This is a genomic window from Streptomyces sp. NPDC050263 (assembly GCF_040655955.1).
GTDB lineage: Bacteria > Actinomycetota > Actinomycetes > Streptomycetales > Streptomycetaceae > Streptomyces.
Genome location: NZ_JBFAKW010000080.1, coordinates 1 through 42,094 on the forward strand (window position 1 = coordinate 1; position 42,094 = coordinate 42,094).

General features: G+C 73.3%; 35 protein-coding genes and 3 pseudogenes. 18 read left to right on the plus strand and 20 right to left on the minus strand.

Annotated features, from left to right (window positions below):
* Nucleotides 1-107: 107 nt before the first annotated feature.
* Complete coding sequence (locus AB0J04_RS29615; protein WP_363171633.1) at nt 108-893, minus strand: aspartate/glutamate racemase family protein; 786 nt, start codon at nt 891-893, stop codon at nt 108-110.
* A 39-nt stretch (nt 894-932) separates the two neighbouring features.
* On the opposite strand from AB0J04_RS29615, the gene AB0J04_RS29620 reads away from it, so the two are divergent.
* Entirely contained in the window at nt 933-2,126 is a 1,194-nt protein-coding gene (locus AB0J04_RS29620) for a glycosyltransferase (protein WP_363171664.1), read from the plus strand.
* Between the two features lie 31 nt (nt 2,127-2,157).
* On the opposite strand, the gene AB0J04_RS29625 is transcribed toward AB0J04_RS29620, so the two are convergent.
* Nucleotides 2,158-3,477 (minus strand): TerD family protein, encoded by a 1,320-nt coding sequence (locus AB0J04_RS29625; RefSeq protein WP_363171665.1) that lies wholly within the window; start codon nt 3,475-3,477, stop codon nt 2,158-2,160.
* A gap of 301 nt (nt 3,478-3,778) precedes the next feature.
* Here AB0J04_RS29625 and AB0J04_RS29630 point away from each other — a divergent pair, with 301 nt between their 5' ends.
* From AB0J04_RS29630 to AB0J04_RS29645, 4 genes are all read left to right on the plus strand, one after another.
* Complete coding sequence (locus AB0J04_RS29630; RefSeq protein ID WP_363171634.1) at nt 3,779-4,213, plus strand: DUF6643 family protein; 435 nt, start codon at nt 3,779-3,781, stop codon at nt 4,211-4,213.
* A gap of 43 nt (nt 4,214-4,256) precedes the next feature.
* Entirely contained in the window at nt 4,257-5,081 is an 825-nt protein-coding gene (locus AB0J04_RS29635; RefSeq protein ID WP_363171635.1) for an MOSC N-terminal beta barrel domain-containing protein, read from the plus strand.
* Between the two features lie 185 nt (nt 5,082-5,266).
* Nucleotides 5,267-5,872 carry a hypothetical protein gene (locus AB0J04_RS29640; protein WP_363171636.1) on the plus strand — a complete coding sequence of 202 codons (606 nt, stop codon included), beginning with the start codon at nt 5,267-5,269 and terminating at the stop codon, nt 5,870-5,872.
* 107 nt (nt 5,873-5,979) lie between these two features.
* Entirely contained in the window at nt 5,980-8,424 is a 2,445-nt protein-coding gene (locus AB0J04_RS29645; protein WP_363171637.1) for a right-handed parallel beta-helix repeat-containing protein, read from the plus strand.
* A 19-nt stretch (nt 8,425-8,443) separates the two neighbouring features.
* Here the strand turns inward: AB0J04_RS29645 and AB0J04_RS29650 are convergent, their stop codons facing one another.
* Nucleotides 8,444-10,744: a hypothetical protein gene (locus tag AB0J04_RS29650; protein ID WP_363171638.1), complete on the minus strand. Its 2,301-nt coding sequence runs from the start codon at nt 10,742-10,744 to the stop codon at nt 8,444-8,446.
* A 292-nt stretch (nt 10,745-11,036) separates the two neighbouring features.
* On the opposite strand from AB0J04_RS29650, the gene AB0J04_RS29655 reads away from it, so the two are divergent.
* Entirely contained in the window at nt 11,037-11,867 is an 831-nt protein-coding gene (locus AB0J04_RS29655) for a DeoR/GlpR family DNA-binding transcription regulator (RefSeq protein ID WP_363171639.1), read from the plus strand.
* 52 nt (nt 11,868-11,919) lie between these two features.
* Nucleotides 11,920-12,390, plus strand: coding sequence for an SRPBCC family protein (locus AB0J04_RS29660; RefSeq protein WP_363171640.1), 471 nt, complete (start codon nt 11,920-11,922; stop codon nt 12,388-12,390).
* A 16-nt stretch (nt 12,391-12,406) separates the two neighbouring features.
* Here AB0J04_RS29660 and AB0J04_RS29665 read toward each other — a convergent pair whose 3' ends face one another.
* Nucleotides 12,407-13,531, minus strand: coding sequence for a PLP-dependent cysteine synthase family protein (locus AB0J04_RS29665; RefSeq protein ID WP_363171641.1), 1,125 nt, complete (start codon nt 13,529-13,531; stop codon nt 12,407-12,409).
* A 308-nt stretch (nt 13,532-13,839) separates the two neighbouring features.
* Here AB0J04_RS29665 and AB0J04_RS29670 point away from each other — a divergent pair, with 308 nt between their 5' ends.
* Both AB0J04_RS29670 and AB0J04_RS29675 read left to right on the plus strand, forming a co-directional pair.
* The gene (locus AB0J04_RS29670) at nt 13,840-14,163 is read left to right on the plus strand and encodes a hypothetical protein (protein ID WP_363171642.1); all 324 of its coding nucleotides are present in this window, start codon (nt 13,840-13,842) and stop codon (nt 14,161-14,163) included.
* A 243-nt stretch (nt 14,164-14,406) separates the two neighbouring features.
* On the plus strand, nt 14,407-14,943 hold the full coding sequence (locus AB0J04_RS29675; protein ID WP_363171643.1) for an ATP-binding protein: 537 nt from the start codon (nt 14,407-14,409) through the stop codon (nt 14,941-14,943).
* Between the two features lie 42 nt (nt 14,944-14,985).
* Here AB0J04_RS29675 and AB0J04_RS29680 read toward each other — a convergent pair whose 3' ends face one another.
* Genes AB0J04_RS29680 through AB0J04_RS29690 form a run of 3 tightly spaced genes read right to left on the minus strand, consistent with a single transcriptional unit; the run spans nt 14,986 to nt 18,598 of the window.
* The gene (locus tag AB0J04_RS29680; protein WP_363171644.1) at nt 14,986-17,547 is read right to left on the minus strand and encodes an ABC transporter permease; all 2,562 of its coding nucleotides are present in this window, start codon (nt 17,545-17,547) and stop codon (nt 14,986-14,988) included.
* Nucleotides 17,544-18,308: an ABC transporter ATP-binding protein gene (locus AB0J04_RS29685; RefSeq protein ID WP_363171645.1), complete on the minus strand. Its 765-nt coding sequence runs from the start codon at nt 18,306-18,308 to the stop codon at nt 17,544-17,546. Before AB0J04_RS29685 ends, AB0J04_RS29680 begins: the two co-directional genes overlap by 4 nt.
* On the minus strand, nt 18,305-18,598 hold the full coding sequence (locus tag AB0J04_RS29690; protein ID WP_363171646.1) for an SHOCT domain-containing protein: 294 nt from the start codon (nt 18,596-18,598) through the stop codon (nt 18,305-18,307). The genes AB0J04_RS29685 and AB0J04_RS29690 overlap by 4 nt, the downstream gene beginning before the upstream one ends.
* Nucleotides 18,599-18,775: 177 nt before the next feature.
* On the opposite strand from AB0J04_RS29690, the gene AB0J04_RS29695 reads away from it, so the two are divergent.
* Genes AB0J04_RS29695 through AB0J04_RS29705 form a run of 3 tightly spaced genes read left to right on the plus strand, consistent with a single transcriptional unit; the run spans nt 18,776 to nt 20,869 of the window.
* Nucleotides 18,776-19,369 (plus strand): TetR/AcrR family transcriptional regulator, encoded by a 594-nt coding sequence (locus tag AB0J04_RS29695; protein WP_363171647.1) that lies wholly within the window; start codon nt 18,776-18,778, stop codon nt 19,367-19,369.
* A 10-nt stretch (nt 19,370-19,379) separates the two neighbouring features.
* Nucleotides 19,380-19,964 carry a DUF4865 family protein gene (locus AB0J04_RS29700; RefSeq protein ID WP_363171648.1) on the plus strand — a complete coding sequence of 195 codons (585 nt, stop codon included), beginning with the start codon at nt 19,380-19,382 and terminating at the stop codon, nt 19,962-19,964.
* Nucleotides 19,961-20,869, plus strand: coding sequence for a phosphotriesterase (locus AB0J04_RS29705; RefSeq protein WP_363171649.1), 909 nt, complete (start codon nt 19,961-19,963; stop codon nt 20,867-20,869). The genes AB0J04_RS29700 and AB0J04_RS29705 overlap by 4 nt, the downstream gene beginning before the upstream one ends.
* A 77-nt stretch (nt 20,870-20,946) precedes the next feature.
* Here the strand turns inward: AB0J04_RS29705 and AB0J04_RS29710 are convergent.
* A pseudogene (locus tag AB0J04_RS29710) lies at nt 20,947-21,367 on the minus strand (PPOX class F420-dependent oxidoreductase).
* A gap of 20 nt (nt 21,368-21,387) precedes the next feature.
* On the minus strand, nt 21,388-22,272 hold the full coding sequence (locus AB0J04_RS29715; RefSeq protein WP_363171650.1) for an NAD(P)-dependent oxidoreductase: 885 nt from the start codon (nt 22,270-22,272) through the stop codon (nt 21,388-21,390).
* Nucleotides 22,273-22,637: 365 nt separating this feature from the next.
* Between AB0J04_RS29715 and AB0J04_RS29720 the strand changes: the two are divergent.
* Both AB0J04_RS29720 and AB0J04_RS29725 read left to right on the plus strand, forming a co-directional pair.
* Nucleotides 22,638-22,802, plus strand: a pseudogene (locus tag AB0J04_RS29720) (LysR family transcriptional regulator); the annotation flags it as partial.
* 80 nt (nt 22,803-22,882) lie between these two features.
* A complete protein-coding gene (locus AB0J04_RS29725) occupies nt 22,883-23,404 on the plus strand; it encodes a hypothetical protein (RefSeq protein WP_363171651.1) in 522 nt (173 codons plus the stop codon).
* A gap of 15 nt (nt 23,405-23,419) precedes the next feature.
* On the opposite strand, the gene AB0J04_RS29730 is transcribed toward AB0J04_RS29725, so the two are convergent.
* Both AB0J04_RS29730 and AB0J04_RS29735 read right to left on the minus strand, forming a co-directional pair.
* Nucleotides 23,420-24,664, minus strand: a complete 1,245-nt coding sequence (locus tag AB0J04_RS29730; RefSeq protein WP_363171652.1) for an ROK family protein — start codon at nt 24,662-24,664, stop codon at nt 23,420-23,422.
* A gap of 27 nt (nt 24,665-24,691) precedes the next feature.
* Complete coding sequence (locus AB0J04_RS29735) at nt 24,692-25,399, minus strand: alpha-ketoglutarate-dependent dioxygenase AlkB (protein WP_363171653.1); 708 nt, start codon at nt 25,397-25,399, stop codon at nt 24,692-24,694.
* A gap of 77 nt (nt 25,400-25,476) precedes the next feature.
* Between AB0J04_RS29735 and AB0J04_RS29740 the strand changes: the two genes are divergently transcribed.
* Nucleotides 25,477-26,616 carry a methyltransferase gene (locus AB0J04_RS29740; RefSeq protein ID WP_363171666.1) on the plus strand — a complete coding sequence of 380 codons (1,140 nt, stop codon included), beginning with the start codon at nt 25,477-25,479 and terminating at the stop codon, nt 26,614-26,616.
* Here the strand turns inward: AB0J04_RS29740 and AB0J04_RS29745 are convergent.
* The 8 genes and pseudogenes from AB0J04_RS29745 to AB0J04_RS29780 form a co-directional block, all read right to left on the minus strand.
* On the minus strand, nt 26,603-27,445 hold the full coding sequence (locus tag AB0J04_RS29745) for a class II fructose-bisphosphate aldolase (RefSeq protein ID WP_363171654.1): 843 nt from the start codon (nt 27,443-27,445) through the stop codon (nt 26,603-26,605). The two genes, AB0J04_RS29740 and AB0J04_RS29745, sit on opposite strands and share 14 nt — an antisense overlap.
* A gap of 28 nt (nt 27,446-27,473) precedes the next feature.
* The gene (locus AB0J04_RS29750) at nt 27,474-28,355 is read right to left on the minus strand and encodes an SIS domain-containing protein (protein ID WP_363171655.1); all 882 of its coding nucleotides are present in this window, start codon (nt 28,353-28,355) and stop codon (nt 27,474-27,476) included.
* A gap of 116 nt (nt 28,356-28,471) precedes the next feature.
* Nucleotides 28,472-30,862 carry an MFS transporter gene (locus AB0J04_RS29755; RefSeq protein WP_363171656.1) on the minus strand — a complete coding sequence of 797 codons (2,391 nt, stop codon included), beginning with the start codon at nt 30,860-30,862 and terminating at the stop codon, nt 28,472-28,474.
* 172 nt (nt 30,863-31,034) lie between these two features.
* On the minus strand, nt 31,035-32,969 hold the full coding sequence (gene htpG / locus AB0J04_RS29760; protein WP_363171657.1) for a molecular chaperone HtpG: 1,935 nt from the start codon (nt 32,967-32,969) through the stop codon (nt 31,035-31,037).
* Nucleotides 32,970-33,586: 617 nt separating this feature from the next.
* Nucleotides 33,587-33,823: pseudogene (locus AB0J04_RS29765) on the minus strand (cytochrome P450); the annotation flags it as partial.
* 191 nt (nt 33,824-34,014) lie between these two features.
* Nucleotides 34,015-35,391, minus strand: a complete 1,377-nt coding sequence (locus AB0J04_RS29770; protein ID WP_363171667.1) for a nucleotide pyrophosphatase/phosphodiesterase family protein — start codon at nt 35,389-35,391, stop codon at nt 34,015-34,017.
* Nucleotides 35,392-35,916: 525 nt separating this feature from the next.
* On the minus strand, nt 35,917-36,786 hold the full coding sequence (locus tag AB0J04_RS29775; RefSeq protein WP_363171658.1) for a sugar phosphate isomerase/epimerase family protein: 870 nt from the start codon (nt 36,784-36,786) through the stop codon (nt 35,917-35,919).
* 107 nt (nt 36,787-36,893) lie between these two features.
* Nucleotides 36,894-37,793 (minus strand): SCO3242 family prenyltransferase, encoded by a 900-nt coding sequence (locus tag AB0J04_RS29780; RefSeq protein WP_363171659.1) that lies wholly within the window; start codon nt 37,791-37,793, stop codon nt 36,894-36,896.
* A 176-nt stretch (nt 37,794-37,969) separates the two neighbouring features.
* Between AB0J04_RS29780 and AB0J04_RS29785 the strand changes: the two genes are divergently transcribed.
* Entirely contained in the window at nt 37,970-39,181 is a 1,212-nt protein-coding gene (locus AB0J04_RS29785) for an MFS transporter (protein WP_363171660.1), read from the plus strand.
* Nucleotides 39,182-39,231: 50 nt separating this feature from the next.
* On the plus strand, nt 39,232-39,975 hold the full coding sequence (locus AB0J04_RS29790) for a maleylpyruvate isomerase family mycothiol-dependent enzyme (RefSeq protein WP_363171661.1): 744 nt from the start codon (nt 39,232-39,234) through the stop codon (nt 39,973-39,975).
* A gap of 17 nt (nt 39,976-39,992) precedes the next feature.
* On the opposite strand, the gene AB0J04_RS29795 is transcribed toward AB0J04_RS29790, so the two are convergent.
* Entirely contained in the window at nt 39,993-40,409 is a 417-nt protein-coding gene (locus AB0J04_RS29795) for a MarR family transcriptional regulator (protein ID WP_363171662.1), read from the minus strand.
* Nucleotides 40,410-40,496: 87 nt separating this feature from the next.
* Between AB0J04_RS29795 and AB0J04_RS29800 the strand changes: the two genes are divergently transcribed.
* Nucleotides 40,497-42,005, plus strand: a complete 1,509-nt coding sequence (locus AB0J04_RS29800) for an MFS transporter (protein WP_363171663.1) — start codon at nt 40,497-40,499, stop codon at nt 42,003-42,005.
* Nucleotides 42,006-42,094: the final 89 nt, after the last annotated feature.

Here is a 42,094-nt window from a genome sequence, read left to right on the forward strand (position 1 = left end):
CCCAGGTCATCCGTACGACAGGGGGCACACAGCCATACCGGACCCGGGGGCCAGGCGCCCCATTGCGGGGCCACGGAAAAGGTAACGGGGCCGGCCGTACCCGCGGATCAGGGAGCCGGGCTGACGGCCTGGAGCAGTCGGCCTTCCGGGTAGGCCAGGGCGGGCGCCGGAAGAGCGCCCTCGCGACCGCTGAGGAGAACCGTCACTGCGCCGAGGGCCGCCGTCTCGGGTTCCGTACGCGCGCCGATCCGGCGCAGTGCCTGCGCGGCCACCGCGCCCGCGGAGCCGTGCAGGACGAGCGGCGGCCGTCCGGGACGCTGCACGGCCGCCCGGATGCGGTCGGCGACCAGCTCGTAATGCGTGCAGCCCAGGACGACGGTCGTCACATCGTCGGGGGTGAGGGCGGCGGCCGCGGCGACCGCCGCGTCGATCGCCGACTCGTCCGCGTGCTCCACGGCCTCGGCCAGCCCCCAGCAGGGCACCTCGGCGACCGTGACACCGCCGGCGAAGTCCTCGATCAGGCCCCGCTGGTAGGGGCTGCCGGTGGTGGCGGGCGTGGCCCAGATCGCGACGGGGCCGCCGCCGGCCGCGGCCGGCTTGATCGCCGGGACGGTGCCGATCACCGGGACGGCGGGTTCCAGCAGGGCCCGCAGGGCCGACAGGGCGTGCACGGTCGCCGTGTTGCAGCCGATGATCAGGGCCTCGGGCCGGTACCTGGCCGCGGCCTCGGCGACGGCCACGGCCCGCGCGGTGAGATCCTGCGTGGTGCGCGCGCCCCAGGGCATGCCGTCGGGGTCGAGGGAGAGCACGAGATCGGCGTCGGGTCGCAGTCGCCGTACCGCGGCGGTGGCCGCCAGCAGACCGATTCCGGAGTCCATGAGCGCGATCTTCACCCGGCCACGATAGACGATGTGCTCTTGCGGCCGGGCCGGGTGGGGCAGACTGCGCGCGTGAGCGCCATCGCGTGGACCGCCGCCCTGTCCCTGGCCGCCTGGCTGTGGCTGCTGCTCTGTCAGGGCTTCTTCTGGCGCACGGACGTCAGGCTGCCCGCCCGCACGGAACCGCGGGAATGGCCGTCGGTCTGTGTCGTGGTCCCCGCGCGCGACGAGGCGGCGGTGCTGCCCGAGAGCCTGCCCTCGCTGCTCGCACAGGACTATCCGGGGCGGGCGGAGATCTTCCTCGTCGACGACGGCAGCCGCGACGGCACGGGCGAGCTGGCGCGCACTCTCGCCCGGCGGCACGGCGGGCTCCCGCTGACCGTGGACTCGCCGGGCGAACCGCCCGCGGGCTGGACCGGGAAGCTGTGGGCGGTGCGCCACGGAATCGGCCTGGCACGCGCGCGTGAGCCCGAGTACCTGCTCCTGACGGACGCCGACATCGCGCACGCCCCCGACAGCCTGCGGGAACTGGTGGCGGCTGCGCGCACCGGGGGCTTCGACGTCGTCTCGCAGATGGCCCGGCTGCGGGTGGAGAGCCTGTGGGAGCGGCTGGTGGTGCCGGCCTTCGTCTACTTCTTCGCGCAGCTCTACCCGTTCCGCCGGATCGGGCGGCGCGGGGGGCGGACGGCGGCCGCGGCGGGCGGCTGCGTCCTGCTGCGCGCCGAGGCGGCCGAGCGGGCGCGGATCCCGGACGCCATCCGGCAGGCCGTCATCGACGACGTGGCACTCGCGCGGGCCGTGAAGTCCCACGGCGGCCGCATCTGGCTGGGACTGGCCGACCGCGTCGACAGCGTGCGCCCGTATCCGAGGCTGCGCGACCTGTGGCGGATGGTGTCGCGCAGTGCCTACGCGCAGCTGCGGCACAACCCGCTGCTGCTGCTCGGCACGGTGCTCGGCCTCGCCCTGGTGTACCTGGTTCCGCCGCTCGCGCTGCTCGGCGGGCTCGCCGTCGGCAGCACGGCCACCGCGGTGTCGGGCGGGCTGGCGTGGCTGGTGATGACAGGGACCTATCTGCCCATGCTCCGCTACTGCCGTCAGCCGCTGTGGCTCGCCCCGCTGCTGCCGTTCACCGCGTTCCTGTACCTCCTGATGACGGTCGACTCCGCGGTCCAGCACTACCGGGGGCGCGGTGCGGCCTGGAAGGGCCGCACCTACGCACGTCCGGACGCCGTCGCCGACGAGGGCTGAGTCCGTCGGGAGACCCCTGGCTCACGGCCCCTTACTTACGGCCCGGCGTCCAGTTCATGCCCCACCCGTAGGCGTGGTCGACGGTCCGCTGCGGGCTCACCCCGCGCTCGGGCACCAGGTAGCGGGCCTCGCGCTGGACGACGAGGTCGCCGCCCTGGTTGGTGATCAGCGCGAGCGCGCAGACCGTCGACGGGACCGTGCACTCGTCCAGGGAGAAGTCGATCGGAGCGCCGTACTGGGGTTGCAGTGTGACCGTGGCGTGCAGGTCGGCGAAGGAACGGGCGCCCTCGTAGATGGTCACGAAGACGAGGATGCGCCGGAAGTCGGTCCGGTGGTCGAGGTTGACGGTGAGGTTCTCGCCGCTCGCCACGGCGCCGGTGCGGTCGTCGCCGTCGAGGTGGATGTAGGGCGGCTGGTGCAGGGCGCCGAAGGCGTTGCCGAGGGCCTGGACCACCCCCTTGCGGCCGTCGGCGAGCTCGAACAGGGCGCACAGGTCGAGGTCGAGGTCGTTGTGCAGGGCCATCGCCCGCCCGCGCTTGCTGCCCCACCCGGAGAACTGCTTGCGCACCTCCCAGTTGAGGTTCACGCGCAGGGCGCCCGAGGTGCCGCCCTGCTTGGCCAGGGACACCGAGGGTGCGGCCTTGGTGAGCGTCACCTTGGTCAGCCGGACCGGCGCGGCGGGCGGGGCCGGCGGCGCAGGGGGCGGGGCCTGGTGGACGGGCGGGGGCACGGTGGCCGGGAAAGCGGGCATGGTCGGCTGTTGCGACGGCGGTGGCTGAGGAGGCGCCTGCGGTGTCCGGGGCGTCGTCGGAGCGGAGGCGGGCGCGTGCTGCGGCTCGTCCACGGTGATCCCGAAGTCCGTGGCCAGCCCTTCGAGGCCGCTGCCGTAGCCCTGGCCTACGGCCCGGAACTTCCAGGCGCCCTGGCGGCGGTAGAACTCGCCCAGCACGAACGCCGTCTCGACCGTGGCGCCGGCGCTGTCGAACCGTGCCACGACCGTGCCCTGCGCAGCGTCCCGTACCTCGATGTAGAGGTCGGGGACGAGACCGAACGCACCGCCGTCCGTCGAGGCGGCCAGGACGATGGTCTCGATCGCGGGCTCCACGCGCGCGAGGTCGACGAGAAGGGTGTCGGTCACCCGGCCTCCGGCGTCGCGTTTGCCCTCGTGGCGGACGGCTCCGGAGGAATGGGCCGGCTGGTTGTAGAACACGAAGTCGGCGTCGGAACGGACCTTTCCGCCCACGAGCAGCAGCCCCGAGGCGTCCGCGTCCGGAACGCCCGGTCCCGAGCGCCAGCCCAATTCGACGCGCAGTGCCGTGGTCGGCACCGGAGCATTGGAACCCTTCGACATTGACATGTACGCCCCCATCGCGTGTCGTGCGCCAGGCGGCACACGCCCCGGCACCCCTCCGGTATGTCTACTCGGCCAACCTATTCCGCAGGACGGCGAACGCCCATGAGGAGCACAGGAACAGCGCTGGCCAACCCCTGGTAACCCGCCGGGAACTCGGCCTTTACACGATCTACAAGGCGATTGCCGTCCTTTTTTCCCACGTTCGCTCGCATTGGCGATCCAAGGTCACTGCCGACACGGAAAACAACCCTCTTATCGGTCTCCCCAACCAGCACATCGTGGGCTTAACTTATGTGCCATGACCTCCCCCCGCTCCACCTATGGCGGCGGCTACTACGCCTCCTTCCCGGACACTCCGATCTACGACTCGCTCGTGGCCGAGCGGGGGACCCCGCAGATCGCCCCGATCCGGGTCCCCGCCGCGTACGACATGGGCATGAGCGGCAGCAACCTGCCCGCGTTGCCGTCGGCGCTGCCCGCCCTCCCGGCGGGTCCGTCCCAGCAGCCCTACGGCTACCCGCAGGCGCAGCAGCCCTCGCCGCTCCAGCAGGCCCCGGCGGCGTACATCCCGCCGCAGGCCGGGCCGCCGCGCGGCTACCCCGGTCCCCAGGCGCAGCAGCAGCGCCCGGCGGGTCCCGGCACGGGCTACGAGGCGATGCGCCCGGCCGCTCCCCGGCCCGCCGCGCCGCAGTACCAGGAGCCGTACAACAACCAGCAGTACCGCGGCTACTGAGAAGCCGTCCGGGGTTGTCGGTGCCGCCTGGCAGGATGACCTCATGGGCACTGCGCACCTGCTGTCGATTCACGTCCATCCGGTCAAGGCGTTCCGGGGCCAGGAGCCCCGTACGGCCGTAGTGGAGCCCTGGGGGCTGGCCGGTGACCGGCGTTGGGCGCTGATCGACGACGGGGGAAAGGTCGTCACACAACGTCAGCAGCCGCGCCTCGCACTGGCCGCCGCCGAGCTTCTGCCCGGCGGCGGCGTGCGTCTGTCCGCGCCCGGTCTGCAGCCGCTGACCGTGTCGGTGCCCGAGCCGGTGGGCACGGTGTCGTTGCAGATCTTCCGCGACAAGGTGGAGGGGGTCCTCGCCGACGACGCCGCGCACGCCTGGTGCAGCGCCCACGTCGGCGCCGACGTACGGCTGGTGCACATGGACGACCCGGCGACGCGAAGGGCCGTGAACCCCGAGTACGCGCTGCCCGGCGAGACCGTCGCCTTCGCCGACGGATTTCCGCTGCTGGCCGCCGCCACCGCCTCCCTCGACGCCCTCAACGCCCTGATCGCCCGGGGCGAGCACGCCGAGGAGGGACCGCTGCCGATGAACCGTTTCCGGCCGAACCTGGTCGTGGCGGGCACCGAGGCCTGGGCCGAGGACGGCTGGTCGCGGCTCGTCGTCGGCGAGGTCGAGTTCCGGGTCGCCAAGCCGTGCGGCCGGTGTGTCGTGACCACCACCGACCAGGGCACCGCGGAGCGCGGCCGGGAACCCCTGCTCACCCTGGCCCGGCACCGGCGCCTGGGCGGCAAGCCGGTCTTCGGACAGAACCTGGTGCCCCTCTCCCGCGGCACGATCGCCGTCGGCGATCCGGTGCGCGTCGTCTCCTAGCGCACCTGCTTCTCCGCGCGAGCACGGCGGTCCGTGGGAACCCCCGCCCGGTCCTGAAGCGTTGGGATTGGGGGAGAAGTTCATGAGACGTCCCGAGCCTGGTGATTTCGCTCTCTCTTTCACCGGGCACGCGCGTGAACGGCTCCGCCGGGGGTTATCACGGAGCGGGGAAGGGGGGTGCGGAGGTGCGAGCGATCGGCGGAATCTGGCGCTGGCGACACAATCCGCTGCGCCGCAGGACGGATCTGGTCGAGGCGTGGGTGGCTCTGTCGGCCCTGCTCCTGATCCTCCTCGTCGCGCCGCTGGTGGGCTCCCTCGTGGGGGCGGTCGCGCAGGACGTCCTGCAGCGATCGGTGCGCGAGCAACGCGAGTCGCGCCACGAGGTCACGGCCACCGTGGTGCGGAAGGTGGACGGTTCGCCGCTGGAGGCGGATCCCGAGACCGCCACCGGCCGCGAGGCCCGCACCCGGGTCGTCGCGGACTGGACCGCACCGGACGGCAGCGCGCAGCACGGCACGGTCCTGGCGGGCCTCAAGACCCCGCACAGCGGCGACCACTTCGCGCTGTGGACGGACGGCCGCGGCCGCCCGACGGCCCGCCCGCTGGACTCCGCCACGGCCACGACGCACGCGGTGCTGGCCGGCTTCGGCACAGCCCTGCTCACCGCGGGCGCCGTCGAGGCCGGCCGACGGCTGATCGTCTGGCGCCTGGTCCGCCGCCGGTACGCCCGCCTGGACCAGGCATGGGACCGGGCGGGCCCCGACTGGGGCCGCGCCGGCACCGGCATCTGACGGCCTTTCGTCTCTGGTCAACCCACCACCCGCGCGCACGCTACGGTGGTCCGGCCGAACCATTCGGCATCAACCCGCGTACCACGAGGTGGGGGCACAGCAACGCCATGGCACAGGGCACGGTCCAGGTGACGCACACCGGCACATCGAGGTGGCGGCGCCGCACGGGTGAGTACGCATCGCTCGCCGCCGCCCTGGAGGCCGCGGCCGAGGGGGACGTCCTCACCATCGCTCCCGGCACCTACCGGGAGAACCTCGTCGTGCAGCGGTCGGTGACCCTGCGCGGCCCCGAGGGCTCCCCGGGTTCCGTGCGCCTGGCGCCGGTGGACGGAGTGCCGCTGACGGTGCGTGCCTCGGCCGTGGTGCAGGACCTGCACGTGGAGGGCCAGGACGCGGCCGCGCCCGCGGTGCTCGTCGAGGAGGGCACGCCCGAGCTGCTGGACCTGCGGATCGTCACGCGTTCCGCGGCGGGCATCGAGGTGCGCGGCAGCGCCCGCCCGACCGTCCGCAGGTGCACCGTCGACAACCCGGCGGGCATCGGCATCGCCGTGGTCGACGGCGGCGGCGGTGTCTTCGAGGAGTGCGAGGTCGTCGCGGCCGGTCAGGCGGGCGTCGCGGTGCGCGGCGGCGGCCACCCCCGGCTGGAGCGCTGCCGGGTGCACCACACCTCGGGCGCGGGCCTGAGCGCGACCGGCGACAACTCCGCCTTGGAGGCGGTGGGTTGCGAGGTCTACGAGGTCCGGGGCAGCGGCGTCCAGATCACCTCGCGGGCCGCCGCGCACCTCACCGACTGCGATGTGCACCGCACCACCGCCGACGGCGTCACCCTCGACACGGACGCGGTGCTCACGCTGGCCGACTGCCGGATCCACGACATCCCGGAGAACGCGGTCGATCTGCGTTCCCGCTCGGTGCTGACGCTGACCCGTACGACGGTGCGTCAGTTCGGGCGCAACGGGCTGTCGGTGTGGGACCCGGGCACGCGCGTGGACGCCAACCAGTGCGAGATCTTCGACAGCACCGGCGACTACCCGGCCGTCTGGGTCAGCGACGGCGCGACCGCGGTCCTCGACTCCTGCCGGGTGCACGACGTGCCGGACGCGCTGTTCGTCCTCGACCGCGGCTCCCGCGCGGACGTCGTCGACAGCGACCTCTTCCAGGTCCGCAACACGGCCGTGTCGGTGAGCGACGGCGCGACGGCCCAGCTCGACGACTGCCGGATCCGGGACGCGGCGACCGGCGCGTGGTTCCGCGACCACGGCAGCGGCGGCACCCTCAACAACTGCACCGTGGACAGCACGCAGACCGGCGTGATCGTCACCAAGGGCGCCGACCCCACCGTCGAGCGCTGCACGGTGGACTCCCCCGCCGAGGCCGGGTTCTATGTGTCGGCCGGCGGTCGCGGCAGCTTCCTGAACTGCCGGGTGACGAACAGCGGCGGCTACGGCTTCCACGTCATAGACGGCAGTCGTACGACGCTGCGCAAGTGCCGTACGGAGCGCTGTGCGCGGGGCGGCTACGAGTTCGCGGACGCCGGCGGCGACGCCGCGTCCGGTTCCGGTCCTGTGGTCGAGGACTGCACCAGCGACGAGAGCGCGGGCGTGCGGACGCCGGGCGCCTCGGCGGTCCCGGAGCCGGTCGTGCAGACGACCGCCCAGTCGGGGCTGCTCGGCGTGATCCCCGAGCAGCGCGCCACCGTGCCCGGGCCGCAGCCGTCCGCCGCCGAGCCGGAGATCTCGGTGCGGACCTCCAAGGACGTGCTCGGTGAGCTGGACACCCTGGTGGGCCTGGACAGCGTCAAGCGCGAGGTGCGGGCCCTCATCGACATGATCGAGGTCGGCCGGCGCCGTCAGCAGGCGGGGCTCAAGGCGGCGTCCGTCAAGCGGCATCTGGTCTTCACCGGCTCCCCCGGCACCGGAAAGACGACGGTCGCGCGCCTCTACGGCGAGATCCTCGCCTCTCTCCATGTCCTGGAGAAGGGCCATCTCGTGGAGGTGTCCCGGGTCGATCTGGTCGGCGAGCACATCGGCTCGACGGCGATCCGCACCCAGGAGGCCTTCCAACGGGCGCACGGCGGTGTGCTGTTCATCGACGAGGCGTACGCGCTGTCGCCGGAGGACGCGGGCCGGGACTTCGGCAAGGAGGCCATCGACACCCTCGTGAAGCTGATGGAGGACCACCGGGACGCCGTGGTCGTGATCGTCGCGGGCTACACGGCGGAGATGGAGCGGTTCCTCTCGGTCAACCCCGGTGTGGCGTCCCGTTTCTCCCGGACCATCACCTTCGGCGACTACGGCCCCGAGGAACTGCTGCGGATCGTGGAGCAGCAGGCCGAGGAGCACGAGTACCGGCTCGGCCCGGCCACCTCGGACGCCCTGTTGAAGTACTTCACCGACCTCCCGAAGGGTCCCGCGTTCGGCAACGGGCGCACCGCGCGGCAGACGTTCGAGGCGATGGTGGAGCGGCACGCGAGCCGCGTCGCGCACGTGGCGGAGCCGAGCAAGGACGACCTGACGCTGCTGTACGCGGAGGACCTGCCCGAGCTGCCCTGAGCGGAGGCGCCCCGCCCGCTCAGGCGCGCTGCACGGGAACCTCCGGTCGCAGTCGGGCCAGCAGCCGTTCGCGTTCCTCGGCGAACGCCGGGTCGGCCTGGTAGTCGGAGTGGCCCAGGACGGGCGCGGGCAGCGGGTGCGCCTCGGTGCGGCCGTACGCCAGCGGATCGGCGAGAGGCTCGCGGTCCACCTGCGGCCCGCAGTCGTCTCCGGACAGCCGCACCGGACCGCCGATGGGGTCGGTCGGCCGGTACAGGTTGCGCCAGCAGTCGATGTCCTCGTGCAGGGCGTCGAGCGCTTCGGGTCCGAAGTGGGCCGGGAACCAGCGGCCGTAGAGGCGCTCGATCGGGGAGCCGTAGGTGAGCAGGGCGACCCGTTTGCGGTCGGAGGGTTTCAGCTGCCAGGCCGCGGCGGCCGCGAGGACGCTGCCCTGGGAGTGGCCGGAGATGACCAGGCGTCCGCCGGTGGCCCGCGTCCAGGAGGCCATGCGCCAGGTCAGGTCGGGTACCGCGCGCTCGGCGTAGCAGGGCGGGGCGAAGGGGTGCGCGGCTCTCGGCCAGAAGGTGCCGACGTCCCAGAGGATGCCGATCGTGCGCCGCGCGGAGGCGTCCTTGTAGGCGCGCCTGCCCCAGGTGACGAACAGTATGAAGCCGAGTCCGATGAGCCAGGAGCCCAGTGCCTGCACGGTCTGGGCCGCGCCGTGCACGAAGGGCTGGGCGCTCTCCCCGGCCCGGACCGGTGTCTTCCCGGTGCCGAAGGCGCCGACGAGCGCGCCCGCGCCCAGGAGCAGGGTCGCGGTGGAGGTGACGGCGACGAGGAGCGGGGCGCGGTCGGTGAGCGTGGCCATCGCGCGGGCCCGGGCGATGCGCCGGGTGCGGGCGGGGTCGCCGGGCGCCACTGCGTACTCGCTGAGCACCTTGTCCTGCTCGGCGCGCGTCAGCAGCAGGGTCTGTCGGCCGAGGACGCCGCACAGCACCAGCAGGACGACGAGCAGTACGGGGATCACGGACGCCTGCCAGGTCAGCAGCACCGGGGGGCCGTGGAGGAAGGTTCCGGTGCCGTCGAGCCAGTCCGACACCCGCTGCGACACACCGCCGGACATCACCCCGCCCAGCGCGCAGGCCAGCATCGCGACCGCGGGGCCGCCGAGCCCGTGCAGGGCACAGCGCTCCCCGGACCCGGGGGTGTTCCGCGGGCAGTGGTGCAGGGCGCGGGCGACGATCGCCAGGGCGATCACCAGCGTGCCCTGGACGATGGCGAGACCGCCGAAGGTCGCGTCGCCCGGGAGGCGGCCCTCGGAAGTCCAGCCGGGGCGGTCCCAGCCGGCGTACACCAGCGTGAGGGCGAGCAGGACGAGGGCGGCCAGCGGCAGGCGGTGCACGAGGTGGGCGTCGAGACGGCGGTCGAGGTGACGCTCGCTGCGGCCGCGGCGGCACACCACCCACACCGTGACCAGCGCACCCACGGCCAGGGAGGCCTCCAGCAGCCGTCCGAGGACGTCGAGGAGGGCCGGGCCGCCGGGTCGGCGGTCCTGGCGGGCGGCCGCGGTGCCGATCGCCGCGGCCACCGTGAGCAGGCCGGCCGCGGTGTGGGCGGCGCGGAGCCGGGCCACCAGGCGGCGTCCGTACCAGAAGCCGGGCCGGCCGAGTGCGGTGTGCCCGGGGCCGTTCTCGGGTTCGGGCGTGCGGTCGAGGGGTTCCTGGGACTCGTAGGCCCGCCAGGTGCGGTGGGAGAGGTACCAGAGGAGGGCGACGAGAACGGTCGGGACCAGCGCCGCGAGGGCGAGTCGACGGCCGGGCAGGCTCCACCAGCCGCCGTTCGAGACCGTCGGCGAGAGGAAGCCCAGCCAGGAGTGGCGTTCGGCGCACGCGTGCGTGCCCGCGCACTGCCAAGCCGTCAGGTCGAGGGCGACCTCGCAGGCCGCGGCGACGAGCAGCACCGTCAGGCTCAGCGCGGCGAGCCGCACCAGCAGTCCGTACAACCGCACCGCGCGGGTGCGTTCCCGGGCGGCGGCGGGGCGCATCCAGTGGGCGAGGTTGACGACCATGAACGGCAGCAGCAACAACCACAGGGCGCGGGTGCCGTTGCCTGAGGTGAGGTTGGACCAGACGTAGGCCTCGGGGACCGGGGTCTCGCGGCCGCGGTCGTCGCCGGGGTCGGAGTCCGCGGTGACGTCCTCCGCGCGTCGGAAGACGGCGGCCGTCGCGTCGCCGGTGATCCGCACCGTGCGCGGATCGTTCAGCATCTTCTCGGGCGTGGCCCCACCCACGCCGTGGACCAGGAGTTCCAGGGCGGCTCCGCCCGGAGCGGTACGTTTCACTGTTCGCACTTCCCCCGTGACACGCCTTCGCCAGGTGTCCGTATCTGCCCGTGCGGGCATAAGGATCGCCGCTCCGGGGTCCTGATACACCTCTCGTCACGGAATCTCCCCGGAGCGTGCGACGGACACGTGCGCCTTCTGCGCGTGGCATGCACGCGTCCGGGGTGGTGGCACACCTGTGAGCGAGCCGTGCGAGGATGGGGCACCCGCACACCGGCGTCGGCGGAATTTCCCTTGTCGGAGCAGGTGAGCGGGCCTGTCGGAGGGCTTGAGGGAAAGGACCGGAGCGTACGTGAGTGAGAATCAGAACCTCCTCGCGGAGCAGCGCCGTGCCCTGATCCTGGACGAGGTACGGCGTCGTGGCGGTGTCCGGGTCAATGAGCTGACCCGCAAGCTCGGCGTGTCGGACATGACGGTGCGGCGCGATCTCGACGCGCTGGCGCGGCAGGGTGTCCTGGAGAAGGTGCACGGCGGCGCGGTGCCGGTCGTGGAGGCGAGCACCCACGAGCCGGGCTTCGAGGCGAAGTCAGGTCTGGAGCTGACCGCCAAGGAAGACATCGCGAAGGCCGCGGCGGAGCTCGTCACCCCGGGCAGCGCGATCGCGCTGTCGGGCGGCACGACCACGTACGCGCTGGCGCAACATCTGGTGGACGTGCCGGATCTGACCGTGGTGACCAACTCGGTCCGCGTGGCCGACGTCTTCCACATGGCGCAGCGCACGTCGGGCCCGCGGCAGGGCGCGGCCACGGTCGTGCTGACCGGCGGCGTGCGCACGCCGTCGGACTCGCTGGTGGGTCCGGTCGCCGACCAGGCCATCGCGGCGCTCCACTTCGACGTGCTGTTCCTCGGTGTGCACGGCATATCGGCGGAGGCGGGCCTGTCGACGCCGAACCTCGCGGAGGCGGAGACCAACCGGCGGCTGGTGCAGTCGGCGCGCCGGGTCGTGGTGGTCGCGGACCACACCAAGTGGGGTGTGGTGGGCCTGAGTTCGTTCGCGGCGCTGGAGCAGGTCGACACACTGGTGACGGACGGCGGTCTGCCGGCCGAGGCACGCCAGGAGGTCTCCGAGCAGCTGCGGCTGTTGGTGGTCGCGGGCGAGCCCGCCGAGGGTGCAGACATCTGACGGGGCTGCGGCTAGGGTGACGCCCCCGTCGACCTAGGGGGTTCGTGTCGCCATGGCCCGTCGTCTGCGCTCCGAAGGACTCGACTTCGTCGATACCGCTCCCGTCCGCACGGTCTTCGCCCGGGACCTCTCAGCGCCCCCGGAGCGGGTCTTCCACGCGCTGGCCGACGACATCGCGGGCTGGGCGGAGTGGTTCCCGGCGGTGGCCGCGATCCAGCCGCTCGACGGCGGCGCGGGGCGTGACGTCCGGCTGCGGGGCGGCGCCCGCTTCCGGGAGACGGTCCTCGTGGCGAAGGCGCCGGAGCTGTACGCCTATCGCGTGGACGTCGCCAATGTGCCCGGGGTCCGGGCTCTGGTCGAGGAGTGGCGGCTGACGCCCGCCGGCCCGGGAACGCGCGTGCAGTGGACCTTCGCGACGGACGGGACGGGCTTGTTCCGAGGCGTGTTCCGCCTGGCCGGGCCGGGCCTGGGACGCTCCTTCCGGGGCGCGGTCACCGCGCTGGACCGAAGGCTCGCAGCTTAAGGACCGGTCCTGACGCTCACTCCTGCCACACGCCCGTCGCCAGCAGGGAGTCGATGGCCGCGGTGTACGGGGCGATGTCCAGGCCCTGATCGGCGAGCCAGACGTCGGAGTAGTACTTGTCCAGGTAGCGGTCCCCGGGGTCGCACAGCAGGGTGACCACGCTGCCCTGCCGGCCGTCGGCGACCATCTCGGCGACGATCTTGAGCGCGCTCCACAGTCCGGTGCCCGTCGAGCCGCCCGCCCTGCGGCCGATGGCCCGTTCGAGCGCGCGTACGGCGGCGACGCTGGCCGCGTCGGGCACCTTCATCATCCGGTCGATCGCGCCGGGCACGAAGCTGGGCTCCATGCGGGGCCGCCCGATGCCCTCGATGCGCGAGCCGCAGTCGCAGGTGACGTCCGGATCGCCGGTGGTCCAGCCCTCGAAGAAGCACGAGTTCTCCGGGTCGGCGACGCAGATTCGGGTGTTGCGCCGCGTGTAGTGGACATAGCGTGCGAGCGTCGCGGAGGTGCCGCCGGTGCCGGCCGTGGCCACGATCCACGCGGGCTCCGGGAACCGTTCCCACTCCAGCTGACGGAAGATGGATTCGGCGATGTTGTTGTTCCCGCGCCAGTCCGTGGCCCGTTCCGCGTAGGTGAACTGGTCTATGTAGTGGCCCCCGCCGTCCGCCGCGAGGCGGGCCGACTCCTCGTACATCGTGCGCGGGTCGTCGACGAAGTGACATCGGCCGCCGTGGAACTCGATCAGGCGGATCTTCTCGGCGCTCGTCGTGCGCGGCATGACGGCGATGAAGGGCACGCCGATCAGCTTCGCGAAGTACGCCTCGGAAACGGCCGTCGAACCGCTGGAGGCCTCGATCACCGGGCGGCCCGGCCGGATCCAGCCATTGCACAGGCCGTAGAGGAAGAGGGAGCGGGCGAGCCGGTGCTTGAGGCTGCCGGTGGGGTGGGTCGACTCGTCCTTGAGGTAGAGGTCGATGCCCCACCTGTCCGGGAGCGGGAAGCGCAGGAGGTGTGTGTCGGCCGAGCGGTTGGCGTCCGCCTGGACCCGGCGGACGGCTTCTTTCAGCCAGTCACGGTAGGCAGTGTCGCTGTGGTCGACGTCGAGGGTGGCGCCGGTCCTGGGGGGCTGGGAGGTGGTCACGGCGGGGCTCCTTCGGGCTGCGCGCCGACGGTGGTCCGCGCGGCCGACACCTCGATCATAAGCACCGTCAGCATGCTTCTCACCTGCATAAACACACCTTTGAGCGTCCCAAAGGCGGGCCTGGGGAACGGGTGCGGGCAGATGGGGGCGCATTCGGGCGAGTGCTCCGGACGGGTGCCCCCGCGGGGGCGTGCGCACTGGTGCTCGACGCCGGGCGCGGGCAGACTGCACCGGGCGGGGCGAAGGTCCCGGACGGGGGCGCACACTGGATCACGGATACACGTTCGATCACAAGGGGGCGGGGAGGCATGGCGGAGCCGGAGTTCACGGCTACGGGCGTGCGCATAGGGAAGCGGCTGCGCTCGCTCACCCGGGCCGGACAGGTCCGGATCAGCGGAGGCAGGCTGGAGTTGCTGACCAGCTACGGCAGCGAGATCGACAGCGCGCCCGTGCAGGCGGTCCGCGCCTCCAGGCCCTGGTTCGCGGCGGAGGACCGGGCGCTGGCCGACCTCAACGGCAAGCGGTACCTGCTGACCCTCGGCGACCACGACCCGGCGCCGGGCGAGCCGGGACCACCCGCGGCACGCCGCTTCATCGAAGCCGTGCGCAGGGCGGCGGGGCGCGGCGGCTGAGCCCGGCGCGTGCGCACACCCGGGCCCGCGGCGCGCACGGAAGACCCCTGCCCGCCGACCGGACCACCGCGAGTTGCGGTACCGCGGAGGCTGCGCCACTCTGATCTCACGTCACTCTGGGTTTACCGGCGATAACGCTGCGAACCAGCCCGCCGGACACGACAGCAGGCGGCCGCCTTGCGCAGACGCTCTGCTCGATCCGAACTCCGTGTTCTTCCGGACCTCAGTCGGGGAGTCGCAGCCGTGATCACCAACCCGAACAGGCACTGCATGGTGGAGCTTCAGGCTCTGCCGTCGCGGATCGGCCAGGTCCGCAGAATCGTATCGGCGCAGTTGCGCTACTGGCATATGGACCCGCTCATAGACCGGGCGGCGCTCGGTGTGACGGAGCTGTTGACCAACGTCCACCTGCACGCGCAGCCCGACAAGACGTGCGTCGTGGAGATGGAGCTGCTGCTCGACCGGCTCACCGTCTCCGTGCGCGACCACGACCCGCGGTTGCCGGTGGTGAGGGCCGTCGACGACGAGGCGCTGGCCACCTGTGGGCGCGGCCTCGCCATGGTGGCCGCGGTCAGCGAGAGCTGGGGCGCCCGGCCGGACGGCGAGTCCGGCAAGGTCGTCTGGTTCACGCTGCCGGCGCCCGTCGCCACGCGCGAACTGGCGGCGCGGCCGCCGCGGCGCACGCCCCGGGAACAGGCCCCGCCCCGGTTCACGGAGGTCGTCTCCGTCGACGATCTGCGGCCCGCACATGCTCCCGCCCGGTCCGCCGTCGTCGGCTGACCGGGCGGTGACCTCTCTTTCCGGTCACCCGGATCACTGGGGTCACTCCGTGGCGATGGCGCGCAGGACGTCCAGGCGGGCCGCTCGCCGTGCCGGGCGCAGGCCCGCGAGGGCTCCGGCGGCGACGCCCACCAGCGCCACCACGACGAGCTGGGTCGGCGGCACCGCGAAGGCGAACGCGCTGTCGCTCGCCCCGTCGGAGGCCCGCACGAGGACCCAGCCGAGGAAGGCGCCGAGGGCCAGCCCGCCCGTCGTGCCGAACGCGGCGACCAGGACCGACTCCCAGCGGACCATGGCCCGCAGCTGGGACCGGGTCTGGCCGACGGCCCGCAGCAGACCGAGCTCGCGGGTGCGCTCGTGGATCGCGAGGGTCAGGGTGTTGGCGATGCCGAGGAGCGCGATCAGGACGGCGAGGGCGAGCAGGGCGTAGACGAGGGTCAGCATCATGTCGATGCCGCCGGCCGAGGACCGCGCGTACTCGTCGCGGGTCTGCACCTCGGGATCGCCGTACCGGTCGGCGACCTTCTCGACCGCCGCCTTGCCGGCCTCGGCGCTCACCCCGTCCTTGAAGGAGACCGCGATCAGGGTGTCGGCGTCCTGGGTGCGGTGCGGGGCCCAGGCGGCGCGGGTGACGACGTAGTCGCCGGCGAGTTCGGAGCGGCCGTAGACGGCGCGGACGGTGAAGGTCCGCTGCTCGCCGTCGGTGAAGGCGAGCCGGGCGGTGTCGCCGACGGTCAGCCGCCGGCGGTCGGCCTCCTGCCGGGTGATCGCGATGCCGTCGGTCCCGAGGGCGTCCAGGTCGCCCTGGACGGCGCCGAGGTCGAAGGTGCGCCGCAGGGCGGCCGGGTCGGTGACGGTCAACGCCCGTCCCGCGCCGTCGACTTCGGCGACTCCCCGGCCGAGTCCGACGGCCGTGTCCACCTCGGGCAGCCGGTCGATCGCCGGGGCGAGCTTCGGGCTCAGGCCGTTGCCGCCCGCGCCGAAGGAGGGAGTGCTGAGGGCGACGTCGCCGGCGAAGGAGCGCGAGACGGTCCGGTCCATGGTCGCCTTGAGCGAGGCGCCGAACACGGTGAAGAGGGAGACCACGGCGACTCCGATCATCAGGGCGCTCGCGGTGGCCGCCGTCCGCTGCGGGCTGCGCAGCGCGTTGCGGCGGGCGAGGCCCCCGGTGACGCCGCGCAGCCGGTCCAGCGGGCCGCCGAGGACGCGTACGGCCGTGCTGGAGGCGACCGGTCCGAGAACCACGAAAGCGACCAGCGCCAGGACGGCTCCGCCGCCGGCCTGCCACAGGGACGCGGAGCCGAGGACGCCGGTGAGGGTCACGGCGACGGCGAGGGCGAGCAGCCCCAGGCCGGTGACGGCGCGCGGGCGGGACGCGCCGGAGGCGTCCACGGCCGTCTCGCGCAGCGCGGCGAGCGGAGCGGTGCGGCCGGCCCGTACGGCGGGCAGCAGCGCGGAGCCCAGGCAGACCAGGACGCCGACCGCGAGGGGGAGGGCCAGCGACAGGGCGCTGATCACCAGGTCGCCCTCGGGGAAGGGGAATCCGATCGCCGGGAACAGCGCCCGCAGCCCGGCCGCGATGCCGATGCCGCCGGCGAGTCCGGCCGCCGAGGCGGTCACGGCGACGGCGCTCGCCTCGACGAGGGTGGCGGCGGTGACCTGGCGGCGGGAGGCGCCCAGCGCCCGCAGCAGAGCGTTCTCACGGGAGCGCTGGGCGACGACGATCGCGAACGTGTTGTGGATGGAGAAGGTCGCCACCAGCAGCGCCACCCCGGAGAAGACCAGCAGGAAGGCGGTGAAGATCGTCAGGAACTGGCCGGCGATCATGTCGGTGTCCTCCTGGGCCGACTCCTGCCCGGTGACGGCCTCGACGCCCTTGGGCAGCACGGGAGTCAGCCGGTCGACCAGCTCCGACTGGCTCACCCCGGGGTCGGCCCGCACGACGATGCTCGACGCCTGACCGGGCCGGGCGGTGAGATACCGCTCGGCGTCGGCGCGGGTCATGCCGGTGAACGTCACCTGCGCCATGCCGTCCTCGCCGCCGAAGGTCGCGAGGCCGACGATCGTCACGCGCACGGGGTCGGGGGTGCGCAGGGTGGTGGTGTCGCCGATCTTCAGGCCGCCCCGGTCGGCGGTGCCGCGGTTGACGACGACCTCGCCGGACCGGGCCGGGGCGCGGCCCTCGGCGAGCCGGTAGGGGTTGAGCTTCGGGTCGGCGATCCAGTTGCCGGCGATCGTGGGCGGTCCCTGGCCGCCGATCGGGTCGCCGTCGCCGCCGATGAGCTGGCCCGCGCCCTGGATGTCCGGGGCGGCGGCCGCGACGCCGGGGACGGCCTCGACCGTCCGGACCAGGTCGGTGTCGACGGGCCGGCGCACGCCCTGGCTCTCGCCGGGGGTCGTGATGGTGTCGGCGCCGCGCACGACCGCGTCGGTGCCGGCCGTCGCGTTGCCGAACATCGAGTCGAAGCTCGCGCGCAGGGTGTCGCCCATGACGAGCGTTCCGGCCAGGAAGGCCACGCCGAGGAAGACGGCGAGGAAGGTCCCGGCGAAACGGCGCCGGTGGGCGCGCAGGGACGACAGGCTCAGGCGGACGGAGGCGTTCATGACGGCACCTCGAAGGCTTTCAGGCGGTCCAGGACGCGGTCGGCGGTCGGGGACTCCATCCGGTCGACGAGCAGGCCGTCGGCGAGGAAGACGACCTCGTCGGCGTGGGCGGCCGCGACCGGGTCGTGGGTGACCATGACGACCGTGCGCCCGGTCCGGCGGACGGTGTCGGCGAGCAGATCGAGCACCTCTCCCCCGGCACGGGAGTCGAGGTTGCCGGTGGGCTCGTCGGCGAACACGACGTCCGGCCGGCCGGCGAACGCCCGGGCCACGGCGACGCGTTGCTGCTGGCCCCCGGAGAGCTCGGAGGGCCGGTGGTGAAGGCGGTCGCGCAGACCGACGACGTCGACGAGGGCGTCGATCCACTCCGCCTCGCCCCGCTCGCCCGCCAGGTCCAGGGGCAGCCGGATGTTCTCCTCGACGCTCAGCGTCGGCACGAGGTTGAAGGCCTGGAAGACGAAGCCGACCCGGTCGCGGCGCAGCAGCGTGAGGCGCCGGTCGTCGAGCGTGCCGAGGTCGGTGTCGCCGATGTGCGCGGCGCCCGAGGTGAGCGTGTCCAGGCCGGCCGCGCAGTGCATCAGGGTGGACTTGCCGGAGCCCGACGGGCCCATGATCGCGGTGAAGCGGCCGGCCGGGAAGTCGACGCTCACCCCGTCCAGGGCCCGTACGGCGGTGTCGCCGACGCCGTAGACCTTCACGGCGTCGACGACCCGCGCGGCGCTGCGCGTGGCGGTCGTGGCGGTCGTGGTCGCGGAGGTCATGCCGCACCGCCGCTGCCCGTCGGGCCGAACCGCTCGTCCAGGACGGACAGCCGGCGCCAGTACTCGTCCTCGTCGATCTCGCCGGAGGCGAAGCGACGGCCGAGGACGGCCAGGGGCGCGTCGCCGGTCGGACGGCTGTCCTGCACGGCCCGCCACGGGCCGCCGCGGCCGCGCCGCACCGTGCGGCGCAGGAGGGTGACCACGCCGATCACGACGGCCGCCCAGATCAGCGGGAGGAAGAGGATCCACGGTCCGGGGCCGCCGCCGTCCCAGTTCGCCACAGTGTTCATCTCGAGTCATCTCCCAGGGTGGGTCTTCCGGTGATGTCTCGAGACTCCCGCCGGGGAGGGGTCCGGGTCGTCGTACGGCCAGCGGCACTGCGCGTACCTCCCGGGGAGCAGCCGGGGTCGGATGGACTGCACCCGACGGCCTCGATTTCTGTAACTACTAGTATGTACAGTTGAGGTATGAGCACGGAGAGCACGTCGCAGAGCACGTCGGAGCGGCTGATCGAGTCCACCCGGGAGCTGCTCTGGGAGCGCGGTTACGTGGGGACCAGCCCCAAGGCGATCCTGGAGCGCGCGGGCGCCGGGCAGGGCAGCATGTACCACCACTTCAAGGGCAAGCCCGATCTCGCCCTGACGGCGATCCGGCGGACGGCCGACGAGCTGCGGGCCATCGCCGAGGGAGTGCTGAACGGGCCGGGCACGCCCTACGAGCGCATCAGGGCGTATCTCACACGCGAGCGTGACGTGCTGCGCGGCTGTCCCGTCGGGCGGCTGACGATGGATCCGGAGGTGATCGCGAGCGACGCACTGCGCGAGCCCGTCGACGACACGATCGACCGGATCCGCGAGCAGATCGCCCATCTCGTCGAAGAAGGCAAGGAGCAGGGCGAGTTCGGGCCCGAGCTGGACGGTGAGGCGATCGCCGCCACGGTCGTGGCGACCGTGCAGGGCGGGTACGTCCTGGCCCGCGCGGCCGGGTCGCCGACCGCCTTCGACGCCGCTGTCCGCGGACTGCTCTGCCTGCTCGCGCCGCGTTCGACCGACCGTCCCTGAGGAGGACCCGATGCACGCCATGCAGTACGAGCTCACCCTGCCCGCCGACTACGACACGGGCATCATCCACGCGCGCGTGGCCCGCGTCGGGCATCTGCTCGACGACTGGGACGGCCTCGGTCTGAAGGCGTACCTGCTGCGCGAGCGCGGGACGCACGGCTCGCCGGTCAGCCAGTACGCGCCGTTCTACCTCTGGAACACCGTGGCGGGCATGAACGCCTTCCTGTGGGGCGGCGCCTTCCAGGGGCTGAGCGACGACTTCGGGCGTCCGACGGTCCGTCAGTGGACCGGCCTGGCCCACGAGGAGGGCGTCGCCGCCGGCGCCCCGGCCCGGTTCGCCGTACGCCGGCGCCGGCCGGTCCCGGACGGGGTGGTGCTGTCGGACGTGGTGCGGGAAGCGGTGGCCGAGGCCGGGCGGCTGGCGCGGGAGGACGGGGCCGTGCTCGCCGCGGCGGCCGTGGACACGAGCCGCTGGGAGACCGTGCACTTCTCGCTCTGGGAGCACGACACGCCGAAGGCCGACGGGGACCTGTTCCAGGTGCTGCACCTGTCCGCGCCGGGGCGGGCCGCCCTGCCCGAGGGCCGGCAGTGGTGAGCGCCGTACGGACGGTGCTCGGGGACCTGCCGGCCGAGCGGCTCGGCGTGTGCGACGCGCACGACCACCTCTTCTTCGGCACTCCCCTGCTGCCCGGACAGGAGCTGCGCAGTGTCGCCGCGGCGCGCGCCGAGCTCGCCGCGTTCCGCGCGCAGGGCGGCTCCGCCGTCGTGCAGTGGACGCCGTACGGTCTCGGGCGGCGCGCGGCCGATCTGCAGCCGCTGTCCCGGGAGTCCGGAGTGCACGTGGTGGCCGCGACCGGGCTGCACCAGGAGGTGCACTACGACGAGGCGACCCTTGCGGAACTGCGCCGCGGGCTCGCCGAGGTGTTCGTGGCCGAACTGACCGAGGGCATCGGGACGTCGGGCGTCCGCGCCGGCATCGTCAAGGTCGCGGGCGGCTTCCACGCCCTCGACGCGCACGCGCGCTGGACGATGACCGCGGCGGCCGAGGCGCATCACACGACGGGTGCGCCCGTCGCCGTCCACCTGGAACTGGGCACCGGCGCGCTCGACGTGCTCGACCTGCTGTGCGGGGAGTTGGGCGTCCCCCCGGACCGGGTGATCCTGGGGCACCTCAACCGCTCCCCCGACGCGGTGGTGCACCGTCAGGCGGCCGAGGCGGGCTGTTGGCTGGCGTTCGACGGTCCGTCCCGCGCCCACCACGCCACCGACTGGTGCATGCCCGACGCCGTACGGACCCTGGCCGACGCCGGGTTCGGCGACCGGCTGCTGCTGGGGGGCGACACCACGACGGCCGCCGCCCGATCGGTCGACGGCGGTCCGGGGATGCCGTATCTGCTGCGCCGGGTGCGGCCGCGGCTGGCGCTCGCCGTCGGCGAGGAACTCGTGGCGCGGATCCTCACCGAGAATCCGGGACGGGCCTTCGGCGTCGACTGGCGCTGAGCGACGGCCGTACCGCCGGCCGGCGCGCCCGCCCGGATCTGCTCCCACGAGTGCACGTGCCGTGTGCCCTCAGGCTCTCAGGTGGACGGCTGGGCGCTGTCCTTCATCGTGCCCCAGCCGTGCCAGCGGTCGACCTCGATCCAGGCGCTGAAGCGGGAGCGGGCCCGGTCGGGTAGGGCTTGCCGATGTAGTGGGTGGAGAGGCGGTCGCTGTCGATCAGGCCCTCGTCCTCGTGCCACTCGACCACCCGGCCGATGAGGGTGACGTGGGTGTACCGCTCCGCGCCGTCGAGGACGGTCAGGGTCACGCGCGGGTCGCGCCGCAGATGCTTCAGCCGGACCCGGCTCTCGTCCAGGCTGATCAGGACGCGGCCGTCCTCCCAGACGTACCAGGTGGGGCGGAGACGGGGGTTCCGTCGGAGCGCAGGGTCGCCATCACGCAGGGGTTGGGGCGGCCCGGCAGCTCGACGGCCTCGGGCGGAAGCGGGGGCTTGGACATGTGCTGCTCTCCTGTCGGGTTCAGGCGTGGCCGTCGAAGCTGGCGAAGTAGGCGGCGGCCATGTCCTCGTCGCCGTGGCCCTGGGCCGCGGCCCGCTCCAGACGCTCGGCGCTCGCGGCCGCCACATCGAGCCGGACGCCGCGCCGGGCCCCGGCCTCGACGATCAGCCGCGCGTCCTTCGCGGCCGTCGTCACCGCGAACTGGGCGGGCGAGAGCCGGTCGTCGAGGATCAGGCCGGTCTTCGCCTTCAGGTACCCCATGTCGAGCGGGCCGTCCGCGATCAGTTCGAAGAACGCGTTCGGGTCGACGTCGAGGGACTGGGACAGGGCGAGGACCTCGCCGGCCGCGGCGGTGGCCGCGATGACCCAGCTGTTGGCCACCAGCTTCAGCCGGGTGGCGCTGCCCGCGCCGCCGTCCTCGCCGGTCCACACCGTGCGCGCGCCGACCGCGTCCAGGACGGGCGTCACCGCGTCCCGGCTCGCCGTCGGGCCCGCTGCCAGCACGGTCAGCTGACCGGCCTCGGCGGGCTGACGGGTGCCCAGGACCGGCGCGTCGAAGAAGACGAGGCCGTGGTCGCGGGCGAAGGCGGCCAGGTCGCCGACGGACTCGAGCCCGGCGGTCGTCGACTGCAGCCAGGCCGCGCCGACGGACAGGGCGGGCGCGGCCTCCCGCATGACCTCCAGGGTGGCGGGGCCGTCGTAGAGCATGGTCAGGACGACGTCCGCGCCCCGGACCGCCTCGGCAGGGGTGTCGGCGATGTGCGCGCCGTCGGCGGCGAGGGGCTCTGCCTTGACCCGGGTGCGGTTCCAGGCACGTACGGTGTGGCCGGCCCGGGCAAGGTTGCGGGCCATCGCGGCGCCCATGATGCCGGTGCCCAGGACGCTCACGGTGAGCTTGTCGGTCATTTCGTCAACTCCCTGATCAGTCGCGGTACGAGACTACTTGGACACGGCGCCGATCCGCCCCTCCAGCACGCCCGGTGGCCGTTGAGCATCGGATTCGGCCGCTCGTGGGCGAGGGCCGCGGCGGGCCGGCCGAGCTGCGTCTCCTGGGTCAGGACGCGCACCCGGCCGCCCGGCAGAGCCTCCACCGGCCAGGCGTGCAGGACGTCCGGCCGCTCCTCCGGCGCGCCGTCCTGCTTCGCGGTCCATGTCAGCCGGCCGGGGAACGCCGTCGGCCGGGGGCCCGGAACTCTTCCTTGCCGTCCACCGCTCCGGCTCCTTCACGGCGGCCGCCCCGCAGCCGGGCTGTCGCAGCCCATCGTGACCGCGGGCTGCGGCCGCGGGTCACGCAGGGGCTGACCGAGCCCCTCCTGGAGGAGATGCCGGCGGACCGGCACGATCCGGTGATCGCCACCCGCAGGCCGCGCGGGCGGGCCCTGGAGTCGGTGCCGCCGACCGACGAGGAGTACGTCCTCGTCGCCGTCCCGTCCTGGCCGCGGCAGGTCGAGGAGCATGTATTGTCCTGCGCCCGGGCAGCGGTCACGATGGAGGCTTCGGCGAAGGGGGTGGGCCCGTGCGGGTCCGGTACACAGCCGCGGCCTGCGTCGGCGCCGCGGTGCTGGCCGCCTCGTCGACCGGCTGCGGGCCCCCCGCGGCGGGCGTCACCGGGGTCACGGTGACCGCGGACGGAGCACCGGTCGGGGTGCTGATGGTGTGTCACGACCACATCGACGGGGCCACGTTGTACCTCCACGGCGCGGACGACGACACCGAGGACGTCGGGCGATGGAGCCGCGCCGAGCCCGCCACCGGCTTCGTCAGCTGGCCGCTGAACGGCGGCGGCGAGGGCTGGAGCGTCGACAAGGCGATGCCCGCCGCCCTCGAACGGCAGCGCACCTACAGCCTGTACGGCTGGACCGAGGACAACTCCTGGTCGACGACCCACGTGTCCTTCGACCTCACCGCGCTGGCCGGGCTGACACCGGGCCAGGTGCGCTATTTCGCGGGCGACGACGTGCCGGGCGCGGACGCCGACGGCCGGCGGACCGCCGCGTCGGTCGCGGAGTTCCGCAAGGCCGCGTGCGAGGACGACTGAGCGCGGGGCCGGGCCTCACCCGAGGCTCAGCGCCCCCAGCGGGTCGTCCAGCACCGGCTGCCACGCCAACTCTGCTGCTCCCACGAGGCTGTTGTGGTCGAGGGAGCAGGCGAGGATCGGGACGCCGCCGCTGCGGCCCCAGAGGCTGCGGTCGGTGACGACCGCGCGCAGCCGGCCGGGGTCGGCGTCGAGCAGGGTGCGGTGCAGGCCGCCGAGGATGATGCGGTCGGGGTTGAGGAGGTTCACCAGCCCGGCCAGGCCCAGGCCGAGCCGGTCGATCAGGGCTTCGGCGGCCGTGCGGACGACCGGGTCGCCGTACTCCTCGCGGAGCAGTTCGTTGGCCTGCTGGAGCAGGGAGCCCCCGGGCCCCGGCTCGCGGCCGGCGGCGGTGAGGAGGGCGAGCGGGTCGGCCTCCACGTCGAGACAGCCACGGCTGCCGCAGTGGCAGGGGCGGCCCTCGGGGTTGACGGCGAGGTGGCCGACTTCCAGGGCGAGGCCCGAACTGCCGGTGTGCAGACGGCCGTCCAGCACCAGCGCGCCGCCGACGCCCCGGTGCCCGGTGGCCACGCACAGCAGATCGCGGGCACCGCGTCCGGCGCCGTGCCGGTGTTCGGCGAGGGCGGCGAGGTTCACGTCGTTGGCCGCGAACGCGGGGCCCGTGATGCCGGCGGCGCGGATCCGCTCGGCGAAGATCTCCCGCACGGGCGCGCCCGCCGGCCAGGCGAGGTGCAGGGGGTTGAGCGCCAGGCCCTCGGGCTCGGTGACCGCGGACGGCACGGCGAGTCCGGCGCCCACGCAGCGTCGGCCGGTCCGCCGCAGCAGCTCCGCACCGGCGTCGACGGTCGCGCCGAGCACCTTGGCGGGGTCGGCGTCGACGGCCTCGCAACTGGGCGTGGTGGCGACGATCCGTCCGCCGAGGCCGACCAGCGCGGCCCTGAAGCCGTCGGCGTGGACCTGGGCGGCGAGGGCCACCGGGCCGGCCTCCGCGACTTCGAGCCGATGGGAGGGGCGGCCCTGCGAACCGGCGGCCGCGCCGGGTCGGGCGTCGACCCTGATGAGCCCGAGCGCCTCCAGCTCCGCGGCGACCGCGCCGGCCGTCGCGCGGGTGACGCCGAGTTCGGCGGTGAGGACCGCGCGGGTGGGCGCCCGCCCGGTGTGCACGAGCTCCAACGCGGGCCCGAGGGCACCGCGCCCCCGGTCCAACCGCGCCCTCGAGGTGGTCCCTTCCCCCGTCGACCGGGGGTCCGCCTTGCCGCTCATGAGGGCGAGTCTCCCATGATCCGTTCCTCAGGCGGCGGCGGGGAAGCCACTCACCCGCAGCGTGACGTTCAGCCGCCCGGCGAGGCCCAGTCCGGCCGGCGCCGTGCCCGGCAGCACGCGCGGCACCCCGTGGTGGGCGAGCCGGGACGGCCCCCCGAACACGAACAGGTCGCCGCTGCGCAGCTCGACGTCGGTGTAGGGCCGCGCCCGGGTCCGCGTGTTGCCGAACCGGAAGACACAGGTGTCGCCGAGGCTGAGGGACACGACGGGCGCGTCGGACTGCTCGTCGGCGTCCCGGTGCATGCCCATCCGGGCGTCGCCGTCGTAGAAGTTGATCAGCGCGATGTCGTACGCGGCAGCCTGGGCCGCCGCCGGTCCCAGCGCCGCCGGTCCCAGCGCCTCCGGTCCCAGCGCCTCCGGTCCCAGCGCGTCCGCGACCGCGCGTCGGCCCAGTTCGCCCAGCCAGGCCGGGAAGGGCTTGACGGGCGCGCCGTCGCCGTCGGCGACCGTGCGGGCGTAGGCGTACGGGTACCAGTGCCAGCCGAGGCAGACCTGGCGGGCGGTCATCGTGCCGCCGCCGGGCGTACGCACCGTGCGCAGCCCGGCCGGCGGTCGGGCCCAGTCCCGGCAGGACCGCAGCAGCTCGGCCTGGCGTGCCGCGTCCAGCCAGTCGGGCACGTGCACCGCGCCCGGCGCGACCCGCACCCGCTCCCGGGGAAACAGCTCGGTGTCCATGCGCCCATCCTCCTCCATGGCTCTGACACCGGGCCTGAGCTGCGGTTCGGTTAGCCTGGCTCACGATGAACGACCCTTTGACGACGCCGTGGGGCGAGGTCTCGCTGGCCCGCCACCCCGAGGATCCGCGCGACCGACTGCGCGCCTGGGACGCCTCCGACGCGTACCTGCTCAGACACCTCGCCGCCCAGGACACGCCCCTGACCGGCACGGTGGTGGTGCTCGGGGACCGCTGGGGCGCGCTGGTCACGGCGCTCGCGGCGCACCGCCCGACGCAGATCACCGACTCCTGGCTGGGGCAGGAGGCGACGCGGACGAACCTGGCGCGGGCCGGCGCCGAGACCGGCTCCGTCCGGCTGCTCACCACCCGGGACCCGGTGCCGGACCGGATCGACGTGCTCCTGATCAGGGTGCCCAAGAGCCTCGCGCTCCTGGAGGACCAGTTGCTGCGGCTGGCGCCCGCCGTGCACGCGGACACGGTGGTCGTCGGCGCGGGCATGGTGAAGGAGATCCACACCTCGACGCTGAGGCTGTTCGAGCGGATCCTGGGGCCGACCCGGACCTCGCTCGCCGAACAGAAGGCCCGGCTGATCCTCTGCACCCCGGACCCGGCGCTGAAGCCCCCCGCCAATCCCTGGCCGCACCTCTACGACCTCCCCGACGACCTCGGGGGCACGCTCTCGGGCCGTCCCGTCGTCAACCACGCGGGCGTGTTCTGCGCCGAGCGGCTGGACATCGGCACCCGGTTCTTCCTCGGGCGGTTGCCGAGCACGGACGGCCCGCGCCGGGTCGTCGACCTGGGCTGCGGCAACGGGATCGTCGGTACCGCGGTGGCGCTGGCCAACCCGGAGGCCGAGGTGCTGTTCACGGACGAGTCGTTCCAGGCGGTGGCGTCGGCGGAGGCCACGTACAAGGCGAACGGGGTGCCGGGGCAGGCCGAGTTCCGGGTCGGGGACGGGCTGGCGGGGGTGGCGGACGACAGTGTGGACCTCGTGCTGAACAACCCGCCGTTCCACTCCCACCAGGCCACCACGGACGCGACGGCGTGGCGGATGTTCACGGGGGCCCGGCGCGCGCTGCGGCCGGGCGGCGAGCTGTGGGTGGTGGGCAACCGGCACCTGGGCTATCACGTGAAGCTCAAGCGGCTTTTCGGCAACTGTGAACTGATCGCCGGGGAACCGAAGTTCGTGGTGCTGAAGGCGGTCAGAGAAGGGTGAGCCCCACGCCGGTGATGATCCGCTCGACGGTTCGCGCCATGGCCTCCCGTCCCGCGCTCAGGTAGGTGCGGGCGTCGACGGCGTCCGGATGCGTTTCGAGGTGGTCTCGGATGGCGGCGGTCATGGCCTGGTTGAGTGCGGTGCCGATGTTGACCTTGGCGATGCCGCCGGCGACGGCGGCGGTCAGTTCGCCGTCGGGGACTCCGGAGGAGCCGTGCAGGACGAGGGGCACGTCCAGGGCCGTGCTGAGCCGGGCGAGCAGGTCGTGGTCGAGGGCGGCGGTGCGGGCGGTCATCGCGTGGACGCTGCCGATGGCCACGGCCAGGGCGTCCACGCCCGACTCCGCGACGAACGCGCGGGCCTCGGCCGGGTCGGTGCGGGCCCCGGGCGTGTGGGCGCCCTTGCCGCCGATCTCCCCCAACTCGGCCTCGATCCACAGCCCTTGGGCGTGCGCCCGGTCGACGGCGATGCGGGTCGCGGCGAGGTTCTCGGCGTAGGGCAGCCGGGAGGCGTCGTACATGACCGAACCGAAGCCCGCGTCGGCCGCCTGGCCGAGCAGGGCGGCGCTCTGGACATGGTCGAGGTGCAACGCGACCGGCACGGCGGCCCGTTCGGCGGCCACGGCGGCGGCCCGGGCGAGCGGCAGCAGGCGCCCCTGCCGGAACTTGACGGCGTTCTCGCTGACTTGGAGGACGACGGACGCGCCGACGGCCTCGGCCCCCGCGACGACGGCCTCGACGTGCTCCAGCGTGATGACGTTGAAGGCGGCGACGGCGGTACGGGCCGCGTGGGCCCGGGTGACCAGTTCGCCGGTCGTGGTCAGCGGCACGGCAACTCCTCTTCGGCTCGTCAGGAGTTCAGGGCGCGAGGATCACCGAGCGGGTGAGGTGGCGCGGCCGGTCCGGATCGAGGCGGCGTGCTGCCGCCACGGCCACGGCGAGGCGCTGGGCGCGGACCAGTTCGGCGAGCGGGTCCAGCCGTCCCGGGACCCACAACGCACCGGTGGCGCGCACCTGTTGTGCCAGGCCCTCGGGCGCGTCTCCGAACATCCAGGTCGCGGTGGAGGCGCTGCTGATGCTGATGGGGCCGTGCCGGTACTCCATCGCGGGATAGGCCTCGGTCCAGGACAGGGACGCCTCGCGCATCTTCAGGGCGGCCTCGTTCGCCAGGCCGACGGTCCAGCCGCGCCCCAGGAACGTGAACTGTCCGCAGTCCACGAGTCCTTCGGGCAGGGGCTCGGCGAGCGCCGTGCGGGCGTCGGCGACGACGGCGTCGGTGTGCAGTCCCAGATGTGCGCGCAGCAGGGTGAACGCGGTGGTGGCGAACCGGGTCTGCACGACGGAGCGTTCGTCGGCGTGGTCGAGGACGACGACATGGTCGGCGGCCCGCATGACCGGGGTGTCCGGGTCGGCGGTGATCGCGGTCGTGCGGGTGTGTCCGCGCAGCCGGGTGAGCAGGTCGAGGACCTCGGTGGTGGTGCCGGAGCGGGTCAGGGCGACGACCCGGTCGTAGCGGCGGCCGTGCGGGAACTCGGAGGCGGCGAAGGCGTCCGTCTCGCCGAGCCCCGCTCCTTCGCGCAGCGCGGCCGCGGACTGGGCCATGAACCAGGAGGTGCCGCAGCCGACCACCGCGACCCGCTCCCTGGGTGCCGGCAACTCCCCGGCGTGCCGGGCGGCTTCGGCCGCGGCGCGGGTCCAGCACTCGGGCTGGGCGGTCAGTTCGTCCTCGATGTGGGTCATGCCCCGCCTCTCATGACGTCGCCTGTTCGCCGCCGCCGCGCCGGGTGCCGCCGACCTCGCCCTCGTCCCACCGCCACCCGACGACGAGTTCGTCGTCGGGCGGTCTCCTCGGTGAACTACTCCCCCACGTGGGCGAGTTCGATGTCGTGGTCGTCCACGTCACCGCCGCCGAGGCTGATGCCGGCCGCCCGGGGCGGGTAGCCGGTGGCGATGACGGTGTACTGGCCGCCGTCCAGGTCGGAGAAGGCGTAGGCCCCGTCGATCCCGGTCGTGGTGGTCGCCACCACGTTACCGGCGGCGTCCACCAGGGTGACCCGGGCGTCGCCCAGCGGAGCGCCCGCGCCGCGTACCGTGCCCCGCACCTGCGCGCCGGGCCGCAACTCGACGTCGACCCGGGTGACGCCGGCGCCGCCGATCTCCACGGGCAGGGCCAGCGGCCGGTGCTTGGGCGAGCTGACGGCGAGGGTCATGGGGCCCGGCACCAGGTCGGCGACGGAGAACTCGCCTGTGCCGTCGGTCTGCGTGGTGGCCAGCACATCGCCGCGGACGTCGGTGAGGATGACCACCGCCCCGGCGACCGGCGCCCCGCCGTCCGCGGACCGCACCGCGCCGACGAGCCCGCTGGTGCCGCTGAGCAGGACGTCGTAGGTCACCGGCGTCGCGCCGACCACGACGGTCGTCGCCTGCGGCTGGTGGCCGTCGGCGGAGGCGATGAGCACGTACGTGCCCTCGCCGGGGGCCTCGACGGCGTAGGAGCCGTCGGGCTCGGCGACCGCGCGGCTCAGCTGCCGCCCGCCCAGCGAGATCAGGGTGACGGCGGCCCCGCCCACCGGTACGTCCTGCGCGCCCCGCACCTGCCCGCGCACCGGGTGCCCGCCGCCGGCCGGACCCTCGTCGGTGAGTCCCGGGACGGTCGCGACGAGCGCCGCGACGGCGCGGGCCAGCGGGACGGCCACCGCGGCGCCCACGGCCCGGTCGTCGGGTGTCGCGAGCGCCGGTGCGCCGGCGACCGGCCCGGCGGTGACCGGCCCGGCGGCGACCGGCCCGGCGGCGACCGGTTCCGCGACGGTCACGGCGTCCGGGCCCGCCGTCCGCCGCCGGGGGATGAACGCGGCGACGACGAGGGCGAGGAGCGCCGCGCCCGAGCCGACGGCCATGACCACCTTGAAACCGTTCTCCGAGGGCAGCGCGGCGGCCCCGAAGTCGGTCGTCATCCGGGCCAGGATCACGCCGGCGACGGCGCTGGCGGTGGAGGTGCCGATGGACCGCATCAGCGTGTTGAGGCTGTTCGCGGCGGCCGTCTCGGCGGGGTCCACGGCGGCCATGATGAGCGCGGGCATGGCCCCGTAGGCGAAGCCGACGCCGGCGCCGATGACACAGGACACCAGGACGAGCTGCCACACCTCGTCCATCAGCACGATGTTGAGGCCGTACCCGGCGGCGACGACGACCGCGCCGAGCATCAGGGTCACCTTGGGGCCCCGCGCCTTGGAGATCAGCGCGGAGAGGGGCGCGGTGGCCATCATCACCAGGCCCGTGGGGGCCATGACGAGGCCGGCGGTGAGCAGCGACTTGCCCAGACCGTAGCCCGTCGCCTCAGGCAACTGCAGGAGCTGAGGGAGGACCAGGGACATCGCGAACATCGAGAAGCCGAAGGCCACCGAGGCGAGGTTGGTCACCAGCACCTGACGGCGCGCGGTGGTCCGCAGGTCCACCAGGGGTTCCTCGACCCGCAGTTCGAACAGGCCCCACAGGAGCAGGACGACGACCGCGGCGGCGAAGAGCCCGAGGGTGGTGGCGCTGCCCCAGCCCCAGTCGGCGCCCTTGGAGATCGCGAGCAGCAGACAGACCAGCCCGGTCGCCATGCCGAGGGCGCCGACCAGGTCGAAGCGTCCGCCGGTGCGCACCTTCGACTCCGGCACGAACAGCGGGACGAGCACGGCGGCGACGGCGCCGAGCGCGGCCGACGTCCAGAACAGCATGTGCCAGTCGAAGCGGTCCGCGATGAGCGCGGCGGCCGGCAGGCCGAGCGCGCCGCCGACGCCGAGGGAGGCGCTCATCAGTGCGGTGGCCGAGCCGAGCCGCTCGGCGGGCAGCTCGTCGCGCATGATGCTGATGCCGAGCGGGATGACCCCGGAGGCGAGTCCTTGCAGGGCCCGGCCGACGATCATCGGGGTCAGCTCGTCGCTGAGGGCGGCCGTGACCGAACCGGCGATCAGTACGAGCAGGCTGACCAGCAGCATGCGGCGCTTGCCGTACATGTCGCCGAGCCGTCCCATGACGGGGGTGGCCACGGCTGCCGCGAGGAGGGTGGCGGTGATCGCCCAGGCGGCGTCCGAGGGCGGGGCGTCCAGCAGCTTCGGCAGCTCCGGGACAATCGGGATCACCAGGGTCTGCATCAGCGAGACGACGATGCCGCCGAAGGCCAGCACCGCGACGACGGGGTTGGCCCGCGGTGCGACGGACCCCTCCCCCGGCTCGGCCGGCCTGGGTTGTGCGTGGGACATGGTCGGGCCTCCGTGGGGGGATGCGGTCCTGCGCGACTGTCCGACATCGTATGCGCGCTTGATTTACTCAAGCAACTAGTACTTTCGGTGTGCGGCGCGTGAAGAAACCGGGCAGGCGACCGGGCAGGCGGCTCCTGCCCGGTCCCCCACGGCGGTGGCCGCGTCGCGTTCGCTACAGCCCGCGCTCCAGGTGGTCCGCCACCAGCTTCACGAACCGGCCGGGCTCCTTCGGCCGCCCGCCCTCGGCGAGGACAGCCAGACCGTGCAGCAGCTCGGCGGTCTCGGCGAGCCCCGCGCGGTCCGCACGCTCGTTGTAGGCCTGGTTCAGGCCCTTCACGAGCGCGTGATCGGGGTTCAGTTCGAGGATCCGCCGGGCCCGCGGCACCTCCTGCCCCATCGCGCGGTACATGTTCTCCAGCGCCGGGGTGAGATCGTTCGCGTCGGAGACGATGCAGGCCGGGGACACGGTGAGGCGGGACGACAGCCGCACCTCCTTCACGTCGTCGTCCAGGTTCTCCTTCATCCAGCCGAGCAGACCGGCGTACTCCTCGCCCTGCTTCTCCCGCTCGCCCTCGGTCTTCTCGTCGTCCTCCCCGCCGAGGTCGACCTCGCCCTTGGCGACCGACCGCAGCGGCTTGCCGTCGAACTCGCCCACCGCGTCGACCCACACCTCGTCGACCGGGTCGGTGAGCAGCAGCACCTCGACGCCCTTGGCGCGGAACGCCTCCATGTGCGGGGAGTTCTCGATCGCCTGCCGGGACTCGCCGGTGAGGTAGTAGACGGCGTCCTGCCCGTCCTTCATCCGCTCGACGTAGCCCTTCAGCGTCGTCGGCTCGTCCTCGCTGTGCGTGGTCGCGAACGAGGAGACCGCGAGGAGCGTGTCGCGGTTGTCGGAGTCGGTGAGCAGCCCCTCCTTCAGGACCGCGCCGAACTCCCGCCAGAACGTGGCGTAGCGGTCGGGGGCCGCGGTCATCATGTCCTTGACCGTTGCGACGACCTTCTTGGTGAGGCGGCGCTGCATCATCCGGATGTGCCGGTCCTGCTGGAGGATCTCCCGGGAGACGTTCAGCGAGAGGTCCGCCGCGTCGACCACGCCCTTGACGAAGCGCAGGTACGGCGGCAGCAGCGCCTCGCAGTCGTCCATGATGAAGACGCGCTTCACGTACAGCTGCACACCGCGCTTGTAGCCCTGGTTGTACAGGTCGTGCGGGGCGTGCGAGGGGACGAACAGCAGCGCCTGGTACTCGAAGGTGCCCTCCGCCTGGAGCCGGACGGTCTCCAGCGGCTCGCGCCAGTCGTGGCTGATGTGCTTGTACAGCTCGTGGTACTCGTCGTCGGACACCTCGTCGCGCGAGCGCGCCCACAGCGCCTTCATCGAGTTCAGCGTCTCGGGTTCGGGCGCGGGCGTGTCGTCGGCGTCGTCGGAGCCGTCCGCGTCGGCCTTCTTCGCGGCCTTCTTCGGGACGGTCCTGATCGGCCAGGTGATGAAGTCCGAGTACCGCTTGACGATCTCCTTGATCGTCCACGGCGAGGTGTAGTCCTGGAGCTTGTCCTCGTCGTCCGCCGGCTTGAGGTGCAGCGTGACGGTGGTGCCCTGGGGCGCGTCCTCGACGCTCTCCAGCGTGTACGTGCCCTCCCCGCGCGACGACCAGCGGGTGCCCTTGCTCTCGCCGGCCCGCCGGGTCAGCAGGGTCATCTCGTCGGCCACCATGAAGCCGGAGTAGAAGCCGACGCCGAACTGTCCGATGAGCCCCTCGGCCCCGCCCTCCTCCTGGGCCTCGCGCAGCTCCTGCGCGAACTTCGCCGTGCCCGAGTTGGCGATGGTGCCGATGAGCCGGCCGACCTCGTCGTACGACATCCCGATGCCGTTGTCCCGCACGATCAGGGTGCGGGCCTCGGTGTCGGTCTCGATCTCGATGTGCAGGTCGGACACGTCCGCGTCCGGTGCGTCGTCCCGCAGCGCGGCGAGGCGCAGCTTGTCCAGCGCGTCGGAGGCGTTGGAGACGAGCTCGCGGAGAAAGACGTCCTTGTTCGAGTAGACCGAGTGGATCATCAGCTGCAACAACTGACGGGCCTCTACCTGGAACTCAAACGTTTCGGTCGACATGATGCGCGTATCCCTCACAGGTTCCGGAGTCTCCTGAACTGGCGAAAGCCACTGTAAGACACCAAGTCAGCCCGCACCGCTCGCTGTTCGAGCTCGTGGGCCCGGAGCCGGTGGCGTCGGCGGGCGTCGGCGGGCGTCGGCGGGCGTCGGCGCAGCAGCGCGCCGCGCAGGGTGAGGCCGTAGCCGACGCGCAGCCGGCGCAGTTCCCACAGGGCCACCGCGGTGACCGAGAGCGGCGCGCCCGGCATCAGCACGATCCGCACCGGGCCCGGCACACCCTCGTACGCCCCGGTGAGCAGGTCGATCAACGCCATCTCCCATACGAGCACCAGTGCCAGCAGCGGCGGGACCGTCTCGTGTATGTCCGCGGCGCGGAAGACGTGCGCCAGGGACATGCCGACTCCGTAGACGACGAACGGCACGATCCAGCAGAGCGTGAACAGTGTGCCGACGACGGTGACCGCCGTCATCACGGGGTTCGTGGCGAACCGCCCCTCGACGAAGCCGGTGAGCACGGACGCCGGGAACACCGCGACCGCTGCGATGATCGCCACGATCGAGCCGAACGGCTTGTGCACCGCGCGCCTCTCGAACGCGAACTCCCCGGCCGGGCTGATCGCGCGCAGCTCGGGCAGCCGCCGGAACAGCATCGGCAGCGCGACCCGGCGCTCGGCCCGGGCCGGCGACTGGCCGAGGCAGTGGTGCGGACCGTGGCCGAAGGCGAGGTGCGCACCGGCGTCCCGCGTGATGTCGAGCGTGTCCGGGTCGGCGAAGACCGCCGGATCCCGGTTGGCCGCCTGGAGTGCGACGACCACGCCTTCGCCGGCCCGGACGGTGACTCCGCCGACCTCCATGGCGAACAGCTGGCCGGGGTGCGCGGCGGCGGGGTCGGCTGGAGCCCGGGGAACCCCGGCCGGGACGTTCTCCGAGCTGAACCGGGGGTCGCTGAGGACGGCCCGGGCGTCCTCGTGCCGGGACCAGCCAGGGGCGGAGGTCGCCCCACAGCTGATCCGGGTCACGGGGATCGGTGGTCAGGGGGAGGTGGTCAGGGGGAGGTGAGGCCGGCCAGGGCGAGGAGGAGGTCCTTGACCTCGGTGGCGTCGATCTCGCCCCGGGCCAGGTCGGGCCGCGAGCACAGCAGGACGGGGCTGTCCTGCGGGTCCTGCGGCAGCCGGCCGTGGCTGCCGCGCACGCCGGAGGGGTCCAAGGGGACCGTTCTGATCCGGTAACGCAGGCCGGCCTTCTTGCGGGCGACCTGGCCGATGGCGCGGGCCTTCACGCCGGGCACGGTGGGGTCGTAGAGGAGTTCGGCCGGGTCGTAGCCGGGCTTGCGGTGGATCTCGACCTGACGGGCGAAGTCCGGGGCACGGTCGTCGTCGAGCCAGTAGTAGTAGGTGAACCAGGCGTCCGGCTCCGCGATGGCGACCAGTTCCCCGGAGCGTTCGTGGTCCAGGCCGTTCGCCGCCTTGCCCGCCGCGTCCAACACCTCCTCCACGCCGTCCAGTTCGGACACGATCTTCGCGACCCGTTCGAGGTCCGCCGGATCCCGCACGTACACGTGGGCGACCTGGTGGTCGGCGACGGCGAAGGCACGGGAGGTCCAGGGGTCGAGGTACTCCATGCCGTCCTGCGTGTGGACTTCGAGCAGCCCGGCCCGGCGCAGCGCGCGGTTGACGTCGACCGGCTTGGAGGCGGGCGCGATGCCGTACTCGCTCAGGATCACGACCGTGGCGTCCTCCCTGCGGAAGTGGTCGAGCAGCGGGCGCAGCGCGTCGTCGAGCCGCTTCGCCTCGCGGGCGGACTGCGCCGAGTCCGGACCGGACCGCTGGGGTTCGTAGTCCAGGTGCGGTACGTAGACCAGGGTGAGGTCGGGGCTGTGCTCGTCGAAGATCTGGCGGGCGGCGGCCAGGATCCACTGGCTGGAGGGCATCCCGGCGCTGGGTCCCCAGTAGGTGAACAGCGGGAACGGGCCGAGCCGGTCCGTGAGTCGGTCGTGCAGGGCGGGCGGCCAGGTGTAGCAGTCGGGTTCCTTGCGGCCGTCGGAGTAGTAGACCGGGCGCGGGGTCACGGTGAAGTCGACGTCGGCTCCCATGGCGTACCACCAGCAGACGTTGGCGACCTTGTAGTCGGGGTCGGTCCGGCGCGCCGTGTCCCACAGCTTCTCACCGCCGACCAGCGCGTTGTGCTGCCGCCACAGCAGGACTTCGCCCAGGTCGCGGAAGTACCAGCCGTTGCCGACGATGCCGTGCTCGGTGGGCGGGACGCCGGTGAGGAGGGTGGACTGCACCGAGCAGGTCACGGCGGGCAGCACGGGGTTGAGCCGGGCCTGGAAGCCCTGCGCGGCGACGGCCGAGACGGCGGGCATGTGGCGCAGCATGCGGGGGGTGAGGCCGACGATGTCGAGGACGACCAGTCTCGTCACGAGACAGGCTCCTTTCTCGGAGGTTCGGTGCTGGTGGGCGTGGTCGGTGCGGCGGGCGTGGTCGGTGCTGGTGGGCGTGGTCGGTGCGGCGGGCCTGGTGGGTGCGGTGGGTTCATGGGGCAGGCCGAGCTCCTCGAACCGGACGCGGGTCCAGGCCGGTTCGGCGGCCAGGCCCGCGACGAGCCCCTCCCGGTCGTGCGGCCGCACGCGTTCGGGGAGGACCGACCAGGTGTAGGTCTCGACCCCGACGTGGTCACAGACTGCCCTCGAATCGCCGAGCGACTCCCCCGGCGCGGTGGCCAGTTCGGGTGCCGTGGTGCGCAACGGCGGTGAGCTGTCGGTCGAGGACGTGGGCGATGTGTGGGTCCACCGCGCATACCTCCTGTTCGGCCGCGCATACGACAACAGCCGTACGGGGGTGGGGGTGGGGGTGTTGGGTTGGCCGTGCGAAGGGCTGGTGGCGCAAAGGGGTTGGCGGTGCGCAGGGGTTGGCGGTGCCTGACGCGGCGGTGGAACGCCGTGGCGTCAGAAGGGCTCGGCCGCCTTGAGGAACTCCAGCGAGCGGCGGGCGACTTCGGGGGCGTCCAGCGCCGCGCCCTGGATCTCCACGGAGACCGGCCCCCGGTACCCGGAGTCCTTGAGGGCGGCCAGCACGGGCGGGAAGTCGATCTCGCCCGTGCCGAGTTCGAGGTGCTGGTGGACGCCTCGCCGCATGTCCTCGATCTGCACGTTCACCAGGTGTGGGGCGGCCAGTGCGACACAGTCGAGCAGCGGGAGGTCGTCGACGCAGTGGGCGTGGCCGATGTCGAGCGTGACGCCGAACCCTTCGGGGTCGCCGAGCCGGCCGCGCAGCTCCAGGACGCGTTCCACGGTGTCGACGAACATGTACGGCTCGGGCTCGAAGCCGAGGGCCACACCGTTGGCGCGGGCCAGGTCCAGAACCTCTTCGCAGCCCGTGGCCAGCCGCTTCCAGGCCTCGTCCGCCGACACGCCCTGCGGGGCCGGGCCGCTGCACAGGTGGACGGCCGGGGCGCCCAGCTCGGCCGCGATGCGCACGGCGCGGGCCAGCAGGTCGACGCGCCGCTCGGCCCCGGGGGCCGACATCAGGGTGGGGAGGTGCTTGTGCCACGGGTCCAGCAAGTAGGGCGCGCCGGTCTCGACCACGACCGCCAGCCCCAGCTGCTCCAACCGTCTTGCGAGAGCGGCGACTCGGCGCGGCAGGTCCGGGGCGAACGGGTCGAGGTGACCGTGGTCGAGGGTGAGCCCGACCGAGTCGTACCCGAGGTCGGCGAGCACGGTCAGCGCGTCGTCGAGCCGGTGATGGGTGAACCCGTTGGTCCCGAACCCGAACCGAAGCCCACCGGCGGGACGGGGACCCACGTCACCCGTACTCACGCCACCACTACACACGTCACCACTGCTCACGCCACCACTACACACGCCACCGCTACCCGCCTCACCGACGTCGGCCCCACCCGCATACGCACCGCCCGAGCCCGTGCTCATGTGGGCGAAACCTTCCGGGCGAGGCGGCGTGCCAGTGGGTGGGCCACGGCCAGGATTGCGGCCAGGGCCGCGCCCCCGCCGCCCGCGGTGAGCGACGCCTGAAGGGGCATCAGCGACAGGATCCCGGTGCCGACGGCGCCGCGGACGTTGTCCGCGGAGGGCTCCCGCGCCGCCCGCGCCTGCGCGCTCCCGTAGGTGGCGAGGTAACCGAGCGCGCCGGCGGCGGCGCCGATCCGAGCGGCGGGACCGCGCCGTCTCCAGGTGGGAAGTGCCGCGGCGGCCAGGGCGGTTGCGGTACTGCCGGCCAGCGTGGCGACCGGCACGGTGCGCGGCGCTCCGGACACCTCGTGAAGGCTCAGCGCCATGACCGTGCAGGTGTGCGCGCCGACCAGCAACGCCGCCGGCAGCGCGGCCGCCCGGCGGCCGGGGTCCGCTCCGGCCAGCACGTTCAGCGCCCGGGCTCCCGCCATGGCCGCGGGCCCGGCCGGGGTGGACTTCAGGCCCAGGTCGTACGCCCAGACCAGCCCGGTCAGCGGGAGTGCCACCCCTAGTGCCCGCCGCCCGCCGCCCAGAGCGGCGAGGCCGAGGCCCGCCGCGGTGAGCCCGCACGCGGTGGTGAGCGCGGTGCGGCGGGCAACTCGCCCGGAGGGTATGGGTCGTCCGGGTCGCTCCACCGCGTCGACGGTGGCGTCCGCGTAGTCGTTGAGCGCCATTCCCGCCCAGTAGAGGGCGACGGAGGAAGCCATCGTGGCGACGATGCGGGGCCGGGGCGTTCCGGCGCTCGCGACCGCGCCGGCGAGGACGTCACCGGGCACGCTCAATGCTGCCGGCATGCGGATCAGCTGCGCCAGATCGGCAAGGCGTGGGGGAGAACGGAAATCGTTCGTGCCATGCATGATCGGACTACTTCCAACATTTTGACTCTCATATGCCTCCCCCTGATCACTTCTGTGAAGAAGCCGCGTGTGCGCCCTATCGAACACGCACGCGTCCGGGCCCTCTTGTTCAGCCTGGACCGACCCCCTAGCCTCATTTTGTGCCGCAAATAAACAAAACCCGAACGCACAACGTCGTGCCGGGCTACGGCAACGATCTGACCCGCCTCCGTATCGCCCTGACCACGTTCTTCGCCCTCGACGGCTTCATCTTCGCCGGATGGGTCGTGCGCATCCCGGCCGTCAAGCACCAGACCGGCGCCTCCCCCAGCACGCTCGGACTCGCGCTCCTCGGTGTCTCCGCGGGCGCGGTGATCACGATGATGTTCACCGGACGCCTCTGCCACCGCTACGGCAGCCCCCCGGTCACCGTGGTCTGCGCGGTCCTGCTCTCCCTCACCGTCACCCTCCCCCCGCTCACCCACTCCGTGGCCGCGCTCGGCGCCGTCCTGCTGCTGTTCGGGGCGGCTTACGGCAGCATCAACGTGGCGTTCAACAGCGCCGCCGTGGATCTGGTCGCGGCGCTGCGCAGGCCGATCATGCCCACCTTCCACGCGGCCTTCAGCCTGGGCGGCATGCTCGGCGCCGGGCTCGGCGGGCTCGTCGCGGGCTCCCTGTCGCCGACCCGCCATCTGCTGGCCCTCGGAATCGTCGGCCTGCTCGTCACCGCGCTCACGGCACCCACACTGCTCCGACACGAGGCGCCCCGACCGCCGGAACCCACCACCGACACGCGGCCCGCGGACGGGGTCCCGTCGCCCGCGAAGGCGGACCCGCGCCACCCGACCACCCGCACCCCCGCCCGCACGCGCCGACTCGTCGTCGTGTTCGGACTCATCGCCCTGTGCACCGCCTACGGCGAGGGAGCCCTCGCCGACTGGGGCGCTCTGCACCTGGAACAGGACCTGGGCGCCTCCGCCGGGGTCGCCGCGGCCGGGTACTCCTGCTTCGCCCTCGCCATGACCATCGGCCGCCTCACCGGCACCACCCTTCTCGAACGGCTCGGCCGCACCCGCACGGTGGTGGCCGGGGGCACGGTCGCCGCGGCCGGGATGCTGCTCGGCTCCCTCGCTCCCGCCCTCTGGGCGGCGCTGGTCGGCTACTGCATCGCGGGCCTCGGCCTGGCCAACCTCTTCCCGGTCGCCGTCGAGCGCGCCGGGGCGCTGGCCGGCCCGAGCGGAGTCGCCATCGCCTCGACGCTCGGCTACGGGGGCATGCTCCTGGGCCCGCCCGCGATCGGCTTCATGGCCGACTGGTTCTCCCTTCCGACAGCTCTCACCAGCGTGGCGCTGCTGGCCGCGGCAGCCGCGGCGATCGGCCTCACCACGCGCCGGGCGACGTTCGGCTGAACCGCGTCGCCGCTCCCCTCGGCCGCACTCCATCCGGCAGACTCCCCCACATGGAGACTGCCGAGTTCATCAGCGTCCTGGACCGGGAGGGCCGCGCGCTGGCCGCCGCCGCGGCGCAGGCGGGCCCCGACGCGAAGGTGCCGACCTGCCCCGACTGGCAGGTCAGGGACCTGCTGCGGCACACGGGCGCGGTGCACCGCTGGGCCGCGTCGTTCGTGGCCGAGGGAGGCCTTGCGTTCCATCCTCTCGCCGAGCGGCCGGACCTCGACGGCGACCCGCTCCTCGACTGGTACCGCGAGGGGCACGGCCGACTCGTCGACACCCTGTCCGCCGCCTCGCCCGACCTGCGCTGCTGGCACTTCCTGCCCGCGCCGTCGCCGCTCGCGTTCTGGGCCCGGCGACAGGCGCACGAGACGGCCGTGCACCGCGTCGACGCCGAGTCGGCCCGTGGCCGAGGACCCGAGGAGATCGCCCGGGACCTCGCCGTCGACTTCGCCGCGGACGGCGTCGACGAACTGCTGCGCGGCTTCCACGCGCGCGACAGGAGCAGGGTGCGCACCGAGGAGCCCCGGGTCCTGCGGGTACGGGCGACGGACACGGCCGACGCCGTCTGGACCGTACGCCTGTCGCCGGAACCGGCCGTGACGGAGCGGACCGCGCAAGGGGACGCCGACTGCGAGGTGTCCGGACCGGCGGCGCAGCTCTACCTGTCGTTGTGGAACCGGCTGCCGCTCCCCGCCGCGACCGGGGACGCCGCGCTGGCCGCACTGTGGCGGGAGACGTCCGCCGTCTGACCGACCGTCTCCCGGGGTCAGTCCGTCAGCATCCGGGTCAACACCGCGCGCTGCACCGGCCGTACGTCGCCGTGCAGCACGCGCCCTTTCCGGGTCAGCGCCACCCGCACGCCCCGCCGGTCCTCCGCGCAGAGGCCGCGCTCGACCAGACCGTCCTTCTCCAGCCGGGCGATGAGCCGCGACAGCGCGCTCTGGCTGAGATGGACCCGTTCGGCGATCTCCTGGACGCGGTAGCTGCACGAGCCGTCCGGCGCGCCTGATTCGGCGAGGACGTCGAGCACCTCGAAGTCGCTGGCGCACAGGCCGTGTTGATGCAGCGCCCGGTCGAGTTCGCACTGGGTGCGCGCGTGCAGCGCGAGCATGTCCCGCCACTGCTCGACGAGCGCCTGCTCGGCCTCCCCCTCGGCCTCTGTCCCGCCCGTCTCCGCCGCCATGGGGCGCACCGTAGCAGAGTACGGAAATTATTGCATCGGAATTAAATGCGCTTGCATTCGATGCATGCACATGTACTGTTCTGCGACATGACCTCTCCGCTCCCCTCCCCCGCGTCCCCACCCACCGAGGGCCGCTGGACATCCCGGCTGTGGGGCACCCTGCTGGTGCTGTGCGCCGCGATGTTCCTGGACGCGCTGGACGTGTCGATGGTCGGCGTCGCCCTGCCGTCCATAGGCTCCGACCTCGACCTTTCCACCTCGACCCTGCAATGGGTCGTCAGCGGCTACATCCTGGGCTACGGCGGCCTGCTCCTCCTCGGCGGCCGCGCGGCCGACCTGCTGGGCCGCCGCCAGGTCTTCCTGATCGCCCTGGGCGTCTTCGCGCTGGCCTCCGTGCTCGGCGGCCTCGTCGACTCGGGTCCGCTGCTCATCGCGAGCCGGTTCATCAAGGGCCTCAGCGCGGCCTTCACGGCCCCGGCGGGGCTGTCCATCATCACGACGACGTTCCCGGAGGGCCCGCTGCGCAACCGCGCGCTGGCCATCTACACCACCTGCGCCGCGACCGGCTTCTCGATGGGCCTGGTCCTCTCCGGCCTGCTCACGGAGGCCAGTTGGCGCCTCACCATGCTGCTGCCCGCGCCGATCGCCCTGATCGCGCTGGCGGCGGGCCTGAAGCTGCTGCCGCGCAGCGAACGGGAGAAGGACCACAACGGCTACGACGTCCCCGGCGCCGTCCTCGGCACCGCGTCGATGCTGCTGCTGGTCTTCACGGTGGTGCAGGCCCCGGAGGCCGGCTGGACCTCCGCCCGCACCCTGCTGTCCTTCCTGGCCGTCGCCGTCCTGCTCACCGTCTTCGTCCTCGTCGAACTCCGCTCCGCGGGCCCGCTGATCAGGCTCGGCGTGCTGCGGTCCGGCGGCCAGATCCGCGCCCAGCTCGGCGCCATGACCTTCTTCGGCTCGTACATCGGCTTCCAGTTCCTGGCCACCCTGTACATGCAGACGCTGCTCGGCTGGTCCGCGCTGCACACCGCGCTCGCCTTCCTGCCGGCCGGCGCGCTGGTGGCCGTGTCCTCGACCAAGGTGGGCTCGATCGTGGACCGGTTCGGCACCCCGCGCCTGATCGCGGTGGGCTTCGCGTTCATGGTCGCCGGGTACGCGCTGTTCCTGCGCGTCGATCTCGACCCGGTCTACGCCGCCGTCATCCTGCCGTCGATGCTGCTGATCGGCGCGGCCTGCGCGCTGGTCTTCCCCTCGCTCAACATCCAGGCCACCAACGGCGTGCCGGACCACGAGCAGGGCATGGTCTCCGGCCTGCTCAACACGTCGGTGCAGGTGGGCGGCGCGATCTTCCTGGCGGTGGTCACCGCCGTGGTGACCGCGGGCGCGCCCGCCGACGCCACCCCGCAGGCCGTCCTCGACAGCTACCGCCCCGGGCTGACGGTGGTGACGCTGATCGCCGCCGCGGGCCTGCTCATCACCCTCCCGGGCCTGCGCACCCGGCGCGACCGGGGCTCGGTCGTCGTCGCCAAGTCCACCGTGACGGAGGCGGAGGCGGAGACGGAGGCGGAGACGGCGGGGGCGGGGGTTCGCGACTAGGGGGCTTCTGATGGATCTCCGTGGGAGAAGGAGCGGCGTTCGGTGCGTGCTCTCGGTGTGCCGGGCGAGAGTCCTCGTAGCGGAGCTAC

What these genes read in the sequence shown, in the direction of transcription:
- AB0J04_RS29625 (WP_363171665.1), bottom strand. Translation starts at nt 3,477, where the DNA reads ATGTCGAAGGGTTCCAATGCTCCGGTGCCGACCACGGCACTGCGCGTC.
- AB0J04_RS29630 (WP_363171634.1), top strand. Translation starts at nt 3,779, where the DNA reads ATGACCTCCCCCCGCTCCACCTATGGCGGCGGCTACTACGCCTCCTTC.
- AB0J04_RS29635 (WP_363171635.1), top strand. Translation starts at nt 4,257, where the DNA reads ATGGGCACTGCGCACCTGCTGTCGATTCACGTCCATCCGGTCAAGGCG.
- AB0J04_RS29645 (WP_363171637.1), top strand. Translation starts at nt 5,980, where the DNA reads ATGGCACAGGGCACGGTCCAGGTGACGCACACCGGCACATCGAGGTGG.
- AB0J04_RS29660 (WP_363171640.1), top strand. Translation starts at nt 11,920, where the DNA reads ATGGCCCGTCGTCTGCGCTCCGAAGGACTCGACTTCGTCGATACCGCT.
- AB0J04_RS29670 (WP_363171642.1), top strand. Translation starts at nt 13,840, where the DNA reads ATGGCGGAGCCGGAGTTCACGGCTACGGGCGTGCGCATAGGGAAGCGG.
- AB0J04_RS29680 (WP_363171644.1), bottom strand. Translation starts at nt 17,547, where the DNA reads ATGAACGCCTCCGTCCGCCTGAGCCTGTCGTCCCTGCGCGCCCACCGG.
- AB0J04_RS29685 (WP_363171645.1), bottom strand. Translation starts at nt 18,308, where the DNA reads ATGACCTCCGCGACCACGACCGCCACGACCGCCACGCGCAGCGCCGCG.
- AB0J04_RS29690 (WP_363171646.1), bottom strand. Translation starts at nt 18,598, where the DNA reads ATGAACACTGTGGCGAACTGGGACGGCGGCGGCCCCGGACCGTGGATC.
- AB0J04_RS29695 (WP_363171647.1), top strand. Translation starts at nt 18,776, where the DNA reads ATGAGCACGGAGAGCACGTCGCAGAGCACGTCGGAGCGGCTGATCGAG.
- AB0J04_RS29700 (WP_363171648.1), top strand. Translation starts at nt 19,380, where the DNA reads ATGCACGCCATGCAGTACGAGCTCACCCTGCCCGCCGACTACGACACG.
- AB0J04_RS29715 (WP_363171650.1), bottom strand. Translation starts at nt 22,272, where the DNA reads ATGACCGACAAGCTCACCGTGAGCGTCCTGGGCACCGGCATCATGGGC.
- AB0J04_RS29730 (WP_363171652.1), bottom strand. Translation starts at nt 24,664, where the DNA reads ATGAGCGGCAAGGCGGACCCCCGGTCGACGGGGGAAGGGACCACCTCG.
- AB0J04_RS29735 (WP_363171653.1), bottom strand. Translation starts at nt 25,399, where the DNA reads ATGGACACCGAGCTGTTTCCCCGGGAGCGGGTGCGGGTCGCGCCGGGC.
- AB0J04_RS29750 (WP_363171655.1), bottom strand. Translation starts at nt 28,355, where the DNA reads ATGACCCACATCGAGGACGAACTGACCGCCCAGCCCGAGTGCTGGACC.
- AB0J04_RS29755 (WP_363171656.1), bottom strand. Translation starts at nt 30,862, where the DNA reads ATGTCCCACGCACAACCCAGGCCGGCCGAGCCGGGGGAGGGGTCCGTC.
- htpG (WP_363171657.1), bottom strand. Translation starts at nt 32,969, where the DNA reads ATGTCGACCGAAACGTTTGAGTTCCAGGTAGAGGCCCGTCAGTTGTTG.
- AB0J04_RS29780 (WP_363171659.1), bottom strand. Translation starts at nt 37,793, where the DNA reads ATGCATGGCACGAACGATTTCCGTTCTCCCCCACGCCTTGCCGATCTG.
- AB0J04_RS29790 (WP_363171661.1), top strand. Translation starts at nt 39,232, where the DNA reads ATGGAGACTGCCGAGTTCATCAGCGTCCTGGACCGGGAGGGCCGCGCG.
- AB0J04_RS29795 (WP_363171662.1), bottom strand. Translation starts at nt 40,409, where the DNA reads ATGGCGGCGGAGACGGGCGGGACAGAGGCCGAGGGGGAGGCCGAGCAG.
- AB0J04_RS29800 (WP_363171663.1), top strand. Translation starts at nt 40,497, where the DNA reads ATGACCTCTCCGCTCCCCTCCCCCGCGTCCCCACCCACCGAGGGCCGC.